55 protein-coding genes, 1 tRNA gene and 2 pseudogenes (1 of these 58 only partly in view) are annotated in these 55,221 nt (G+C 61.5%); 30 read left to right on the forward strand and 28 right to left on the reverse strand.

The window, feature by feature from the left end; all coding sequences use genetic code 11:
• Positions 1-976: GGDEF domain-containing protein (locus ACPYOI_RS05850; protein ID WP_481422659.1), on the reverse strand; the 976-nt coding region annotated here is incomplete at its 3' end.
• Between the two features lie 410 nt (positions 977-1,386).
• Between ACPYOI_RS05850 and ACPYOI_RS05855 the strand changes: the two genes are divergently transcribed.
• From ACPYOI_RS05855 to ACPYOI_RS05865, 3 genes are all read left to right on the forward strand, one after another.
• Entirely contained in the window at positions 1,387-1,593 is a 207-nt protein-coding gene (locus ACPYOI_RS05855) for a hypothetical protein (protein ID WP_481416648.1), read from the forward strand.
• A gap of 166 nt (positions 1,594-1,759) precedes the next feature.
• Positions 1,760-4,099, forward strand: coding sequence for a glucose/quinate/shikimate family membrane-bound PQQ-dependent dehydrogenase (locus ACPYOI_RS05860; RefSeq protein WP_481416649.1), 2,340 nt, complete (start codon positions 1,760-1,762; stop codon positions 4,097-4,099).
• Between the two features lie 126 nt (positions 4,100-4,225).
• Positions 4,226-4,720 carry a hypothetical protein gene (locus ACPYOI_RS05865; protein ID WP_481416650.1) on the forward strand — a complete coding sequence of 165 codons (495 nt, stop codon included), beginning with the start codon at positions 4,226-4,228 and terminating at the stop codon, positions 4,718-4,720.
• 80 nt (positions 4,721-4,800) lie between these two features.
• On the opposite strand, the gene bla is transcribed toward ACPYOI_RS05865, so the two are convergent.
• From bla to ACPYOI_RS05885, 4 genes are all read right to left on the reverse strand, one after another.
• Positions 4,801-5,691 (reverse strand): class A beta-lactamase, encoded by an 891-nt coding sequence (gene bla, locus ACPYOI_RS05870; RefSeq protein ID WP_481416651.1) that lies wholly within the window; start codon positions 5,689-5,691, stop codon positions 4,801-4,803.
• Positions 5,692-5,765: 74 nt separating this feature from the next.
• Positions 5,766-6,725 (reverse strand): CDF family Co(II)/Ni(II) efflux transporter DmeF, encoded by a 960-nt coding sequence (dmeF, locus tag ACPYOI_RS05875; protein ID WP_481416652.1) that lies wholly within the window; start codon positions 6,723-6,725, stop codon positions 5,766-5,768.
• A 21-nt stretch (positions 6,726-6,746) separates the two neighbouring features.
• Positions 6,747-7,019, reverse strand: a complete 273-nt coding sequence (gene dmeR / locus ACPYOI_RS05880) for a Ni(II)/Co(II)-sensing transcriptional repressor DmeR (protein ID WP_168828820.1) — start codon at positions 7,017-7,019, stop codon at positions 6,747-6,749.
• A gap of 156 nt (positions 7,020-7,175) precedes the next feature.
• Entirely contained in the window at positions 7,176-8,768 is a 1,593-nt protein-coding gene (locus tag ACPYOI_RS05885) for a phospholipase D-like domain-containing protein (RefSeq protein ID WP_481416653.1), read from the reverse strand.
• A gap of 528 nt (positions 8,769-9,296) precedes the next feature.
• Here ACPYOI_RS05885 and ACPYOI_RS05890 point away from each other — a divergent pair.
• Both ACPYOI_RS05890 and ACPYOI_RS05895 read left to right on the forward strand, forming a co-directional pair.
• Positions 9,297-9,791: an N-acetyltransferase family protein gene (locus ACPYOI_RS05890; protein ID WP_481416654.1), complete on the forward strand. Its 495-nt coding sequence runs from the start codon at positions 9,297-9,299 to the stop codon at positions 9,789-9,791.
• Between the two features lie 35 nt (positions 9,792-9,826).
• A complete protein-coding gene (locus tag ACPYOI_RS05895) occupies positions 9,827-10,405 on the forward strand; it encodes a type 1 glutamine amidotransferase family protein (protein ID WP_481416655.1) in 579 nt (192 codons plus the stop codon).
• Between the two features lie 110 nt (positions 10,406-10,515).
• Here the strand turns inward: ACPYOI_RS05895 and ACPYOI_RS05900 are convergent, their stop codons facing one another.
• From ACPYOI_RS05900 to ACPYOI_RS05915, 4 genes are all read right to left on the reverse strand, one after another.
• Positions 10,516-11,475: a phytanoyl-CoA dioxygenase family protein gene (locus ACPYOI_RS05900; RefSeq protein ID WP_481422660.1), complete on the reverse strand. Its 960-nt coding sequence runs from the start codon at positions 11,473-11,475 to the stop codon at positions 10,516-10,518.
• A gap of 208 nt (positions 11,476-11,683) precedes the next feature.
• Positions 11,684-12,598 carry a cytochrome c gene (locus ACPYOI_RS05905; protein WP_481418901.1) on the reverse strand — a complete coding sequence of 305 codons (915 nt, stop codon included), beginning with the start codon at positions 12,596-12,598 and terminating at the stop codon, positions 11,684-11,686.
• Positions 12,599-12,702: 104 nt separating this feature from the next.
• Positions 12,703-13,146, reverse strand: a complete 444-nt coding sequence (locus ACPYOI_RS05910) for a c-type cytochrome (protein ID WP_481418902.1) — start codon at positions 13,144-13,146, stop codon at positions 12,703-12,705.
• A 166-nt stretch (positions 13,147-13,312) separates the two neighbouring features.
• Positions 13,313-13,951 (reverse strand): LysE family translocator, encoded by a 639-nt coding sequence (locus ACPYOI_RS05915; protein ID WP_481418903.1) that lies wholly within the window; start codon positions 13,949-13,951, stop codon positions 13,313-13,315.
• A gap of 130 nt (positions 13,952-14,081) precedes the next feature.
• On the opposite strand from ACPYOI_RS05915, the gene ACPYOI_RS05920 reads away from it, so the two are divergent.
• Complete coding sequence (locus tag ACPYOI_RS05920) at positions 14,082-14,777, forward strand: helix-turn-helix transcriptional regulator (RefSeq protein ID WP_481418904.1); 696 nt, start codon at positions 14,082-14,084, stop codon at positions 14,775-14,777.
• Positions 14,778-14,781: 4 nt separating this feature from the next.
• Here the strand turns inward: ACPYOI_RS05920 and ACPYOI_RS05925 are convergent, their stop codons facing one another.
• Complete coding sequence (locus tag ACPYOI_RS05925; RefSeq protein WP_481418905.1) at positions 14,782-15,561, reverse strand: SDR family NAD(P)-dependent oxidoreductase; 780 nt, start codon at positions 15,559-15,561, stop codon at positions 14,782-14,784.
• A 172-nt stretch (positions 15,562-15,733) separates the two neighbouring features.
• On the opposite strand from ACPYOI_RS05925, the gene ACPYOI_RS05930 reads away from it, so the two are divergent.
• Positions 15,734-16,642, forward strand: a complete 909-nt coding sequence (locus ACPYOI_RS05930) for an AraC family transcriptional regulator (RefSeq protein WP_481418906.1) — start codon at positions 15,734-15,736, stop codon at positions 16,640-16,642.
• Here ACPYOI_RS05930 and ACPYOI_RS05935 read toward each other — a convergent pair.
• The 3 genes from ACPYOI_RS05935 to ACPYOI_RS05945 form a co-directional block, all read right to left on the reverse strand.
• The gene (locus ACPYOI_RS05935; protein ID WP_481418907.1) at positions 16,639-17,484 is read right to left on the reverse strand and encodes a metallophosphoesterase; all 846 of its coding nucleotides are present in this window, start codon (positions 17,482-17,484) and stop codon (positions 16,639-16,641) included. The genes ACPYOI_RS05930 and ACPYOI_RS05935 overlap by 4 nt on opposite strands.
• A gap of 82 nt (positions 17,485-17,566) precedes the next feature.
• Positions 17,567-18,118 (reverse strand): alpha/beta fold hydrolase, encoded by a 552-nt coding sequence (locus ACPYOI_RS05940; RefSeq protein ID WP_481418908.1) that lies wholly within the window; start codon positions 18,116-18,118, stop codon positions 17,567-17,569.
• Positions 18,119-18,219: 101 nt separating this feature from the next.
• On the reverse strand, positions 18,220-19,116 hold the full coding sequence (locus tag ACPYOI_RS05945) for a LysR family transcriptional regulator (protein WP_481422661.1): 897 nt from the start codon (positions 19,114-19,116) through the stop codon (positions 18,220-18,222).
• A gap of 149 nt (positions 19,117-19,265) precedes the next feature.
• Between ACPYOI_RS05945 and ACPYOI_RS05950 the strand changes: the two are divergent.
• From ACPYOI_RS05950 to ACPYOI_RS05975, 6 genes and pseudogenes are all read left to right on the forward strand, one after another.
• Positions 19,266-19,370 (forward strand): annotated as a pseudogene (locus tag ACPYOI_RS05950) (IMP dehydrogenase); the annotation flags it as partial.
• Positions 19,371-19,417: 47 nt separating this feature from the next.
• Positions 19,418-20,605, forward strand: a complete 1,188-nt coding sequence (locus ACPYOI_RS05955) for an MFS transporter (protein WP_481418910.1) — start codon at positions 19,418-19,420, stop codon at positions 20,603-20,605.
• Between the two features lie 12 nt (positions 20,606-20,617).
• Entirely contained in the window at positions 20,618-21,037 is a 420-nt protein-coding gene (locus tag ACPYOI_RS05960; RefSeq protein ID WP_481422662.1) for a (R)-mandelonitrile lyase, read from the forward strand.
• A 623-nt stretch (positions 21,038-21,660) separates the two neighbouring features.
• A complete protein-coding gene (locus tag ACPYOI_RS05965; protein WP_481422672.1) occupies positions 21,661-22,680 on the forward strand; it encodes an alcohol dehydrogenase in 1,020 nt (339 codons plus the stop codon).
• A 204-nt stretch (positions 22,681-22,884) separates the two neighbouring features.
• Entirely contained in the window at positions 22,885-23,232 is a 348-nt protein-coding gene (locus ACPYOI_RS05970; RefSeq protein WP_481422663.1) for a hypothetical protein, read from the forward strand.
• 51 nt (positions 23,233-23,283) lie between these two features.
• Positions 23,284-23,430 (forward strand): hypothetical protein, encoded by a 147-nt coding sequence (locus ACPYOI_RS05975; protein ID WP_481418929.1) that lies wholly within the window; start codon positions 23,284-23,286, stop codon positions 23,428-23,430.
• A gap of 113 nt (positions 23,431-23,543) precedes the next feature.
• On the opposite strand, the gene ACPYOI_RS05980 is transcribed toward ACPYOI_RS05975, so the two are convergent.
• Entirely contained in the window at positions 23,544-24,026 is a 483-nt protein-coding gene (locus ACPYOI_RS05980; RefSeq protein ID WP_481418914.1) for an N-acetyltransferase family protein, read from the reverse strand.
• A gap of 670 nt (positions 24,027-24,696) precedes the next feature.
• Here ACPYOI_RS05980 and ACPYOI_RS05985 point away from each other — a divergent pair.
• On the forward strand, positions 24,697-25,581 hold the full coding sequence (locus ACPYOI_RS05985) for an amino acid ABC transporter substrate-binding protein (RefSeq protein ID WP_481418930.1): 885 nt from the start codon (positions 24,697-24,699) through the stop codon (positions 25,579-25,581).
• A gap of 119 nt (positions 25,582-25,700) precedes the next feature.
• Here ACPYOI_RS05985 and ACPYOI_RS05990 read toward each other — a convergent pair whose 3' ends face one another.
• The gene (locus tag ACPYOI_RS05990; protein WP_168828807.1) at positions 25,701-26,303 is read right to left on the reverse strand and encodes a superoxide dismutase; all 603 of its coding nucleotides are present in this window, start codon (positions 26,301-26,303) and stop codon (positions 25,701-25,703) included.
• A 207-nt stretch (positions 26,304-26,510) separates the two neighbouring features.
• Here ACPYOI_RS05990 and ACPYOI_RS05995 point away from each other — a divergent pair, with 207 nt between their 5' ends.
• From ACPYOI_RS05995 to ACPYOI_RS06010, 4 genes are all read left to right on the forward strand, one after another.
• Positions 26,511-26,840, forward strand: a complete 330-nt coding sequence (locus tag ACPYOI_RS05995) for a hypothetical protein (protein WP_481422664.1) — start codon at positions 26,511-26,513, stop codon at positions 26,838-26,840.
• 210 nt (positions 26,841-27,050) lie between these two features.
• Positions 27,051-28,595: a hypothetical protein gene (locus tag ACPYOI_RS06000; protein ID WP_481422665.1), complete on the forward strand. Its 1,545-nt coding sequence runs from the start codon at positions 27,051-27,053 to the stop codon at positions 28,593-28,595.
• 77 nt (positions 28,596-28,672) lie between these two features.
• A complete protein-coding gene (locus ACPYOI_RS06005; protein WP_481418917.1) occupies positions 28,673-30,001 on the forward strand; it encodes a hypothetical protein in 1,329 nt (442 codons plus the stop codon).
• Positions 29,998-30,801 (forward strand): COG3904 family protein, encoded by an 804-nt coding sequence (locus ACPYOI_RS06010; protein ID WP_481418918.1) that lies wholly within the window; start codon positions 29,998-30,000, stop codon positions 30,799-30,801. Before ACPYOI_RS06005 ends, ACPYOI_RS06010 begins: the two co-directional genes overlap by 4 nt.
• 61 nt (positions 30,802-30,862) lie before the next feature.
• Here ACPYOI_RS06010 and ACPYOI_RS06015 read toward each other — a convergent pair whose 3' ends face one another.
• Both ACPYOI_RS06015 and ACPYOI_RS06020 read right to left on the reverse strand, forming a co-directional pair.
• Positions 30,863-31,159: a GCG_CRPN prefix-to-repeats domain-containing protein gene (locus ACPYOI_RS06015; RefSeq protein ID WP_481418919.1), complete on the reverse strand. Its 297-nt coding sequence runs from the start codon at positions 31,157-31,159 to the stop codon at positions 30,863-30,865.
• A 74-nt stretch (positions 31,160-31,233) separates the two neighbouring features.
• Positions 31,234-31,380 carry a hypothetical protein gene (locus tag ACPYOI_RS06020; RefSeq protein ID WP_481418920.1) on the reverse strand — a complete coding sequence of 49 codons (147 nt, stop codon included), beginning with the start codon at positions 31,378-31,380 and terminating at the stop codon, positions 31,234-31,236.
• A gap of 236 nt (positions 31,381-31,616) precedes the next feature.
• Between ACPYOI_RS06020 and ACPYOI_RS06025 the strand changes: the two genes are divergently transcribed.
• Complete coding sequence (locus tag ACPYOI_RS06025) at positions 31,617-32,348, forward strand: sulfite exporter TauE/SafE family protein (protein ID WP_481418921.1); 732 nt, start codon at positions 31,617-31,619, stop codon at positions 32,346-32,348.
• 61 nt (positions 32,349-32,409) lie between these two features.
• Positions 32,410-32,811 (forward strand): VOC family protein, encoded by a 402-nt coding sequence (locus ACPYOI_RS06030; protein WP_481418922.1) that lies wholly within the window; start codon positions 32,410-32,412, stop codon positions 32,809-32,811.
• 264 nt (positions 32,812-33,075) lie between these two features.
• Here the strand turns inward: ACPYOI_RS06030 and ACPYOI_RS06035 are convergent, their stop codons facing one another.
• On the reverse strand, positions 33,076-33,411 hold the full coding sequence (locus tag ACPYOI_RS06035) for a nuclear transport factor 2 family protein (protein WP_481418923.1): 336 nt from the start codon (positions 33,409-33,411) through the stop codon (positions 33,076-33,078).
• 171 nt (positions 33,412-33,582) lie between these two features.
• On the opposite strand from ACPYOI_RS06035, the gene ACPYOI_RS06040 reads away from it, so the two are divergent.
• A complete protein-coding gene (locus ACPYOI_RS06040; RefSeq protein ID WP_481418924.1) occupies positions 33,583-34,815 on the forward strand; it encodes an MFS transporter in 1,233 nt (410 codons plus the stop codon).
• A gap of 73 nt (positions 34,816-34,888) precedes the next feature.
• Here ACPYOI_RS06040 and ACPYOI_RS06045 read toward each other — a convergent pair.
• Positions 34,889-34,964 (reverse strand) — tRNA-Ala (locus tag ACPYOI_RS06045).
• Between the two features lie 148 nt (positions 34,965-35,112).
• Positions 35,113-36,000 carry a branched-chain amino acid aminotransferase gene (locus tag ACPYOI_RS06050; RefSeq protein WP_481418925.1) on the reverse strand — a complete coding sequence of 296 codons (888 nt, stop codon included), beginning with the start codon at positions 35,998-36,000 and terminating at the stop codon, positions 35,113-35,115.
• A 251-nt stretch (positions 36,001-36,251) separates the two neighbouring features.
• Between ACPYOI_RS06050 and ACPYOI_RS06055 the strand changes: the two genes are divergently transcribed.
• The 4 genes from ACPYOI_RS06055 (at position 36,252) to zwf (ending at position 41,035) form a co-directional block, all read left to right on the forward strand.
• The gene (locus ACPYOI_RS06055) at positions 36,252-37,292 is read left to right on the forward strand and encodes a zinc-dependent alcohol dehydrogenase family protein (RefSeq protein WP_481422666.1); all 1,041 of its coding nucleotides are present in this window, start codon (positions 36,252-36,254) and stop codon (positions 37,290-37,292) included.
• Positions 37,293-37,379: 87 nt separating this feature from the next.
• On the forward strand, positions 37,380-38,444 hold the full coding sequence (locus ACPYOI_RS06060) for a patatin-like phospholipase family protein (protein WP_481422667.1): 1,065 nt from the start codon (positions 37,380-37,382) through the stop codon (positions 38,442-38,444).
• A 220-nt stretch (positions 38,445-38,664) separates the two neighbouring features.
• On the forward strand, positions 38,665-39,435 hold the full coding sequence (tam, locus tag ACPYOI_RS06065) for a trans-aconitate 2-methyltransferase (RefSeq protein ID WP_481418928.1): 771 nt from the start codon (positions 38,665-38,667) through the stop codon (positions 39,433-39,435).
• Positions 39,436-39,529: 94 nt separating this feature from the next.
• Entirely contained in the window at positions 39,530-41,035 is a 1,506-nt protein-coding gene (gene zwf, locus ACPYOI_RS06070; protein WP_481422668.1) for a glucose-6-phosphate dehydrogenase, read from the forward strand.
• A 16-nt stretch (positions 41,036-41,051) separates the two neighbouring features.
• Here the strand turns inward: zwf and ACPYOI_RS06075 are convergent, their stop codons facing one another.
• Positions 41,052-41,945, reverse strand: coding sequence for a LysR family transcriptional regulator (locus ACPYOI_RS06075; RefSeq protein WP_481419148.1), 894 nt, complete (start codon positions 41,943-41,945; stop codon positions 41,052-41,054).
• Positions 41,946-42,044: 99 nt separating this feature from the next.
• On the opposite strand from ACPYOI_RS06075, the gene ACPYOI_RS06080 reads away from it, so the two are divergent.
• The gene (locus ACPYOI_RS06080) at positions 42,045-43,460 is read left to right on the forward strand and encodes an aldehyde dehydrogenase family protein (protein ID WP_481419144.1); all 1,416 of its coding nucleotides are present in this window, start codon (positions 42,045-42,047) and stop codon (positions 43,458-43,460) included.
• Positions 43,461-43,525: 65 nt separating this feature from the next.
• Here the strand turns inward: ACPYOI_RS06080 and ACPYOI_RS06085 are convergent, their stop codons facing one another.
• The 3 genes from ACPYOI_RS06085 to ACPYOI_RS06095 all read right to left on the reverse strand — a co-directional run bounded on the left by ACPYOI_RS06085 (position 43,526) and on the right by ACPYOI_RS06095 (position 44,829).
• Positions 43,526-43,828, reverse strand: coding sequence for a hypothetical protein (locus ACPYOI_RS06085; RefSeq protein WP_481419143.1), 303 nt, complete (start codon positions 43,826-43,828; stop codon positions 43,526-43,528).
• Positions 43,829-43,931: 103 nt separating this feature from the next.
• Complete coding sequence (locus ACPYOI_RS06090) at positions 43,932-44,372, reverse strand: NUDIX hydrolase (protein WP_481419142.1); 441 nt, start codon at positions 44,370-44,372, stop codon at positions 43,932-43,934.
• A gap of 64 nt (positions 44,373-44,436) precedes the next feature.
• Positions 44,437-44,829: a hypothetical protein gene (locus ACPYOI_RS06095; RefSeq protein ID WP_168828784.1), complete on the reverse strand. Its 393-nt coding sequence runs from the start codon at positions 44,827-44,829 to the stop codon at positions 44,437-44,439.
• A 190-nt stretch (positions 44,830-45,019) separates the two neighbouring features.
• Here ACPYOI_RS06095 and ACPYOI_RS06100 point away from each other — a divergent pair, with 190 nt between their 5' ends.
• On the forward strand, positions 45,020-46,594 hold the full coding sequence (locus tag ACPYOI_RS06100) for a helicase HerA-like C-terminal domain-containing protein (RefSeq protein ID WP_481419147.1): 1,575 nt from the start codon (positions 45,020-45,022) through the stop codon (positions 46,592-46,594).
• A gap of 225 nt (positions 46,595-46,819) precedes the next feature.
• Here ACPYOI_RS06100 and ACPYOI_RS06105 read toward each other — a convergent pair whose 3' ends face one another.
• A complete protein-coding gene (locus tag ACPYOI_RS06105) occupies positions 46,820-47,122 on the reverse strand; it encodes an alkylphosphonate utilization protein (protein WP_481419141.1) in 303 nt (100 codons plus the stop codon).
• Positions 47,123-47,539: 417 nt separating this feature from the next.
• Here ACPYOI_RS06105 and ACPYOI_RS06110 point away from each other — a divergent pair, with 417 nt between their 5' ends.
• From ACPYOI_RS06110 to ACPYOI_RS06120, 3 genes and pseudogenes are all read left to right on the forward strand, one after another.
• On the forward strand, positions 47,540-49,066 hold the full coding sequence (locus tag ACPYOI_RS06110; RefSeq protein ID WP_481422669.1) for an ABC-F family ATP-binding cassette domain-containing protein: 1,527 nt from the start codon (positions 47,540-47,542) through the stop codon (positions 49,064-49,066).
• A 443-nt stretch (positions 49,067-49,509) separates the two neighbouring features.
• A pseudogene (locus ACPYOI_RS06115) lies at positions 49,510-50,141 on the forward strand (DUF1254 domain-containing protein).
• Entirely contained in the window at positions 50,125-50,739 is a 615-nt protein-coding gene (locus ACPYOI_RS06120; protein WP_481422670.1) for a DUF1214 domain-containing protein, read from the forward strand. Before ACPYOI_RS06115 ends, ACPYOI_RS06120 begins: the two are co-directional and overlap by 17 nt.
• 175 nt (positions 50,740-50,914) lie before the next feature.
• Here the strand turns inward: ACPYOI_RS06120 and ACPYOI_RS06125 are convergent, their stop codons facing one another.
• From ACPYOI_RS06125 to ACPYOI_RS06135, 3 genes are all read right to left on the reverse strand, one after another.
• Positions 50,915-51,673 (reverse strand): alpha/beta hydrolase family protein, encoded by a 759-nt coding sequence (locus ACPYOI_RS06125; RefSeq protein ID WP_481419139.1) that lies wholly within the window; start codon positions 51,671-51,673, stop codon positions 50,915-50,917.
• 803 nt (positions 51,674-52,476) lie between these two features.
• Positions 52,477-53,181 carry an LssY C-terminal domain-containing protein gene (locus tag ACPYOI_RS06130; protein WP_481419138.1) on the reverse strand — a complete coding sequence of 235 codons (705 nt, stop codon included), beginning with the start codon at positions 53,179-53,181 and terminating at the stop codon, positions 52,477-52,479.
• A gap of 306 nt (positions 53,182-53,487) precedes the next feature.
• Positions 53,488-55,221, reverse strand: the 3' portion of a protein-coding gene (locus ACPYOI_RS06135) for an AAA domain-containing protein (protein WP_481422671.1). It continues 1,650 nt past the right edge of the window; the window shows 1,734 of its 3,384 coding nt (coding positions 1,651-3,384); the start codon falls outside the window, past its right edge; its stop codon occupies positions 53,488-53,490.

A 55,221-nucleotide genomic window follows, 5' to 3' on the forward strand; every position in this document is an offset into this window, starting at 1 on the left:
CGCCCGATGCCTTTGCCATGCCCAGCGCCTGCTCGGCGAATGCGATAAGGGCATCAGCCGTCCGGGCCTCCTTCGACATACATATCCCGACCGAGAATGAAAGCGCAGCGCAGCGTTTTCCCGATACCGGGTGCACGACCGGAAGTCCCTTCAGTCGATCGCGCAGCCTGTCGATGAGCCGCATGATTTCCGTCTCGTCTGCGGTTCGGAAAATGAAACCGAAGCGACCTCGATCGAAACGGCAGGCCAGGTCCTCTTTGCTGAACAGCGTCCGGATCAGCTCACCGATACCGTTGAGGACGGGTTCCAGGAGGTTCGGAATAGCGGCAACAGTCTCATAGCCGTCAATGTCCGCAAAGGCCACTCCACACAAGTCAGGCAGCCCTGACTTCTCGTAGATCTTGGCCAGTTCCTTGTTGAACACACGGCGGTTGCCCAGCCCGGTCACCGTATCGACAAATCTGGCGGCATTCGCCGCGGCTGTCTCGTGCTGCACCTGCTCGAGCTTCTGGGATTTCTCCACCACCTTCGAGGCGAGCATTGCACTTTGTGCCTCGCGAGCGTGTGTCGCCGAACTCACCGATTGCAGCGATCGCGTGAGTGCGACCTTGTCCGTCACATCATTGGCTTCGAAAATCCTGGCGGCTTGGCTGATAACACTTCCATAGCGCGTCAATGCTGACTTTTCCTCGTCGAGCAGCGAGAGAATGCTCTGCAACTCCTGTTGCACCTGGCCCGAACGTGTCTCAAGCAGACTGCCTTCGAAGTGATGAGGCAGGTAACGCCGGCCAATCGCATCCAGGGCGTCCTGCGTCTTGACCGTGCCAAGCGACCTGAGTTCGCGGGTGAGATCCGGGCTGTTGCCGGTCATCGCCTCGAACACGAGTTCGTAGTTCCGCGGCAGTCCCTCGATACCTAGTTGTTGCAAGACCGTTGCAACGCGAAAGGCCAGATTCGTGGGCGTATTGGGCTGCACCAGATGCTCTCCAACGTGACTTTGCGTTTACCACCGACGACACGGGCCGGGTCATGGCCAGCCGGGTCGCTATTGCAAGCAAGGGAGCTTTCTGCGACGGCCTTCGGCCGTGCCGGAAAGCATAAGAGAGATGCATGATAGAGAACCGCAGGAGCATCATGCTCGAGCGGCAAGCAACGTCTGGTAGCAATATTAAGCGTACCTAATTAAGGCGAAGTAAATGCGAAATCCGGAACAGGAGGGCACGAAACTTCTGGCAGGCGTTTTGTTCTCGCGGGAGAAAGATCCTTCAGATTCCCTGAATTCCTTCGCGAAAATGGAGCTCCAGCTTGAATTAGTAACGCATAAGTTACGATTCGCTAATACGTTCACGCGAAAATAGGTGGAACTCGTAGCAACTGGCGGAAACCATGTTTGTCGTATCAGTCGTCGATGATGGGCAAGAGCGCAACCTCGTCGCCACCAAGGTCTGGATGGAAGACGGCGTCGTCGTCGTGCAGGCCGGCGGAAAGCAGCATGCATTTCCCGCCTCAAGCCTCGTCGAAATCATGGCGATCGAAAAAGAATACGAGCGGGAAGACCGCTGGGGCCAGCGACGAAGAGCGATGATCAACTGACAGCAATCCTTCGTCCTGCTGCGGCGGCTTGGCTACCCAATTCAGCAGCCGATCCCCGCGTCAAAATGTGGCCATTGAAAGGCATGTCCGCCGCCCTAAGTGGCTGATTCTGCGGCATTGTCCGCGGTCCACCATGCCCAGCTCACCTCAGCGGGAGACCGGCTTTATGGCAATCGTCATTACTTCCATCCTTTTTCTCATCATTGGACTGGCGCTCGGCGGCGGCGGGCTGTGGCTCGTGACGCTCGGCGGCAGCGTCTTTTACCTGTTTGCAGGCTTGATGTTCATTGCGACGGCCGCGCTTCTCCTTTTGCGCAGGGCCGCCGCGCTCTGGGTCTATGCGGCGCTGGTTGTCGTCGCGCTCATCTGGGCGGTGTGGGAAGTCGGCTTCGACTGGTGGCAGCTCGGACCGCGCGGCGGGCTGATCATCCTGCTCGGCCTCTGGTTGCTGACGCCGTGGATCCGGCGGCCGCTCGGGTTTTCGAGCCCGAGTGGCCTTCCCTACCCCGCCAATCCCTGGCCGCTCGCCGTGCCCGTCATTATCGCCGTTCTCGTTGCCGGCTATTCGATGACCACCGATCCGCACAGCCTTGCCGGCGATCTGCCGACTGGGGTCGTGGCAGCCGCCCCGCCCTTCGGAGGCAATGTGCCGGATGGCGAGTGGCATCAATATGGCCGCACGCCTTTCGGCCAGCGCTACTCGCCGCTCGACCAGATCAACAAGGACAATGTCAAGGACCTCAAGGTCGCCTGGCAGTACCAGACCGGCGACGTCAAGCAGCCCGGCGATATCGGCGAGACCACCTATCAAGTGACGCCGCTGAAGGTCGGCGACACGCTCTACCTTTGCACGCCGCACAACTGGGCAATCGCGCTCGACGCGAAGACCGGGAAGGAGAAGTGGAAATACGATTCCAATTCCGGCTTGAACCCCGACCGTCAGCACCAGACCTGCCGTGGCGTGACCTATTATGCCGATCCGGCAACCGCAGCCGGCCAGCCCTGCGCCGAGCGCGTCTATCTGCCGACTTCGGATGCCCGATTGATCGCGCTTGACGCGGCCAACGGCAAGGTGTGCGAAAACTTCGCCGACAAGGGCACGCTGCATCTCGAGACCGGCATGAAATACAATCCGGCCGGCTATTACTATTCCACCTCGCCGCCGGTCGCCGTCGCCGGCAAGATCATCGTCGGCGGGGCCGTCAACGACAACTATTCGACCACGGAGCAATCCGGCGTCATCCGCGCCTTCGACATCAATACCGGCGCCCTCATCTGGAACTGGGACTCTGGCAATCCGGACCAGACCACCCCCTTGCCCGAAGGTCAGACCTACGTGACCAACTCGCCGAACAGCTGGTCCGTCTCCAGCGTCGACGAAGGGCTTGGCATGATCTTTGTTCCGCTCGGCAACCAGGTGCCGGACCAGCTTGGCATGAACCGCAGCGCCAATGTCGAGAAGTTCTCCTCCTCGGTCATTGCCCTCGACATCAATACCGGCCAGGTGAAATGGGTGAGGCAGTTCGTCCACCATGATCTCTGGGACATGGACGTACCGGCGCAACCGGTGCTCTTCGACATGACGAAGCCGGACGGCGGCGTCGTGCCTGCACTGGTCGCGCCGACGAAACAAGGGGACCTTTATGTGCTTGACCGGCGCAGCGGCGAGCCAATCTTTCCCGTGAAGGAAATCCCCGCACCATCAGGCGCAATTCCCGAGGACCATACGGCGCCGACTCAGCCGATTTCGGACCTCACCTTCACGCCCGATCCGCTGAAGGAAAAGGACATGTGGGGGGTCACGCTGTTCGATCAGCTCGCTTGCCGCATCGAGTTCCACCGCTACAAGTATGAGGGCCGCTATACGCCTCCGTCGCTTGTCGGCTCGATCATCTATCCGGGCAATTTCGGCACGTTCAACTGGGGCAGCGTCGCGGTCGATCCGGAGCGGCAGATCATGTTTGGCATGCCGACCTATCTCGCCTTCACCTCGCGGCTGGTGCCCGCCGCCGATATCCCGCCGCGCGGACAGGACGAAAAGGGCAGCGAGCAGGGTTTGAACCGCAACGACGGAGCGCCCTATGGCGTTTTCCTGGGGCCGTTCCTCGGCCCGCTGCAGATCCCCTGCCAGGCGCCGCCATGGGGCTATGTCGCGGGCGTGGATCTGAGGACTGGCAAGATCGCCTACATGCACAAGAACGGCACGGTGCATGACATGACGCCGCTGCCGCTGCCCTTCAAGGTCGGCGTGCCGGGCATCGGCGGGCCAATGCTCACCAAGGGCGGGGTCGCCTTCCTCGGCGCTGCCGTCGACGATTACCTGCGCGCCTACGACGCCACCAACGGCCGCCAGCTGTGGGAAGCGCGGCTTCCGGCCGGCGGCCAGGCAACGCCGATGACCTATACGACCAGCGACAACAAGCAGTATGTCGTGATGGTCGCGGGCGGGCATGGATCGGTGGGAACGAAGCCTGGTGACTACGTGATTGCCTATACACTGCCGTAAGGGGCTCATCTCTTTTCCCGTCGAGGGAAGAGATCGCCGCTTTCTGCCGCTCCGGCGTCGCACGCAAGCTCCGGGCAGGCTCGCGGGTACAATCTTCCCTCGAAATTTTTCGAGGGGACAATTTTCATGAAGATCGGAGACAGCATTTCCAGCTATTACGGGCTCGGCAGCCTTTTTGCGCAGCAGAGCCAGTCCAAGACCCAGCAGGGCGGGGATTTCGACATGGGTGTTGCCCGAAGCGGTGCCGGTCCCGAGCCTGCCTATACGCCGCCTTCCCTCTCCAAGGCCATGTGGGACATGCAGCCGGCGGGCGATACGACGATTGCCGAGGAAACGGACGCGGATCGCGAGGCGAAGGCGCGTCACGACCAGCTTGTCAGCGACTTCTCGGAATATGCGAACATGTCGCCGGCAGAGATGATCCGCAAACGGATCCTCGACCAGCTCGGCCTCGACGAGAACAGCCTGAAGGCGATGCCGCCGGAAGAGCGTGCCGCAGTCGAAAAGCAGATCGCCGACGCCATCAAGCGCGAGCTGACCGGCATCGACGGCGGCGACAGCAATTCGGCAACCTCGGACGTGCCGCAGACCGCATCGAATACGGACGCGCAGAACGCCTGAGTTCGGTTTCACCTGAGATTTTGATTCAAGCCGATGCGGCGGAGATTCATCTCACCGCCGTATCTTTCTGAATTTCCTGATTATCCTGCCATGCTCGCGACGATCTTCGCGACCTCGGCAAAAACGGGGTTCAGCTCGTTCACCGGCGCAGTTGCTTCCGCCACGTAGGCCGTCACGAGAATGGGACCGCGATCGTTCGGCCAGATGATGGCAACGTCCGCGGCCGTGCCACCGGAGCCGGTGCCGGTCTTGTCCCCCACCTTCCAGCCATCAGGCAAGCCGGCGCGCAGGCGCGCGCCGCCGGTGGTGCTTGCCACCATCCAGTCGATCAGCGTTGCGCGCGACGGCTCGGAAAGCACCGAGCCGAGCGCGACGTTTCCGAGCGTGTCGAGCATTGCGTCGGGCGTCGTCGTGTCGCGCGGGTCGTCCTTCTTTCCCTCGTTGAGGGCCGTCTCCCAGCGATCGAGGCGGGTCGAGCTGTCGCCGATCGAGCGCAGCCACTTGGTCAGCGCCTCCGGACCGCCGAAGCTTTCCAGCAGCAGATTGCCGGCGGTATTGTCGCTGAGGGTGATGGCCGCCTTGCAGAGCTCGCCGACGCTCATGCCCTCGCCGCCGACGTGTTTTTCCGTCTCCGGCGAATAGGAAACCAGCTTGCCTTGATCATAGATCACCCGGCGTTCGAGGTTTTCCGCTCCCTTGTCGACGCGTGATAGCACCATGGCCGAAGCGAGGACCTTGAAGGTGCTGCACATGGGGAAGCGCTCGGTCTGGCGAAAGCCGAGCGTGATATTCGTCTCCGTATCGATGACGGAAACGCCGAGCCTGCCGCCGGTGCGCTTCTCGAGGTCCGCAAATCGGCGGTCGATGTCCTCATCGCTCTCGGCAGCGCGGGCGAAAGGGGAAAGGCCCAGTGCTGGAACGAGCATCGCCGCACCCAAAAGCGTGCGGCGATGGATCGAAAATTCTTTCATGAAATCCCTCCGGCAGAATCAACAGCCAAAGAGCTAGGCGCCGATTGTGGCGCCTTGTCGTCACATGCGCTCAATCAAGCCGCCTGCAGCTGGGTGACCTCGACGGTGACATGCGAAAGCTCATGGAGCTCTTCCAGCTTCGCCCGATAGAAGGCGGGCTCGCGCGCCTCGGAGGTTGTGACGGCGACGATGGCGGCGTGGTGGCCGGGACCGACCTGCCAGACATGCAGGTCCGTGATCCGGTCGCCGCCGGCTTCGATCACCTGGCGGATTTCGTCGGGGAGATCTTCCCCATCGGCAATCACATCGAGAAGCACGCGGCCGGAGGACTTCATCAGGCCCCAGGACCACTGTGCGATGATAATGCCGCCAACAATCCCCATCAGCGGATCGAGCCAGAGCCAGCCGTAGATGCTGCCGAAAGACAGCGCGGCAATGGCGAGCACCGAGGTCAGCGCATCGGCGATGACATGGATGTAGGCCGCGCGCAGATTGTTGTCGGATGCCCGGCCATGGTGGGCGTGATCGCCGTGATGATGATGGTCATGATGATGGCTGTGACCATGATCGTGACCATGGTGATGGTGGTCGTCCTTGAGTAGCCAGGCGCTGGCAAGATTGACCGCGAGACCGACGACGGCAACGCCGATGGCCTGCGCGAAGCTGATCGGCACCGGATGGGTGATGCGCACGAAGCTCTCCCAGGCCATCAGCAGCGCGATCATGGCGAGAATGATGGCGCTCGCAAATCCCGCCAGATCGCCGAGCTTGCCGGTGCCGAAGGTAAACCGGGGATTGCGCGCCTGCCTGCGTGCATAGAGATAGGCAACGGCGGAGATCAGAAGCGCGCTTGCATGCGTCGACATATGCCAGCCGTCGGCGACGAGCGCCATCGAGCCGTAATACGTACCGGCGCCGATTTCGACGACCATCATCACCGCCGTCAGGGCGATCACGAACCAGACGCGGCGCTCGTTGCGCTCGTGGTCGGCCCCGAGGAAGACGTGTTCATGTTCCAGCATTCGTGCGCTCATCGCGCGCTCCTTCGATTCTCGTCAGCGGATGTAGGTCCGCAGCACTTCCGAAATTTCCCCGACCGCCTGTGTCCGCGCCGCTTCGTCGGCGGCCTGCAGCACGTGTTCGTGCAGGTGATCGTCCAGCACCTCGCCCGTCAGCCCGTTCAGCGCGCCGCGGATCGAGGCCAGCAGTTGCAGGATGTCGCCGCAGGGACGCTCGGCCTCCAACGCCCTCTCGACGGCCTCGAGCTGCCCCTTGAGGCGGCTGACGCGGGCGATGAGCTTCTTCTTCTGGTGGGTCGTGTGGGACATGGCAGCCTTCAATTTAATATAGGGGGGTATAGTATATTCAGCCGAAAAAGGGAAGTGAAACTTGCGTGTTCCCCGCGGCAATATCCCCTTCTCCGCTGCTGGGGAGAAGGGGAGAACGACCGCTATGGCGCCGCCGGTAATCGGCCCGTCAACCCGCTACAGCGTCTTCGCACCCGCCATTTTGGTGAACACCTGCACGCGCTTCCAGCGCAGCGTGCCGGGCTTGTATTTCTTCAGCCACTCCCGGGTTTCGCTCTCGTCCAGAAAGAGGCTTGCGCTGCCGTCGGCCGAAGCATTCGCCTGGCCATCGCTCCGCCCAGCCATGACCTCCTGGATCGACCGGAAATAATAGTGGTTGAACAGGCGGTTGAACTCGGTGAAGTAGATATCGGCGACGCGTTCGCTGCCGCGGATCAAGAGCATGTTCTCGTCGTTGCTGTTGGTGGAGTCCTCAGAGAAATTCGCCGAACCGGTGATGACGATCGGGTCGGGGCCGAGCGGATCCTTTAGCAGAAACTTCGAGTGGACGTAGGCCACATGCTGATTGAGCTCCAGCGCCCGCGCATTGGTTTCCCGCGTCCACTGATAGACCGGATCGCGCAGGAACGATCCCCAGGCCTGATAGACGTTCTGTTTCGCGTTCAGCGGCACGAAAGGATCGCTGGCGCGGGGATTGGGCTTGTCCTGTTTTTCCAGAAGCAGAAAGAGCACGGGACGCTGCGGCATGTTGGCTGCGGTGTTGTCGACAAGTGCAGCCTTGAATTTCTTATTTATGCCGAAAGCAAGCGTGATGCCGCCATAATCGGTGGCGGAATCCAGTGCGTCGACATACATGTCGAGCACCTTGCTTCCCGAACGCGGACTGAAAACGCTCGATACGCCGGCCGGAATATCCTCCCAGTCCGCGGGAACCACCGCCAGCGCCATCACGGCGTCGCGATAGGCCTTGCGCTTGGCATCGGATACGGGTCTCGTTTCGCCCTCGACCGCCCCAGGGTCACCCACGAGAATCTCCCAGTAGGCTTTGAAGGCCAATGCAACATCCGTGTTGCGCACCCAATGGCCGACATTCGTCTGCCCATGGATGCCGCCCATCGACATATTGGTCGAGCCGGTCCAGACTTCCTTTGGTTCCTGCGCGGCGCCTTTCAGCAGGACCAGGAACTTGTTGTGCTGGATGTTGTTCGGGTTGTTTTCCCGCCAGCGGGCAATCGCCGCTGCAGGCAACCCGGCCTTTTCGACGGTAGCCTTGTTGTCCTCGCGCGGAAAGCTTGGATGGAACTTGCCCTTCTTGTCGGTGTATTCATTGATCTTCGCGTCGAGGATGAGCTTGACGGTGACGCCGCGATCGATGGCGGCCTTGAGACGTTCGGCGACCGGCAGGTAGCGGAATTCGTAGAAGCATCCGAGGAGCGTATCGCCGGCCTGCGCCTGATCGATAAACCTGAAAAGCGCCTCGTCGAGGTCGCGGCTCAGCCATTGCAACGCTTCAAGACGCTTCTCCGCCGGCTTCAGATCGTCAGGCTTGTGGTTGCCGAAACGGCGCTGATAGGCCTGGCTGCTGGCGACGCCGCGGTTGAAGAAGATGTCGTGCTCGAGATCTGTGAAAAGCGGCTCCGTCTTGACGACGATCTTCACGGGCGGCGCGCTGCGGTCGATGTTCTTCGGCTCGCCTTTCAGCGGGTAGAAGAAATATTCGTAGCGCCGGTCGGGCTTCGCGGTGAAATCGTCCCAGACGAAACTCTGCACCGGATGATCGTAGGTGGTGACGATCGTCTTCTCGTCCGGCTGCTGGATGACGCTCGCGAAGACCTCATGCCGTAGACGAAATAGCGCTGATTTTCCGTTGGGTCGTATCGCTCGACCGCGAAACCCAAGAGGCCTTTCGTATCGGCGTTCTCATAGTCGATCGCGAATGAGACGGTGTTGACGCCGGTAACTGCGAAAATGCGATATCCGTCAACTTCCTTGGAAACGAAACGCATGATTCCCCTCCGTAAAAGCGTTCGTCTGGAAAATGAGATTTCTACATAAAGCTGCGTTGCCACGTTACACAACTTAACGGACAGTATCCATCGTTGATGACACCCCATTGACAAACGGTCCGTTCTGGAGAATCTATCGCACATGATCAAGAACGCGCATCACTCCCGCTCGTATTTTTGGCTGTACCTGTAAGGGGCGGCCGACAGATCATATTGTCAACAAGCCGCCGTCAGGCGGCTTTGTTGTATCGGCAGCGTCCTGACGGCAGAACACAGATAGGACGCGAAGGCCATGATTGAAATCGAAGACAGCGAAGTCTCACTGATCCGCCCGCCGGTGGTCACCATCCGCGCGGCAAAGCCGCGGGACCTGCCCGCACTCAACGACATGATCGCCCTGCTTGCCGCCCATCATGGCGATGCGGCCATGGCGACGCCGGAACAGCTGGAGCGCGACCTCTTCGGCCCCGTTCCCTGGATTACCGCGCTGGTCGCCGAAACCACCGACGGGCTGATTGGCTACGCGATCCTCGTACCGCTCTACAGGGCGCAGGAAGGCAAGCGCGGCATGGACCTGCATCACCTCTTCGTCCGCGACGGCCATCGCGGCCACGGTATTGGCCACCATCTCGTCAACCGCGCCCGCGAAATGGCGAAGACTGCCGGCTGCGACTACCTTTCGGTCAGCGCCGCGACCGGGAACATCCAGGCGCATCGCTTCTACCAGCATATGGACTTCACCCCTCGACCGGTGACCGGCATGCGCTATATGCAGGCGCTGGCTTGAACGCCTGCCGTTCCGGTTCACGAGGGAGAGATTGCATGACACGGCTTGCAGTGGTTCTGACGGAGGCTTTCGCGGATTGGGAGGTCGGGCAGCTGACGGCTTCTGCCCGCACCGAGTTCGGTTTCGACGTGGTGACCGCGTCGCCCGGCGGTGCGGAAGTGCGCTCCATGGGCGGCCTGCGCGTGACGCCTGATACGGCGGCCGAAGCACTGCGCGCCGACGCTTTCGACGGGCTCGTGCTTTGCGGCGGCATGATATGGGAAACCGAAAAAGCGCCGGATCTGAAGCCTGTCATCGACGATTTCATGGCGCGCGGCAAGCTGGTCGCGGGGATCTGCGGAGCGACGCTGGCGCTCGCCAGGGCGGGTGCGCTGAACAATGCCGCGCATACGAGCAACGCCTTGCGCTTCATCACCGATCTGCCCGGTTACTCCGGACACGCGCATTACAACGACGTGCCGACCGCGGTGCGCGGCGGAATGGTGGTCACCGCTCCCGGCTCGGCGCCAACCACCTTTGCCGCCGAAATCTACCGGGCACTGGATTTCCGCAACGAAGACCTCGATCAATATCTGTTGATGTTCGGCGCCGAACATCAGCCGAAGGCGGCCTAAAGCGCGTCGCGATCTTTTAGATTCGCTGAGCGCGCTTTAATTCTTTGTTTTCACGCATGTCTTTCGCCCGGAACCGGTTCCCACTTTCGGGAGACATGCTTTAGGCTCATTCATCGTATGACGGGCTCGCCGTGAAACCGCCGGCGAGAAGGTTTCGACACGCCAAATCCCACTTCCATCATCAGTCGCGGCGCCGCCTTTGCGACGGTTCCCATATGGAAGCCGAAAGGATCCTCGACGAAACCATGACCCGCCTTTCCGGTCAGCGTCACGGCGTTGTCCGGTCCGTAGAAATCGAGGATTTCACCTGCCGGGTGGCCGACAAGAAGCGTCAGCTGGTGTTTGAGCCGCCGGCGGTTATGGCTCCCTTTGACGTAAACATGCGGGCCGGTGTTTTCATCGACATCGACCAGGTAGAAGAAGAACTTCAGCATACGCCAGTCGTCCAGGTCGAAATGGTATTTGTCCAGCGATGCCAGGCTGCGGTCCGCTTCGCTCGCCTTTGTCGGAAAACTCCACCAGATGCGCGTGGTAATCAGTTGGGCCTGGGCGCCAAGATATTGTCTTGCGACCGCCGAAAGCAGCGGATCGCGCTGGACCGCAAGGACCGCTTCGCAATCCAACGCGCGTTCGAAGTGGTGGCCGCTGAGAATGGGTCGACCGTGCCTTTCTTCGGTATCACCGTGCTGCGGAGCCAAAAATTCTATTCTGCGATCGAAGTTACCGAAGCACGGTGTTTCGCTCGCGAATCTCGCGATTTCGCGGTGAATGCCCTCCGGAAGAACAAGACCGGAGAATAGCCCCTCCGCCTTCAACGAATCGACAACGGCTGCCGACTCGATGCCTTCAAACATCGATGGCAGGAGATCGGCGTTGTCGTGAGGTTGTTTGGCCGCAAGCCAGTGAGCTCTGCGGCCCGGTATGGTGCGCGCCAACAGGAACATCGGCAACCATGCCGGATTTTCCCGAACGTCGGCAAGATAGGTCGGGATGCGTACCGCCATGCGGCGCAGCTTTCCGCCTTTGCGAGCGACGGATTCAAGGTCATTGGAGCGGGATATGCCGTGCATTCAACTATCCTTTTTCTTCGGAAGCCTGGGGGCGCTTCAGTCAGCGACGAACATCAGATCGCTGAAAGGGGGTTATTGAAGAGCAGCGGTTAGGCTTGTGCTGCAATGCGGCATTTCTTTGATCGGCGTGGAAGATTAAGCCTTTGTTTTCTAAATATAACCTTGGCGCGAATAAATGCGTGCGCTTCGCCCCGCAGATAACATCTTGTCACCGCTTCGGCACGGCCTTGAGGTAGGCGGCGATTGCCTCGAGGTCGCTCTTCGGCAGGTGCGCGAGGTTCCTCTGGACCTCGGCCATCGAACCGCCGACGGTATCGAAGTCCGGGGTAAAGCCGGTCTCGAAGTAGTTGGCGATATCGGCCTCGCTCCAGGAGCTGACGTCTTTGGACCCTGGCGTGATGTCCGGGATGCGGCCCGGGCCGTCCGGATTCGGAGCGCCCGCGAGCCACATATCGTTCTCGAGACCGCCGAGCGCGTCACGCGGCGTATGGCATTCGCCGCAATGGCCGGGGCCTTCGACGAGATACTGGCCGCGCTTCAGCTTGTCGTCCGGATTGGCGAGCGCGACGTGTTGCGCGTCGTTCAGATAGAGCAACTTCCAGCCGCCGAGCGCCAGCCGGATGTTGTAAGGGAACGGCAGCTCGTGCGGCGGCGCGACATTGGGGCTCTTCGGCAGCGTCTTGATGTAACCGAAAAGGTCGTTGATGTCCTTGTCGGTCATGCGCGTATAGGAGGCGTAGGGAAAAGCCGGATAGAGGTGCTGACCGCCGGGGCCCACGCCACGCTTCATGGCATTGCCGAACTCCGCCAGCGTCCACGAGCCGATGCCGGCCTTTTCGTCCGGCGAAATATTCGGCGTATGAAATGTGCCGAAGGGCGTTTTCAGCGCAAGGCCGCCTGCGAGCGTGAGCTTTGCATCGCCTTCGGAACCAGGTGCCGCATGGCAACTGACGCAGCCGCCTGCCCAGAACACCTGCTCGCCGTTCTTCAGATCCGGCGCACCGAGATTGGCCCAGTGGCTTTCCGGCAGCGCGCTCGGCGCGGTGATGAAGTAAAAAACAGCACCGCCAATAAAGACGACACCGATGAGACAGAGCACAAACCGGATGAATCTACGGACCACGCGCCGCTTCCTCTTTTTACCGATGCAACGGCTAAAGATAAACCGGTCCGCGCCGGCGGCAAGGCAGGCGCGGACCGATGGATTGGAGGGGAATAGTCTGTTTGCTATTCTGTCTTCAGGCGGTAGATCTCGTGACAGCCGCCGCAATTGGCGCCGAGCGTCTTCAGCGCACCGCCGACTCCGGCCGCGTCGGCCGGAAGCTGGGCAAGGATCGTCTCAGCGTCGGTTCCGAGCTTCGCGGCGCGTGCCTTGAAGTCATCCATGTTCTGCCAGATCTTCGGGCTCGCGGCCTTGTCGCCCGTTTCCGTGCCCGGCTTGAACTGGTCGGGGAAAACCTTGGCGGTTTCGGAGATCGTTGTCAGCGCCGTCTTGATCACCTCGGCGTCGTAGGGCTTTTCACCTTTGGCGATCGCCGCCAGCGCGCCGGCGGCAGCACCGTTCTTCTTCATCAACGCTGAGCGCGCTTCGTGCGTGCCGTCCTGCGCGAAAACCGCCGTCACCGCCACGCCGACAAGCAAGACACCCGCCGCAATTGCCTTGAATTTCATATCTTCACTCCTTTTGATACCGAGATCTTTGGAGGCCGGCGCCTCATATTCGCGGCCGCATGATGGCAAATATATTCAAGGCTCGAAGTAACAAGTGGGTGATATCACAACAAATTCAGAATGGTAATGGCGCGCCTCCACGCACTTTTGACGGAGGCGGTCCATCCTATTGCACCATCCTCCAGCCATGCCAGGCGGTCAGCACGGAGACGATGATCAGCAATGCACCGGCGACGCGGCCGACGACGATCGTTGCCTGCGGATTGGAAATCAGCAGCTGGCGGCTTCGCGATGCTGTCAGCGCCACCGCGCCGTAGATGGCGAACTGCGTGGCGAGCGTCATGGCGCCCATGATGAGCCCCTGCAGCCAGATCGGCCCGTAGGCCGGCTTCAGGAACTGCGGGTAGATGGCGAGCATGAACAGATAGGCTTTCGGATTGATGAGGCAGGTGATCGCGCCCTGCCGGAAGGCGCGCCAACCGGAGCGCACGCTCCCCTCGCCCACCGCATTCACCGTGATGGAACTGCGGATCAGCGTGAAGCCGATCCAGATCATGTAGGCCGCGCCCAGAAAGAGCAGCGGATTGAACAGCGAGGGAATGAGGCTCGCGAGGATGCCGACGCCGATCGCGCCATAAAGCGAATGCACCGCCCCGCCGGCCATGATGCCGGCGGTTGCCGCCATGCCACGGCTTCGGCCGCCGGTCAGCGAATTGGCGAGCACGAAAAGCATGTCCATGCCCGGCACGATGATGATGCCGAAGAGAAGCGTGAAGAAGAGCCAGAGGTTTTCGGTGTAGGTCATGTCAGTTGTCTGCCTTCAAATCCGGCGGCCGGCTTTGCGAACCGCCTTGTATTTCAATTCGATAGGCAGATGGTATATGCAAGGCCAACTGACAGTGTATTGTCAGGAGCCTTCATGGAGACCGGCAAAAATGCGCAAGGCCGCGCGCCTATTCGAGATCATCCAGATTCTTCGGCTGGCGAAGAAGCCGATGACGGCTCAGGCGATGGCCGATGCGCTGGAAGTGACCGTGCGCTCCATCTATCGCGATATCGCAGCGCTTCAGGCGATGCGCGTGCCGATCGAGGGCGGGCGCGGCATCGGCTACATCATGCGGCCGGGCTTCGACCTGCCGCCGCTGATGTTTTCGATCGAGGAGATGGAGGCGATCGTACTGTCGCTGGCGCTGCTCGAGCGAACCGGCGATGCCGAGCTGAAGCAGGCGGCCAAACGCGTGAACCAGAAGATCGCCGGCGCAGTGCCCGGACCGCTGCGCCAGGCGATGGAGAACAAGGCACTCTTTGCCTGGGGTGCGGTGGCGCAAGCGCCCGCCGGTTTCGATCTCGGCATGGTGCGCCGGGCGATCCGCGACGAGCAGAAGCTGGCGCTCGACTACCGCGACGAACTCGGACGCGCGAGCGAACGCACCATCCGCCCGATCGCGCTGATCTATTATTCGCACTATGCCAATATCGTCGGCTGGTGCGAGCTGCGGCAGGCGATCCGCAATTTCCGCAGCGATCGGGTCGAGCATTGCGAAACGGCAGCCGCCTTTTTTCGCGGCGGAGGCGACCGGCTGCGGGAGGATTGGATGAACGGCTGGGCCACCCCTCCGGCAGCCGGTTAGCGCATCAAAGATTGGCGCCGCCCGAAACCTCGATGCGCTGGCCGTTGACCCAGCGGTTGTCGTCCGACAGCAGCGAGGCGATCATCGGGCCGATGTCATCGGCGATCCCGGCACGGCCGAGCGCGGTCGAGTCGGCGACCATCTTGTTGTACTGTGGATTGTCGCGCACCAGACCGCCACTGAAATCCGTCTGGATGGCGCCGGGTGCGACCGTATTCGCCGTGATCCCACGAGGGCCGAGTTCCTTTGCGAGATAGCGCGTGAAGACTTCGATCGCCCCCTTCATCGAGGCGTAGGCGGAAATGCCGGGTACGGTGAAGCGCGCAAGCCCGCTCGATATGTTGATGATCCGGCCGCCATCGGCCATCAGCGGCAGGAGCTTCTGCGTCAGGAAATAGACGCCCTTGAAATGCACGTTGACCAGTTCGTCGAACGCTTCCTCAGTCATCTCCGCAATTGAAGCGTGGTGGCCCGCCCCCGCATTGTTGACCAGATAGTGAAAATGAGTCTGGCCAAGGGCTTGCAGGACGTCTCCCACCTGGCTCACGAAGCCGTTAAAGTCGGCTATCCGCCCGGTGTCGAGCTGCAGCGCGATGCCCTTCGCGCCAAGCGCCTCGATCTCGGCGACCGCAGCGTCGGCTTCTGCCCGATTTGCGCGATAGGTGAAGATGACATCGACACCGCGCTTTGCGAGATTGACGGCGGTGTTGCGGCCGAGGCCCCGGCTGCCGCCGGTGACGATGGCGACCCTGGATACTGTTTTTGCTTGGTTTTCGTTCGGCATCTTTTCTTCCTCTGTCGGAGTTGATGGCTGCAGAGTAAGCCCGGGAGGCGGCCCTATTGAATGCCGGAACTCTCGAATTTCTTGCCTATTCCTCCAACCGCCTTGCGGGTAACGCGCCCATGCCTCATATGGTTTCAGCGGCCGGACCGTAGGCGGCAAGGAGAACTCGGGAATGCTGAGAGCGCTGAAAGAGGCAATCCAAAGCTATATCGACAGCACCGCCGGAAAGGCGGACGGCCGCTTCCAGACGCCGGTCGAGGCGCTCTCCGTGTCGCGGGTCAGCCAGCCCGTGATGCCCCACCACATGATCTACCGGCCGACCATCTGCATCGTCGTCCAGGGCGCCAAGCAGATCATGGTGGGCGACCGCTCTTTCGACTATCACGAGATGCAGTCGCTCGTTGTCACCTTCGAGGTGCCGGCCCTCGGGCAGATCACCAAGGCGAGCGAGGAGGAACCTTATATCGGCCTCAACATCGACTTCGATGCCGTGATCCTGCGCGAAGTGATGGAGGCGATGGAAGAGCCTCCGCGGCCTGCGGGCGACGGTGCTGCCGGCGTCTTCGTACAGGATTTCGACGGCGTGCTGGCCGACTGCGTGTTGCGGCTTGTGCGCCTGACGCAGACGCCGAAGGCGATCCCCGTCCTCTATCCGGCTATCATGCGCGAGATCTGCTACTGGCTATTGACTGGCCCGAACGGCGCGGAAGTCAGCAAGCTTGCGCTGCCGGGCAGCCATGCGCGCCGGATGACCGACGCGATCAACCTGCTCAGGGAGAACTTTGCCGAGCCCATGCGCATCGAGCAGCTTGCCGCCGTGGCGCGGATGAGCCCCTCCTCCTTCCACCAGCATTTCAAGCAGCTCACGGCGATGACGCCGCTGCAATACCAGAAGAATCTCCGGCTGCTCGAAGCGCGCCGCCTGATGGTTTCGGGCGGCGTGAGCGTCGCAAGTGCCGCCTATCAGGTGGGATATGAAAGCGCCTCGCAGTTCAGCCGCGAATATGCCCGCATGTTCGGCACGCCGCCGAAGCGCGACGTGACGGAAATGAAGGTCCAGCCGCTGCAGGCGGTCGCCTAAAACGCGAGCGTGCGGCTTTCCTCGCGGCCGAAGCCGCGGATTTCCAGACGGTCGGCGAAGGCTTCGACGATGGCGAAGGTGTTTTCCGTTTCGGTGTCGACCATGCCCTTGAAATTGACGAAGTGGCAGCCGCCGCTTTGGCCATAATTGCCCACGTGATTGTGCCCGCAGAAATAGGCCACCGCATTGTCGTGTTCGGCAAGGAGGCTCACGATGCGCTCGGCATCCCACATATTGTGGTCATTTTCCGGATAGACCGGATAGTGGCACATGACGATGACGCGCTCGCCGGCGGCCTGGGCCCTCTTCAGGACAGCCCGCAGCCAGAGGAACTGCACGTCGCCCAGGGAGGCGTTCCAGGGATTGGCATTGACCGCGCCTCGTGCCCTCAGTGCCTTCAGCCGCTCATCGGCCAGCGCGCGGCGCGGGTCGTTCTCGGGCGGCGCAAAGACGCTGACCTCGTTGCCGTCGAGCATGACGAAACGGGTGCCGCCGACGGCGAAGTCATAATAGGGCTCGCGCATGCCGACCCTGTCGAAGACCGAGGCAAGACGGTCCTTCGCGACGGCGAAATCGTGGTTGCCGAGCAGGAAATAGCGCTCGTGCCTGAGCTTGTCGTAAAGCGGCAGGATGGCATCGAAGCTTTCCCAATTCCCGTCGATGATATCGCCAAGCGTCACGACGAAAGCGAGGTCGGCCTTGTTGAATTCGGCGATGGCTTCGGAGACCTTCGCGAGACTGTTGGCATAGTAGCGGTCCATCGCGAGATCGGGCGCGAGGGCGGCATATTGCGGGTCAGCGATGACGCCGAAACGAAAAAGGGGATTTTCGGTAGAGGACATGGGGCTCGTTTAGGATTGGCGGGTGACAGGGATGTGACGATGACGGGGTGTGTTTGGTTGCTTGCGAACCGGCGCATTCGGATCAACCGAGTGAACGGATATCTCGAGCGACCTCGCTCATATCATTGTTGAGTTGGTGATCCCTGCGCTCGAACGTGCGGACCACGGCGTTCGGAATCGCTTTCGCATAGAGATGAACATGGGCAGCCGGCACCACGGCATCGTCGGCACCATGATAGAGATAGACGGGAACGCCGGGGGGAAGGCATTCTGAGAAGTCCTTGCAATCGGCGATATCATCGCTCGGCCATCCGCCTTCACCGACGAAGGGTGCCGCGATGACAAACAGCCCGTCGAACCTTTGTTTCGGTGGCTGCTCGGCAAGCACATGGATCAAGATGGTACCGCCGATCGAGTGGCCGACGAGAATTGCCCCATCCTCCAGGGATTCGAATTCTCCGATGAGCGCAACCTTCCAGGCCGAGTAACTAGGATCGTCCTCGCCGGGCATTCGGGGGTAGCGGACGGCATAGCTTTCGCCGAGTTCGCGCTCAAGGCTCGCCACGAGCTTATCGTCCCAGCGATCGTGGACGCCTTCGCCGGCTCCTTGAATGAAGAGGACCTGCTTAGCCATGGCGGCATTTTATTCGGCAAATGCTGCTGGGTGCAAGGCCGGGCTACGGTGGGTTATGTTTGGCTGCTTTGCGCCAACAGCGGCCATAAGGCTTGGGATCATCAACGACTTTTCTCTCGAAGAGCCTCCGCGATCACCGAAAACGCGGGAAGATTCTGCCGACGGCTTGGATAGTAAAGATAATAGCCCGCGAACTTGGGTGTCCAGTCATCGAGGATGAGCTGGAGACGCCGTTCCGCGACATGCCTTTCGACATAGCTTTCCGGCACGAAGGCGACGCCATATCCTTGAAGGGCTGCGTCCACCATCTCACGATCAGTGTTGAAGATGAGCTGACCCTCCACCCTCACTCGGACCTCCTCGTTGTTCTTTTCGAACTCCCAGCCGTAGAGCCCGCCCACCCGGTCGAGACGCCTGTTGATGCAGTTGTGATGCATAAGCTCTTGCGGCGTCGTCGGCACAGAGCGGGTCTTGAAATAGTCGGGGGACGCTACAGCGACCAACCGCCAGTCCGGCCCGATCCGCACCGCGACCATGTCCTTCTCAAGGCTCTCGCCGAGGCGCACGCCCGCGTCGAAGCCGTCTTCGACGATGTTGCGGAAACTGCTGTCGACGTTAAGTTCCAGCTTGATATCTGGATATTCCCCGAGGATGGGGGAGAGCTTCGGCCACACCACGCTCTCCATAGCGTGGTTTGACAGGGTAATCCTTACGGTGCCTACGGGCTTGTCCCTGTACGCCATCAAGGCCTCGATGTCGGCCTCGATCTCCGAGATGCGCGGCGCGAGTGATTGCCGAAGGCGCTCCCCAGCTTCCGTGGTCGCCACGCTCCGTGTCGTGCGCGTCAGGAGCCTGAGCCCCATCCGTGCTTCGAGTTCCTTGACCGCGTAGCTGAGCGTCGACTGCGCAACGCCCAGCTTGGCCGCGGCCCTCGTGAAACTGCGCTCCTCCGCGACTGCGAGAAACAGGAGCAGCTCATTGAAGTTCTCGCGGGCCATGATGACTCTCCGGATGGGTCGGCTGCAGATCATTAATAGCCGAATTCGATAAATCCATGCAAATTGCGACGGCTAATCCGAGCTATCCAGTGGTGCTATCTATCTCCCGAAAGAATGACGCGGGCATTCGGCCCGAACAGGAGACGACCATGCTCAGCACTGTGCTTCGCGCCCCCGGCGACATCCGCTGCGAGGAAGTCGCAGAACCCAAAATTCAGAAACCCGCCGACGCGATCATCAAGCTCGCTGCGTCCGCAACCGTCCCCACTGCATGAACAGCCCCTTTCGAGGTGAACGACCGATGGACATGACCTACGACATGAGGACGGAAACGAAGACCACGCCTTGGAGTGCCGTCATCTGCATGATGCTGACCTCCTTCGTGCTCGTCGCGTCGGAATTCATGCCGGTCAGCCTGCTGACGCCGATCGCTGACGAACTGGGGATCACCGCAGGCCAGGCGGGTCAGGCGATTTCGATCTCAGGCTTCTTCGCGGTCATCGCTGCCTTGTTCAGCAACGTGCTGCTCGCGCGGTTCGACCGACGCTTGGTGATCCTTTCCTACACCATCGTGCTCGTGGCTTCGGGTCTGGCGGTCACGTTTGCCCCGAACTACCTGGTGTTCATGTTCGGCCGCGCCCTTATCGGGGTGTCGATCGGCGGCTACTGGTCGTTGTCGACCGCGATCATCGCCCGCATCGCTTCCGGTTCCGACGTGCCGAAGGCTCTCGCCATGCTCCAAGGCGGCAGCGCCCTGGCGGCGGTCATCGCAGCTCCGCTCGGAAGCTTCCTAGGGGGCCTGATCGGCTGGCGCGGCGCCTTCTTCGTCGTAGTGCCGATCGCCGTTGTCGCCTTCGCCTGGCAGGCCATCGTCTTGCCCCGGATGCCGGGTGGCCAGGGCGGTTCGCTTGGCCGGACGTTCAGCCTCATGGGCAACCGCGAGTTCGCGCTTGGCATGACAGCGATGATCCTGTTCTTCATGGGACAGTTCGCACTGTCGACCTACCTGAGGCCGTTCCTTGAGGACATCACCCGTCTCGGCGTCAACGTGCTCTCGCTCGTCCTTCTCGGGATTGGACTTGCCGGTCTCGCCGGAACCTCGTTGATACCCTCCATCCTGCGCGCTCACATGGCGCACGTTCTGATCGGGTTTCCGGTGGTTCTGGTGATCATCGCCTTGGCGCTCGTCGGTGTGGGTCCCTTTGCGTTCGCAACGGCTGGTCTGCTGGTTCTTTGGGGTTTGCTGACGACGCCGGTTCCGGCGGCTTGGACGACCTGGATGACCCGCGTTATCCCCGACCACCTTGAAGAAGGCGGAGCCTGGTTCGTCGCGCTTATTCAGTTCGCGATCACCTCAGGGGCATTCGCGGGTGGGCTACTATTCGACAGCGCCGGATGGTGGAGTCCGTTCGTGTTCAGCGCGGCTGTTTTTCTGGCATCGGCGATCATCGCGGTCATATTTACGCGCTCGCCGCACAAAAACGCATAAGGAGTATTACTCATGGATATCATCCGAAACGGCTCGCAGGCATCAAGTAAAGGTCCCGCCGACTGGTTCAGCGGCACGGTTCGCGTCGATCCCTTGTTCCAACCGAACAGTTCCCGTCGCGCCGCCGCGGCCCTCGTCACCTTCGAACCAGGGGCACGCACGGCCTGGCATACGCATCCGCTTGGCCAGACCCTGATCGTCACCGCCGGCCTCGGCCGGGTCCAGCGCGAAGGCGGTTCTGTCGAGGAAATCCGCCCAGGAGATGTCGTGGGGTTCGAACCCGGCGAGCGGCACTGGCACGGTGCTGCTCCGAACAACGCCATGAGCCACATCGCCATTCAAGAGAACCTTGATGGCAAGGTCGTCGACTGGATGGAACAGGTCACCAACGAGCAATATGAGGCTTGGCAACAACCCATAGCGCGAACGTGACGCTGTTATATCGTTCCAACACTGCAAGCCGTTCTCGTTGAATCGCAGCGTGGCAGTTTCTGCACGCTCCCTCTCAAGTTCGGCCGACAAGTCTGCAACACGTCGATGTTGCTCCAGCGTCGCACGAGCCGCATCCTTGTTCTCGTCTGCCTCAGCCATATCGCCTCTCTGAGGATGTCGGGACGAAGATAGACATCTTGTGAGGTAAGAAAGAGCGGGGTTCGCAATGACCGTTTTGGGCCGGATGTCGCCTTCGCGCCAGGAGCTGACATCGCATCCAGCCGTTGGCACTCAATGATCAGGCCGATCTCCGATGACCGGTTCGGACCCCAACATCGTGGCAGCACAGCGCTGGCAATGCACATCAGCTCTCTGTAAGGCCACACGGAGCGAGGACGCCGGCTCGACATTGGCACGGTGTGGCTGCCGGTCGCATACAGACGAGGCGGTGCGGGTCAACTTCCCCCTTTGCCCGCCTGCCCAGCCCATGTGCTCGGCGGCAGTCAGCGGATTGAAGAAGAGCCTCCAGCGCACTAGTTGCCGCCACGCATGCCAAAGCCTGTGTGGTGAGGGCGATGTCAATGCCTGCTGAACATGAGGTAACGAAATCTGAGGAGGGTTCCATGCCAAGCATGCGCGCTGTTGAAGTCAAAAACGCCAACGGACCGTTAGAACTTGTCGAACGCGAGGTTCCGAACCCCGCTGCCGGCCAGGTTTTAATCAAGGTCCAGGCGTGCGGAATATGTCATAGCGACGCGTTTACGGTGATGGGGGCATTTCCCGGCATTGCCTACCCGCGCGTGCCAGGCCACGAAGTGGTCGGAGTTATCGAGAAAGTCGGCGAACGGGTGCCCAATTGGCAGCCTGGCCAACGCGTCGGGGTCGGCTGGCATGGCGGCCATTGTGGGCATTGTCGCTCCTGCCGACGTGGCGATTTCATAACCTGTGAGAACGCGCAAATTCCGGGGATCAGCTATGACGGCGGCTATTCTGACTACATGGTTGCGCCTTTCGAAGCGCTGGCTGCAATCCCGGATGAGCTCGAGGCAGCCGAGGCCGCGCCCCTTCTATGCGCTGGGATCACGACCTACAACGCATTGCGCAACAGCGGCGTTCGCGCGGGCGATACCGTTGCAGTGCTTGGTATTGGCGGTCTCGGTCACCTTGGGGTGCAATTCGCCGCGAAGATGGGCTGTCGCACGGTCGCCATCGCACGCGGCGCCGACAAGGAGCCGTTGGCGCGCAAGCTTGGTGCCCATCACTACCTTGACAGCACGGCACAGGATGTGGCCGCCGAGCTAAGCAAGCTGGGTGGAGCCCGCGTGATCCTGTCCACCGTTACCAATTCGCAGGCGATGAGCGCGGTGCTTGGCGGGCTGGCCGTTGATGGCAAGATGATCGTGGTTGGCGCTTCACATGATCCGATCGAGGTCTCCCCGTTTCTGTTAATTGGCGGCCGCCGCGGCATTCAGGGATGGCCGTCTGGGACCTCGATTGACTCGGAGGACACCCTGGCTTTCAGCGCCCTCGCCAACATTCGGCCAATGATCGAAACAATGCCGCTCGAGCGGGCTGCAGAGGCCTATGAGCGGATGATGAGTGGCGCGGCGCGGTTCCGGATGGTCATAACGACCGGCAAATAGTCCGTCTGTACCGAAACAGAAATGTCTGGCGACGCGCACCGAACAGTCGCCAGACGAACATGCAGCGCAACGAGGAAGCCGCGATTAAAAATTGCTGTGTCATTAGCCGGTGGCAGTAGGCGGTCGCATCTTTCCTTGCGAGAGTCGCTGGGCCGTGCTCTCATGCTGGGCGTTCTTTGGAACTGACATGGGTCAACCTCGGGGATGACTATGAAGCTGGTTAAAATGTTACTCAGGTCTTCGCTCGTCTCATCGGTGGTTGCCATGATGATGGCGGTATCGCCGGTGACAGTTCCACGTGAGGCAAACGCTCAAACCAATATCAACATCAACATCGGGATCGGCACCGATCTCAATAGAGGTCGCGGGATAACCTGCAGTCAGGGAGAGCGCCTGCTCCGTAATCGCGGCTTCCGGGATATTCGTCGCATCGATTGCCGGAGCAGGTTCTTCGTCTATCGCGCCTGGCGCAGCAATGCACGCTTCGAGATCGCAATTCGTCAACGCGATGGCCGCGTTGTCGACATGCAGAGAATTAGTCGGCGGCGATAGCTTCGCGCCGATTTTAATCTAACGCAGCGAGATTTCGCCAACTACATGGGCATGCCATTTCGCAGCTACCAAGATATCGAAAGCGGTCGCAGCCCCGCTCGGCCCGGTCATTTAAGGGCCGCGGAGATGGCGGCGATTACGATTGCTCGAGAGTCCTCGGAGCGAGCCAAGCGCTTCCTCTACATCTCAAAGACATGATTCTGTCGGTTGCAAAGACGCTCGACCGATAGCAAGCCCGCTCCGGGTTAAGGGCGGGCTGTGGTGGGATTGGCTGCTTACTCAGCGGGCGCGTAGCCTTCGGGTCGCTCCCCTTAGAGCATGCGAAACATAACGAAGGCGTCGACGTAACCGCGCGAAGGATGAAGGAAGACTTCGGGAAGCCGCCCGACAATCTCAAACCCAAGAGACTGCCATAGCCGCACCGCGCGTTCGTTGCTACTGATGACGAAGTTGAACTGCATTGCCCGAAAGCCCTTCGCGCGAGCATGCGCAAGTGAGTGCTCGTGCATTTGCCTGGCCACACCTCGGCCACTTGCCGCTGCGTCTGTCATATAACCGCAGTTGCAAACATGTCGTCCGCCGCCCGCCTGGTTCGCGCGTATGTAGTATGTTCCGAGGATCAGGCCATTCTCTTCCGCGACGAACGTTTCACGGTCCGAACCCATCCAGTAAGCCAATGCATCGCTTTTGCTAAGATTGGGGTCGAGCGCATAAGTCTCGCCGGCGCGAATTGTCGGACCAATGATCCGCCAGATGGCGCTTCGATCATCGTTGCTCGCGGGCCGGATTAGCATCCCTTAAACTACCGTGGAAATAGAGCACACGCAACGCGCTCGGCGGTATCAGCTAACTCCGGCTTGTCGGTCTCGACGCCGCCGCCGTTCTGTTCCCGCCAGCGGGCTGGTTTATAGCGATCGCGGTAGCGACCCTCGACCCAATCGTCAGCCCTTTTCGCGAGGTCTATCCCGCCTGACGCTTTCGCGCCTCTGGCTGGCGACCTTGTTTGGGGAACTTTCATTATTGGCCTCACAGACGCCGAGCTTGTCCACCCATTCGCCGGCCGGACAAGGATATGCGTCGGCTAGTGCCCATGCGCCGAAGGCCTGAGCGTTGTATTTAGCAATTTTCGGATGCGCCTCTCCGTATACAACAACGGCTCTTGCCTCCGTCGGTGATGACCGCTTTGGGCCGAAAGCCGTCGTCGCACTGCGCCGCATTGCGCCAGTAGCGGTCATGGGCGATTGACCTAACCACAATGATGCTCTTGGTCGACTGACCGACGCACAAGCCGACGTTCAAGCCAGCGGTTCTCCAAACGTGATCCGAGCCCGAACCCTGGTTCAAGATGCGGCAGTCAGTTCCGGGGTCGCCGAGGGGTCCTCAGTTGACAAATGACCGGCGGCCCATAGTCTGCGTGTACGCCTTTGAGATCGCCATCGTTTTTCGGAGATGAGGATCATGCCTATGGCAAAGTGCTTGAGACGGTTTCTGCTGGTGAATCTTGCCCTTTGCCTTTCTGCTTTCGCGGCGGGCGCTGCGACGCTGGACACGCTCACCCAGCGCGGCAGCGTGCGCATCGGCTATATCGCCGACGAGGCGCCCTTCTCCTCCAGCAAGCCGGGCGCCAATCCGACGGGATATGCCATCGATCTCTGCGGCAAGATCGCCGATGAAGTAGAGCGTCAGGTTCCGCAACTGAAGCGCGAATACGTCGAGATGACGCTCGCCAACGGCTTCGATGCGGTGAAGAATGGACAGGTCGATCTGCTCTGCGGTGCGATCACCGTCAATTTGAAGAGGCGGGATATCGTTGACTTCTCACAGCCAATCTTCCTGACGGGGGCGACCGCGCTGCTCCGCAAGGATTCGCCCAACAACCTGCAGACTCTTTTTCTCGACAAGCCCGCTGTCCGCCCCGTTAACCGGCGTGTCGCATCCACGCGCGTTATCGGCGTGCGTGCAAGCACGACAACGGCAGCGACGCTGCGCGACGCACTGGCAACCCAGGTGTCGGAGACGAAGCTTGCCGATTTCGAGACGCACGAGGACGGGCTTGCCGCGCTGGAGGATCACAAGATCGATGCCTATATCGCCGATCAGGTGCTGCTCATCAGCCTGGCTACGCGGGCGCGCGATCCGTCCTCGCTCGAGATCGGCGATCGCCTGCTTACGCATGAACCCTATGCGATAGCGCTACGCCGCGACGACGCCGACTTCCGCCTGCTGGCCGATCGTGCGTTGACGGATTTCTATCTGTCGGACGATTTTCTGCCGCTGCTGGAAACCTATTTCGGAACGGAAGCGCCGATGCTGCACACGCAAATCATGATGGAGCATGTGCCCTATTGATATCTCGCGACATACGACCGCTTCGAGCCGGAACCAGTCCTCAACTTCGCAGGAAGCCCAAACGAAAACACCCGGCGTTGCAAGGCGCCGGGTGCTGAAAACGGATCGCGAGGGATCGCTTACTTCGTTGCCGCTTCGTAGCGCTCCAGGACATAGTCCCAGTTGATCAGGCTGTCGATGAAGGCTTCGAGATACTTCGGGCGGGCGTTGCGGTAGTCGATGTAATAGGAGTGCTCCCAGACATCGACGCCGAGGATCGGGGTCGCGCCGTGAACGAGCGGGTTTTCGCCGTTCGGGGTCTTGGAGATCTCGAGCTTGCCGTTCTTGACGGAAACCCAGGCCCAGCCGGAGCCGAACTGTGTCGCGCCGGCATTGGCGAAGTCGGCCTTGAACTTGTCATAGCCGCCGAGATCGGAGTTGAAGGCTGCTTCCAGCTTGCCGGGCAGCTTGTTGCCGCCGCCGCCCTTCTTCATCCACTTCCAGAAATGGATGTGGTTGTAGTGCTGGGCGGCATTGTTGAAGAGGCCGGCATTGGTGCCGAAGGACTTCTTCACGACCTCTTCGACCGAGAGATCGGCCATGCCTGCTTCAGCCGCGAGCTTGTTGCCGTTGTCGACGTAAGCCTTGTGGTGCTTGTCGTGGTGATACTCCAGCGTCTCCTTCGACATGAAGGGTGCCAAAGCTTCGTAGTCGTACGGGAGTGCGGGCAATTCGAAAGCCATTGTAGTCTCCTCTTATGTGGTGGTTCGGCAGGTGAGGCGGAACATAGGAGTGGAAACGGACCGAGGCAACGGTGGAAACATCAAAAAAACGACAACCTGCGAGGAAAATTTGCCTCGCGTTCAGGTCTCGCTTCGGCGGCCGAAATCGCTGATCATGGCGGCATCGAACCAAGCTTTGCGCAGGCACCAGACCGCAAGGAACCAATGATGCAAAGGAATAATATCCGCCTCTTCTCCGTCGTGCTTGTCGCGATGACCGCAGGCAATGCGGCGGCGTCCTCGGACGAGGCGTGGAAGGAATTTGCCGCGGATGTGGAGGCCAAGTGCAAGGAGGCCGCCGCCCCGTCGGTGGTCGATGCGAGGGCCGTGGTCGATCCCTTCGGCAGCGAGCATTACGGACTGGCGCTGGTGACCGGCAGGCCGAAAGGCGCCAACGGCTTCGTCACGCATATCTGCGTCTACGACAAGCGATCGAAGGCTGCGGAAATCGGCAGCGAGCTGGACACGCAGGCGCTCGACCTGCTGCCGGAAGAATAAGGCGCGCCGCCGCCCCGCCTGCGCATCAAAAAAGCTGTTGATTTCATCGAAGGATGTTTTGACATGCCTTAATCTCGTGGCGTTAGATGCGCCACAAGTTATCCGGGCAAAGATCGTTAGGGCAACCTTTGAGAGGATCAACTTAATTAGCGTGAATTCATAAATAGAACTGCTTTTTGACATCGAACTTTTGGGGCGCGAGTGATGGTCATGAGTTTTTTCCGCCGCGGCGAAGAGACCGGCAAGACGGGGGTGCAGGTAGCAAGCCCAGCCTATCGTCAGATTTCGATAACCGAACAGCCGGTGAGCCTGAAGGCGGCAGCGCCCCAGCCTTACCAGGTTCCGGAGATCAACGATTTCGAGGCGTTCGGCTCGGCTCTGGAAGAAAACCAGCAGAATTCGCAGGACCTGCTTGCCAGCCTCTCCTCGCTGCAGGAACGGGTTTCGACGCTGCTCGGCGCCCATGGCCAGTCTCTGAAAGAGACGGGTGCGCTCAGGGCCGAATGCACGCGGATCAGCTCGCTTCTGGACTATGAAAGCGGCGCCCGCCGCAAGGCCGATCAGGAGAATGCCCGCCTGACAGGCGAAAACAAGGACGTTCGCACGGCCAACACCCAGCTGCGCACGGAGATCGATGCCATTCGCGAGGAATTCGCCAAGCTGCAGAATGTCCACGGCGTCACCTGCGAGGAGTTCAGCATCATCGAGATGCGCCTGCGCGACGCCGAGGGCGAACTCGCCGAGCGGGCGATGCAGTATGACGAGGCCTCGACGCTTCTGAAGCGCGCCCAGCAGGAGCTCGACAACCGCAGCCGCGAGCTGTCCGCGACCCGCGAAAAGCTCGATCTGGAAACGACCGCCCATCAGCTTCTGGCCGAGACCTCGCGCCGTGAAAGCACCATGCAGGCCCGAGACCTCGCCCGCCTGACGGAAGAGCGCGGCCACCTGAAGGCAAGCCTGATGGAACAGGAGGCGCTGGTTGCCAACCTGCAGACGGCGGTCGCCAACCTGAAGCAGGAACTGTCGCTGGTAGAGGAACGCCACAAGCGGGCCGAAGTCGAGCTGCATACGTTGCAGACCTCCTCGGCGCTCGAAATCGCCCACCTGACGACCAAGACCGAGGCCGTCGGCTCCAAGGCGGAACTCGTCGAGAAGCTGCTGATCACCGCCAACGGCCGCAACAAGATGACGGACGAGGAGCTGCAGGCGGCGCGCGCCGAGATGAAGCGGCTGAAATCCGAGCTCGCGGCGACGATCTCGCGTGCCGAGCGCGTCGAGGACGAGCTGCGCCGCGCCCGCATGAGCGGCACCGAGAGCGAAACGGCGCGCCGCGAACTTGCCGCCTACAACAACGAACTGACGGTGAAGCTGCGCGAGACCGAAAGCCTGCGCTCACGCCGCGACCGCGAGGCGGATGCCATCAAACGCGATCTCGATACGCGTATCGATTCCGACCGCCATGAGATCAGCCAGCTGCGCACCAGCCTGGAGATCGCCAAATCCGAAATCCGCCAACTGCGTGCCGAGCGGGCGATCCTGAACGGCCAGCTGGAGGTGGCGCGCGGCGAGCGGGCGATGGCAGCGCCCACCGTCTTCGAGGAGCAGGAAAGCGCGCGGATGCCGGCAGCGCATTTTTCGCCGATCATCGAGATTTCCGAGAAGTCGCTCCGCATGCATGACAGCGCAGTCGTGGCCGATGAAGACCCTGCGCTTTACGAGCGTGGCGAGCGACCGGGTATGCCCACCGCGGAGTAAGCGAACAGCTGCATCTCCAGGCCTTGTTTTCGCCGGTATTTTAATGGTTTCTTAAGAAGTTACCAGCGGAGGAGACCATGGCGCTCGGGGCATCTCATCGTTTGCAGGACGGCATCGATGCCGTGGAGACAATGACGCGTTTCACGCTCGCCGTTCTGGCGCTTGCGTCCGGCGTCTATACCTATCTCGGAGTGCGCAGCATTCTCGACGGGTCGCCGACGGCGACCTTCTTTGCCGCGATGATCTATTCGGCCGCCGTGTCGGTGGCGATCTATTCCTTCTGGACCTACCTCGCGCGCTTCTACCCGCATGTGACGAGTGTTGCGGCGCGCACGGCGCTTCTGGGCATCATGGCGCTTGGCTGCGCGATGATCATCGCCATGGCAAGCTGGCTGAACGCCGCAGCCCTTGCGGGCTCGGCCGCCCTCGAACAGCATCTTGCCGAGACGCTGGAAGATTATACGGGCGATCTCGACAGGGCGCATCAGAACGCGCTTGCGGCACAAAGCCTGCTGCCGGATATCCAGCGCACCCAGGAGCGGTTCGAGCGGCTGGCCGACCAGGAGCGCGAAACCGGCGCGCTGACCGGCACGACCGGTGCCGGCAGCGTCGTGCAGCTCTTGTCGCAGATGGCCTCGCAGCTGACCGAGCTTGAAAACGGCATCAATACCTCTCGTGAACGCGTCACCTCGCTTTTCGACGAGGGCCGCACGCATCTGGCGACCATGCGCACGCTGGTTTCCGCCCCCGGCGCGATCGATCCGCGCGCCGACCAGTTCGCCGCCGAAGTCGTCGGGCTTACCGGGGTCATCACCTCGCTGGAACAGACCTCGATCGCGCCTTCGGTGAAGCGCGCCGCGGAAGACCTTTCGCTCGGCTTCATCGCCCCCGTTGCCGACGGCCGCGAGGCTGATCTCGTCAACCGGCAGGACCAGGTGATGGAGACGATCCGCTCTTCGGTCGCGGCGCAATCCAAGGTGCTGTCGCAGGCCGCCGACCAGATTCTTTCGCGCGAGCCGGTCGCCGAGCGCCGTTTCGTGCCCCTCTCCTCGGCCGAGGCGGTGCTGCGCTACGCTTCCGACTTCATCCCGAGCTGGGCGGGCGCAATCTCCATCGACCTCTTGCCCGCCGTGCTGATCTTCATGCTGTCGGTCGCGCATGGAGCGCTGCGCCGCCAGGAACAGAGGCTGCCGTTCGCCGAGCGAATCACGGCGGCGGAACTGCTCGATGCGATCGAGGTCCAGCGTGCGCTTCAGGCACGTGGGATCGATATCGAAGCGGCGGTTGCCAGCGCCGAGGCCGCCGCGCCCTCGAAAGCGGCCGAAGTTGCGGATGAAGCGGAGCCTTCGAACATCGCAAGCTTCGACATGACCGGCAAGGCGCCGCGCAAGGGGCCGCAGACATGAAGCTCGCAACCGCAGGGCACCGGCTGAAGGATGCCGCGCTTTCGACCGATGACGCGACGCTGCTGCGGCTTGCCTTTCATGGCCTGCTTGCCGCGTCGGTGGTCTTTCTGGCGATCGATTTCCGGGAGATCAGCGCGGCCAACGCCGGGCTGCCCGGCTTCGATCCGGCGCGGCCGGAGACCATGCCCGTGCTGCCGCCAGCGCTGACCGAGGGCGGGCCGCAGGCTGCGCCATCCGAGATCAAGACCGGCCTCGATCTGCTCAAGCAGCCGATCCGCTTCGAGCTCCAGCCGGACGGCGTGCTCTTGGCGCAAGGGGCGATCGAGCCAGGCGCTGCGGGCCGCTTCGAAAAGGAGATGGAAGCGCGCGGCGAATATGTGAAGACCGTTTCGCTGGATTCGCCGGGCGGCTCGGTGGGAGACGCGCTTGCCATATCGAAGCTCATCCGCGAACGAAACATCGGCACGAGGGTCGCAGGCGGCGCGCTCTGCGCCTCCTCCTGCCCGATCATCATGGCTGGCGGCGTCAGGCGCGAGGCCGAGGAGGGTGCGGTCATCGGCGTGCACCAGGTGTTCAACGGCTCCAAGGACAAGCTGTCGCCGGAGCGCGCCATGTCGGAGGCGCAGCGCACGACCGCCGACGTCACCCGCCATCTCGGCGAAATGGGAATCAAGCCGGGCCTCTGGCTGCATGCGATGGAGACCCCGCCCGACCGGCTCTATTATCTGACACCGGAGGAAATGCAGGAATTCGCGCTGGCGACGGGGCCGGAAAAGTTAGCCGCCAGCAAGGCAAAATAAAGCCGGGGCGAAAGGTCGTCCCGGCTTCGTCAAGGTCAGCGTTTACCGATCAAAACTTGGCTTAAAAGCTGCTGCGTTCGTAACGGTCGTAGCGGCCCCAGCCGCGATCCCTGTCACCGTGCCAGTCACGGCGATAGTGCGAGCGCTCCCAGCCCCAACGCGGCGGCGGGCGGTGGAAGCGAGGGCGGCATTCGCCCCAACGCGTCAGACGCCAGCCCGGACCACAGGCATAATCGACCTTGGTGACAGCGGACGAGGCGGCGGTATCGGCATGCACCGGCGCCATCGGCATCGCTTCGGCGGATACTACCGAAAGGCCCCCGATAACAAGCGCTGCAGCCAGCGAAATGATCTTCATTGCGAGTCTCCAATAAATCCAGCCGAAGCGAGATTTAGCCGCCGGGCCTGAACCGATGATGAACCATCCGTTCATCAATTCCCGTGCACGGGCGCGAGACGCGAGGTCTTCGCCAGCTGGATTTCCGGCCAGTTCGACTGGGGCGCAGGCTGACTGCCGGCCGCGGCTATCGAGACGACGATCGCGGTTACGGCCGAGAAAAGCACGAGTGCATAGGTCATAGCTTCCGATCCTCAAAGGTTGGTTCCCAGCCGCCCGAGGCGCAAACTGATGCGGGACGATGAACGAAAGCCTAAGCGACATAGTTAAGTTCACGTGTTTTTCCCGAAAGGGAACATGGGGCTGGCGTCAAACACCTCGGAAGAGACTTTCCTCGGACTGCTCATCGCCAAAGTCTCGGAACTTTCCCCGCCCGCCGCTCGTTCTTTCGCAGGCCGCCGGTCCGGGGGATTTTTCGATGACGCTTGATTTTCTCTTCTTCGTGCTGGTCGGTTTCTGCGCACAAATCATCGATGGCGCGCTCGGCATGGCCTTCGGGGTACTGTCGACCACGAGCCTGCTCGCGCTCGGCGTGCCGGCTGCCAACGCCAGCGCGATGACGCATGTGGCGGAGCTGTTCACGACGGTTGCGTCGGGCGCATCGCATGTCTATCAGCGCAATGTCGATTGGAAGCTGGTGGTGCGGCTGGCGCCGGCCGGGATGCTCGGCGGGGCGGTTGGGGCCTATATCCTCGCCAATGCCGATGGCGAGGTGATCAAGCCCTTCGTTTCAGCCTATCTCATCGCCGTTGGTTTCGTCATTCTTTTCAAGGCTTTCCGACCGCTCTGGCCGCGCGACGTCAGGGACTGGGCCGTGCCGCCCATCGGGCTTTGCGGTGGTGTGCTCGATGCCGTCGGCGGCGGGGGCTGGGGGCCGATCGTCACCAGTTCGCTGGTCGGCCGCGGGCACGATCCGAAGAAGGTGATCGGCTCCACGAACCTCACTGAATTCGCGGTGACACTGGTCATCTCGCTCACCTTCGTTCTGACGCTCGGCTGGTCGGAGCTGCATTCGGCAATCGGCCTCATCGTCGGCGGGGTGATCGCCGCCCCCCTCGGCGCCGTCCTCGTCAAGCGTCTGCCGGTCAGACCCTTGATGGTCGCCGTCTCGATCATCATTATCTCGACTTCGGCGATCCGGTTCCTCTAAGCGCGTCGCCATTTTTTGATTCGCTTAGCGCTTTCGCCCGACACGCTTTAGGGAGGCTGCGATGGAGTTTCATCAAGGGCGGCTGATCGACCATGTGCATCTGCGCGTCCGCGACCTCGCCGCAAGCCGGGAATTCTACCAGGCGGTGCTCGGCGCGCTCGGCCGGCGCTTCACCCATGAAGGCGAAGACTTCTTCTCTTCCGACGAGCTCTATGTCGATGCCGCCGATCGCTACGAAAGCCGGGTACACCTCGCCTTCCAGGCCGGGGATCATGATGCGGTGGAGCGCTTCCACGAAGCGGGTCTTGCCCATGGCGGGCGAGACAATGGCGCGCCGGGCGAGCGGGATTACCATTCCGGCTATTATGCCTGCTTCCTGCTCGACCCCGACGGCAACAATATCGAGGCCGTCTATCACGGACCGACAAAGCGCTCGGCCGACGAGATCCTTGTCGAGGGGTAGTCGAAGGACGCAGTTCCGTTTCGTTTGATCTGGACCCGGGTGCCCCCTCGCCCTGCCCTCTCCCCGAGGGGAGAGGGGGACGTGGCGCAAGCGGCTTGCTCCCTCTTCTCCCCAGCGGGGAGAAGGTGTCCCGAAGGGACGGATGAGGGGGACGGCGCGGCAGATGCCACGTTCACTTCCCCCTCATCGCCTCGCTATCGCTCCGGCACTTCTCCCCGGCGGGGAGAAGAGACAAGCGGCTACTCCGAGTTCTTCTTCCATGAACTACGCTTCGCGCCCGAAATAGACATCGACCGATCTGATCCTGTCACCAGCGAAGCGAAAGCTCTCGATGTTGCGGAAGCTTTTGCCGTCCTGCAGCACGGCACGGTAGCGAACCACCGCTTCATCACCCTGGACCGCCAGGAACTCGATATCGAAGGCCTTCAGCTGCGGCTCATTCGGCCAGCACCGCTCGAAATAGGTGGCGCGGTCGATGTAATCGTCCCGGGGGCTCGAGAAGGTGAAATCCTCGGTCAGCATGGCTCCAACGAGGTCCTTGCGCCTGTCGGTATAGGCGGCGTAGAGGGCGCGGAGGGTTTCTTCGCGGGTTGCGGTCATCGCAGTTCTCCTGCTGAAATCCGATTGCAAACTGCAATCAGTTTATAACAGAAAATGACAACTGGCGCAAATCGCCGAACGGTTCCGGCCCGATCCGGCCTTGGCACCGCGTAAAGCGGGGCGTAGGTTGGCCCCTCCCCAAGACGACGATACCGCACAGAGATCCCTGATATGACCGACACCCCGATGGACGCAGCGGATGCAGCGGCCGGGTCAGCCTACTGGAAACGAAACCTGACGATCTCGCTGATCGGCTCCTTCACCACCATCGTGGCGATGACGCTGCTCCTTCCCTTCCTTCCGCTCTATGTCGAGGAACTCGGCGTCCACGAGCACGCGGCGATCGTTCAGTGGTCGGGCATCGCCTATGGCGCGACCTTCTTTGCTGCCGCCTTCGTGGCACCGCTCTGGGGGCGGCTCGGCGACATCTACGGGCGCAAGCTGATGCTGGTGCGCGCCAGCCTCGGCATGACGATCGCGATCTCGCTGATGGGCATGGCAGGCAGTATCTGGCAGCTGGTGGCGCTCCGCCTCTTTGTCGGGCTCGCGGGCGGCTATTCCTCCGGCTCCATGGTGCTGGTAGCGACCCAGACGCCGAAGGACCGCTCGGCCTGGGCACTCGGCATGCTCTCTTCGGGCATCATGGCGGGCAACCTCGTCGGGCCGCTGATCGGCGGCGCGCTGCCGCCCATCATCGGCATCCGCGGCACGTTTCTCGCCGCAGGCGGCATCATCTTCCTCGCCTTCCTGGCGACGACCTTCCTGATCAAGGAGGAGAAATCCCCTGCCCGCAAGAAGGCGGCGAAGGCAAGCGGCGGCTGGAAGTCCATCCCCGACAAAGGCCCGGTCATCGCGATGCTGCTGACCGGCCTGCTCCTGATGCTCGCCAACATGTCGATCGAGCCGATCATCACCGTCTATGTCGCTGATCTCGTCGAGGATCAGGCACGGGTGACGATGATCGCCGGCATCGTCATGTCGGCGGCGGCGCTCGGCAGCATTCTTTCGGCATCGCGGCTCGGCAAGCTCGCCGACCGGATCGGCCATTGGCCTGTGATTGCGGGCGCGCTTGCCGTCGCGGCGATCTTGCTCATCCCGCAGGCGTTCGTCACCAGCTCATGGCAGCTGATTGCGCTCCGTTTCCTGATGGGAATTGCGCTCGGCGGGCTGCTGCCCTGCATTTCCGCGGTGATCCGCCATAGCGTGCCGGACAGCGCGGCAGGCAGCATTCTGGGACTTTCCGTGTCGTCGCAATATGTCGGGCAGGTTGCCGGGCCGGTGCTCGGCGGCTTCGTCGGCGGCCATATCGGCATGCGGGCGGTGTTTCTCGGCACCTGCGTGCTGCTGATGTTGGGCGCCGCATTTGCGTGGTTGGTCCGGCCGAGGAACCTGGACGAACTGTGATCCGGACATTCGGCTCCCGGTCCTGATAGCGTTCGGCAGCCAAGGACGACCCAGGCCGGCGGGAGAGCTGTCTTGGTGGAGTCGAGCGGGCTCGAACCGCCGACCTCCGCAGTGCGATTGCGGCGCTCTCCCAGCTGAGCTACGACCCCAAGACAGACCTCACGGACCTGTCGGGCTTGGATCCCGACTTCTGCACTATAGCATAGGCGCACGACACCGGGGAATATCCGGGATCCGGCCGCAAATGCCGCCAATCCAGGTCGGATCGCTGAGTTCCTTTTCCCCTGGCGCGGACGCCTATTCGCCGCTGCCGCTGCGCCCGTAAGCCCAGTCCATGTAGAGATCGAGCGCCTTGCGGGTGACCGGCCCCTCCTGGAGGTTCCGGTCGTCGAGGCGGTTGACGCCGACGACCTTCGAGTAGTTGCCGCTCGTGAATATTTCGTCGGCATTCATGAAGTCTTCCACCGAAAGCGTGACTTCGCGCACCTCGAAGCCTGCCTGGCGCAGCAGCCCCATGACGCGGGCGCGGGTGATGCCGGCGAGGAAGGTGCGGTTGGCGACCGGTGTATAGACGACGCCGTCCTTCACCATGAAGACGTTGGAGGATGCCGTTTCGACAACATTGCCGTTCATGTCGCGCATCAGGGCATTGTCGAAGCCGCGGCTTTGGGCTTCAGCGATCGCGCGGCCGCTGTTCGGATAGAGCGAGCCCGCCTTGGCGTCCGTCATCGCCGTTTCGGGAGACGGGCGGCGGTAGGGCGATACCGTCAGCGACGAACCACCATGGCCGCCCATCGGCGCCTCGAAGAGGCAGAGCACAAAGCGGGTCGATTCGCCATCGACGGCAACGACGCTGCCCCGCGAGCCGTGCTCGCCCCAGTACATCGGCTTGATGTAGATCGGCGTCTTGCCGTCGAACTTCTTGACGCCTTCCCAGGCGAGCGCCTCGATCTCCTCGGCGGTCTTGAGGGGCTTCAGCCCCATGGTGACGGCCGAGCGGTTGACGCGCTGGCAGTGCAGGTCGAGATCCGGCGCGATGCCATCAAACCAGCGGGCGCCGTCAAAGACCGTGGAGGCGAGCCACATGGCGTGAGAGGTCGGGCCGATCAGCGGCGGATTGCCGGGAAGCCACTCGCCATCGACATAAGTCCAGGTGGTCGAGCGGGGCGATGTATCGACGGGCATGATCTCTTCTCCTACCAACGCCGGATAAGCAAAATCCCGCCCCGCAAGCACGGTCAAGCAGAAATTCCGCCGCTAAAGCGGGACGCAAGAAAAGTGCAGGAACCACCCATAATAACGCAACAATCATGCGCGAGTACTTGCACTCAAGCGATGGGTGCATAAGCAAAAATGATCGAACGAAGTGTTGGAGCGCCAAGCTTGCGCGTGGCATCATAGCGGGCAAATCACCAGCGACGCAGTGGAGGCCGCCAATGAAAGCCATGTATTACGAAGCCTTCGAGCAGATGCCTGAAATCCGCACCCTGCCCGACCCGACGCCCGGCGAAGACGGCGTCGTCATCGCCATCGGCGCGACCGGACTTTGCCGTAGCGACTGGCACGGCTGGATGGGACACGATCCCGACATCCGCCTGCCGCATGTGCCGGGGCATGAGCTTGCCGGAAAAATCGTCGCCACCGGCAAGGGCGTGATGCGCTTCAAGGTCGGCGACCGGGTGACCGTGCCCTTCGTTTCCGGCTGCGGCCATTGCAGCGAATGCCACTCCGGCAACCAGCAGGTCTGCCCGAACCAGTTCCAGCCCGGTTTCACGCACTGGGGCTCCTTTGCGGAATATGTCGCGATCGACTATGCCGACACCAATCTCGTGCATCTGCCGGACAGCGTCGACGATGCGACGGCGGCCAGCATGGGTTGCCGCTTCGCCACCTCGTTCCGCGCCGTCGTCGATCGGGCGCGAACCGGACCCGGTGAATGGATCGCCATTCATGGCGCGGGCGGCGTCGGCCTCTCGGCGATCATGATCGCCAGCGCGCTTGGCGCCAATCCGATCGCCATCGACATTTCCGACGAGAAGCTGGCCTTTGCGCGGGAATGCGGTGCGGTGGCGACGATCAATGCGGCGGCCGTTGCCGATGTCACGGAAGCCGTACGCGAAATCACCAAGGGCGGCGCGCATGTCTCGATCGACGCGCTCGGCCATCCCGTGACCTGCTTCAACTCGATCAGGAATCTCCGCCGTCGCGGCCGTCACGTTCAAATCGGCCTGATGCTCGGCGAATACGCGACGCCGCAAGTGCCGATGGCGGAGGTGATCAGCCGGGAGCTGGAGGTCTACGGCAGCCACGGCATGCAGGCCTGGCGCTACGACGCCATGCTTTCCATGCTTTCAACCGGCAAGATCGCGCCGCAGAAACTGATCGGCCGGACGATTAGCCTGGAAGAGGCAGTGCCGGCGCTGATGGCGATGGACAAGGCAGAAGGAACAGGCATCAGCGTCATTACGCGGTTCTAGCCATTTATTGGTGCATTCCATCCAGTTGCAATTGGTCGAGCATGTTTCATAATTCCGCGCCGGAATGACTCCGGCGTGGAGAGAAACATGGCCATTCGTTTCATTCTCTCGATCGATGGCGGCGGCATCCGCGGCCTCATTCCCGCAATGATCATCGAGGACTACGCCAAGCGCCTGCCCGGCCTGCCGATGCATCAGGCGTTCGATCTCATCGGCGGCACCTCGACCGGTGCGATCATTGCCGCGGGGCTCACCTGCCCCAACCCCAGAAACAAGAAGAAGGCCGCCTGCACGCCGGCCGATCTCGTCAAGCTCTATGCCGACGAAGGCAAGGATATCTTCCATTCCAAGCTGATCTCCCGCCTCATCAACATCGGCGGCTGGCAGGAGGAGCGCTACAACGCCACACCTCTGGAACAGAAGCTTCAGGCCCGTCTCGGCGCCAATACGCTGGTTGCCGACGGGTTGACGAAGGTGGTGATCACCGGTTACGACATCGAGCAGCGCGAAGCCGTGTTCATCACCAATTGCGACGCCGAGAACGCCATGTTCCGCTTCTGGGAAGCGGCTCGTGGTTCGTCTGCCGCTCCAACCTATTTCGAACCGGCGCTCGTCGAAAACCTCGGCAGGCCGCCAAACGACAAGCTCAGAAAGATCCCGCTGATCGACGGCGGCGTGTTCGCCAACGATCCGGTGCTGGCCGCCTATGTCGAGGCGCGCAAGCTCTGGCAGGCGGCAAGCGACAGCTTCGTCGTGCTTTCGCTCGGCACCGGCCAGCAGAACCGCAGGATCCCCTACCAGCAAGCCAAAGACTGGGGCGCCTTCGGCTGGATCAACCCGCAGAACGGCACGCCGCTGATCTCCGTGCTCATGCAGGGACAGTCAAGCACCGCCGCCTACCAGGCAAACAAGCTCCTGAACCCGAAGGGCGCCAAGCTGAATGCCCAGGGCGCAACCGACATGAGCTTCGCCAAGCCCGACACGCTCAATTATTTCCGCATCGACGGAAAGCTCGACGGAGCGAGCGACGACCTGGACGATGCCAGCGCCACCAATATCCTGCAGCTGAAAACGGTAGCGCAACGGTTCATCAATCAGAACGGTGCGGTGCTCGATGCCGTTGCGGAGAAGATCTTGGCGGCGAAGTCGTAGCTAGAGGTCTTTGGCTTGCCGTGATTGCCGACCGCTTCGCGACAGTCGTCCGCGACATCTCGGCCGTTGCCAAACCAGCCGTGAAGGTCTAACGCGGCGTTGCCGCAAGAAAAAGAATCAAAGGGACGTTAGTCTCCGACTCCAATGTGAAGACCTTCGCCGAGAGGGGCCTGAAGGTGGCCTTCGTGATGGCGGTATTGCAGAAAACGAGGAGGTGCCCATGGCGTGGTCCGCAAGCCAGTATGTGAGGTTCGAGGATGAGCGTACGCGTCCGGCGCGCGATCTTCTGGCGCAGGTGCCGCTGGAGCGGGTCGCCAAGGCGATCGATCTCGGCTGCGGGCCGGGAAATTCTACCGAACTCATCATCGACCGTTACGGCCGGGAAGCCGTTTCCGGCCTCGACAGCGACCGCAATATGCTGGAGGCCGCCCGCAAGCGGCTGCCGGACACGACCTTCGCCGAGGCCGACCTTGCGACCTGGCAGCCGGACGAGCCCGCCGATCTGCTTTTTGCCAATGCCGTGTTCCAGTGGCTGCCCAACCATCTCGATATCTTCGAGCGCTTGATGGACGGCCTCTCCAAGGGAGGCGTGCTCGCCGTGCAGATGCCCGACAACCTCGGCGAGCCGACGCATCTTGCAATGGAGGAGACGGCGCATGCCGGGCCGTGGAAGGCCGCATTCGAGCAGAAGAGCGCGCGGCGCAACCCCCTTCCCCCGGCTTCGACCTATTACAGCCGCCTGATCGGCAAATCCTCGCGCGTCGATATCTGGCATACGATCTACAACCACCCCATGGCCGATGCCGCCGCGATCGTCGAATGGGTGAAGGGAACGGGGCTGATGCCCTATCTCGCCAATGCCGGCGAAGAACACCGCGGGGCGTTTCTGGCGGATTATCTTTCGCGCGTCGAGAAAGCCTACCCGAAGATGGCCGACGGCCGCGTTCTGCTGCGCTTTCCGCGGCTGTTCATGGTGGCCGTGAAGGCTTGAGCTAGTCGTCGTCTGCGGTGTAATGCCGCTGAGCGCTTGAGGTACTGCGCGGCCGCTTTATTATGCGGAGGGATAATCACGGAGCGCGACGCATATGCCCTTTGCTCAGCCTACACCGCCTACGACTCTCGTCATCTTCGGTGCGACCGGCGATCTGACGCGCCGACTCCTCATTCCCGCCCTCATCAATCTCACCCGCGGCGGCATGATCGGCGACGACCTGCAGATCCTCGGCGTCGCCGTGGAACCGGGCGGCGACGCGATGCTTCGCGACCGGCTGGACGATTTTCTGTCTGGCCTTGGTGACGGTGAACCACTCGCCGCGGATGCGGCCTGGAAAGGACTGAGGCAGCGGATCAGCTATTTTTCGGGCGATTTCACCGGGGACGACGTCTATCTGGAAATCGGCAGGCGGCTGAGCGGCAATGCGGCTTTCTATCTCGCCGTGCCGCCGGCTTTCTTTGGCCCGATTATCGAGAAACTCGCGGAACACGGGCTTACCGATGAGAGCGAAAACGCCTTCCGCCGCATCGCCATCGAGAAGCCCTTCGGAACCGACCTCGCCTCGGCGAAGGCGCTGAACGCTCAGATCCTGTGCAAGGTCGCGGAAAGCCAAGTCTACCGGCTCGATCATTTCCTCGGCAAGGAAACCGTACAGAATATTCTGACGGCGCGCTTCGCCAACATGATCATCGAGTCGCTGTGGAACAGCCGCTATATCGACCATGTGCAGATCACCGCGGCCGAGATCGTCGACGTCGGCACGCGCGGCAAATTCTACGACGCCACCGGCGCTCTGCGCGACATGATCCCCAACCACCTGTTCCAGCTTCTTGCGATGATCGCCATGGAGCCACCGAACGGTTTCGACGCCGAGGAGATCCGCAGCGAGAAGAGCAAGGTGCTGAAGGCGCTGCGCATCTATACGCCTGAGGAAGCCGAGGCGCATGCGGTGCGCGGGGCCTACGGAGCCGGCACGCTCAACGGCGCGGAGCTTCCGGCCTTCCGGGACACGAAGGACGTGGCGCCGGACAGCCGGACGGAGACCTTCGTCGCGCTGAAGCTCTACGCCGACACATGGCGCTGGGCTGGCGTTCCCTTTTATCTCAGGACCGGCAAGGCGCTGACGGCACGCGATACCGAGATCGTCGTCCAGTTCCATCCGGTGCCCTTCACGCAGTTCCGCGAAACGGACGTGCGCTACAACCTTCCGCCGAACCGGCTGATCATCCAGGTGCAGCCCGACGAGGGCATGAGCATAGAGATCTCCATCAAGTCGCCGGGACTTTCCGTCGAAACGGTGCCGGTGTCGCTCGACTTCCGCTATGCCGACAAGTTCGACATCGGCAAGATGACCGGCTACGAGTCGCTCCTCTACGACCTCTTCATCGGCGACCAGACACTGTTCCAGCGCGCCGACGGCATCGAAGCCGGCTGGGCGGCCGTACAGCCCTTTCTCGACATCTGGGCGAAGGACAGCAAGACGCCAGAGCTCTACGCGCCGGGCAGCACGGGACCAACTTGCGCCAATGAACTCATCGAGCGCGACGGCCGGAAATGGCACGCGATCGGCGAGGCAACGAAAAAAGACGGGCAGTAAGCGGCTATCAGCCTCATCAATCCTGTCTCATCTCCTTGATGAGGTCGACGAAGGCGCGCAGCTTTGCCGGAATATGACGGCGGCCGGGATAATAGAGGCAGAGGCCCGGATAGGGCGGAGTCCAGTCCGCCAGAACCTGAACGAGGCGGTCCGCGGCAACGTCGTCCGCGACCTGCCATTCGTTGAGATATGCAAGGCCTGCCCCCTCCCGCGCCGCCCGCAGCATCAGGTCGCTTTCGTCCAATGTCAGCGACCCCGGAACATCCATGGTGAAGGCTTCGCCGCGTTTTTCGAATTCCCAGCGATAGAGAGAGCCGCTTGCCATGCGGGCGCGGATGCAGCGGTGGGACTGCAGGTCGGCGGGGACAAGCGGCGTGCCCTTTTCCTCAAAATAGCCGGGCGAGCCGACGATTGCCGGGCGGATGAAGCGGCTGACGGGGACCGAGATCATGTCCGGCGGCACGGATTCCAGGATGCGCAAGCCGGCATCGAAGCCCTGGGCGTTGATATCGACCAGCGCACCCTCGGTGACGATCTCCACCTGCATGCGCGGATAGCGCCGCAGATATTCGAACGCGAGCGGAGAGAGAATCATGCGCGCGGCGCCGATGGAGGTGTTGAGGCGCAGCGTTCCGGACGGTTCCAATCGGTGCTCGTCGGTGAGGTCGATGGCGTTGCGGATAGCCGCGAGCGCCGGCGTGACTTCCGCCACGAATTGCTCGCCGGCCGAGGACAGCGTGACGCTGCGGGTCGTGCGATTGAAGAGGCGCACGCCGAGCCGGGCTTCGAGGGCTGCGACCTGCTGGCTGAGCGCCGAGGAGGAAATGCTGAGTTCGCGGGCTGCCGCCCGGAAGCCGCCGCGCGCCGCGACCGCCACTACCGCTTCCAGCTCCGCCAGCGTGCCTCGCATCATTGTCCGCAAACCCTTATCAGCCTGTCCGATATTGGCCAGCTTATCAGAGCAATCGGCCGATGCCAGATAGGGCGTATCGCACAAAGGAGAAAAGCGATGCGCAATATTACTGAGATCTATATCGACGGTGCTTTCGTGACGCCGTACGGCGAGGAAATTGCCGACCTCTTCAACCCCTCCACCGAAGAGAAGATCGGCACCGTTCGCTTTGGCGACCGCGAGGACGCCCGCGCGGCGATCGCCGCCGCCAAGCGCGCCTTTCCGGCCTTTTCGCGCACAAGCAAGGCGGAGCGGATCGACATGCTGAAGCGGCTGAGCGTTGCCGTGTCCGCCCGCGCCGAGGAGATGACCGCGGCGATGGCGGAGGAATACGGCGCGCCGCAATATTTCACCGGCTTTGCCGTACCGCATGCCGCCTCGACCTTCCTGAGCATGGCCGAAACGCTGGAGAATTACGATTTCACGCGGAAGATCGGCCACGCCGACGTGACGATGCAGCCGCTCGGCGTCGCCGCCGCGATCACGCCATGGAACAGCAACTACGGCTTCATCTGCTCCAAACTTGCGACCGCGCTGGCGGCGGGTTCGACGGTGGTCATCAAGCCTAGCGAAATGAGCGCCATCCAGACGCAGCTGATCACCGAATGCCTGCATGAGGCCGACCTGCCGAAGGGCGTGTTCAATATCGTCAACGGCCGCGGCGATGTGGTGGGTGCCGAGTTCAGCGCGCATCCCGATATCGCCAAGGTGAGCTTCACCGGCTCGACTGATGTCGGCAAGCAGATCCTGCGAGCGGGCGCCGAGACGCTGAAGCGCGTAACGCTGGAGCTCGGCGGCAAGGGGCCGAACATCATTCTGGAAGACGCCGACCTCAATACCGCCATCCCGGCGGTGCTGATGGCGGGGCTTGCCAATAGCGGCCAGGCCTGCATCGCCGGAACGCGCATCCTTGTACCGGAAAGCAGGCTTGCGGACATCCTGCCGCGGCTCAAAGCTGGCATCGAAGCGGTCAAGACCGGCGATCCGAGGGATCCCGAAGTCCGCGTCGGGCCGATGGTGAGCCAGAAACAATATGATCGGGTACAGTCCTTTATCCGGCTCGGCCAGGAGGAAGGTGCGCAGATCCTGACCGGCGGCACGGGCCGCCCGGAGGGCATCGAGCGCGGCTGGTTCGTCCGCCCGACGGTCTTTGTCAACGTCGACAACAGCATGCGGATCGCCCGCGAGGAAATCTTCGGGCCGGTGCTTTCCGTCATCGCCTACAAGGACGAAGCGGACGCGATCCGCATTGCCAACGACACCAGCTATGGCCTGCAGGCCTATATCCATGGGAGCGACCTCGACCATGCCAAGCGGGTCGCCGAGCGGATGGAATCGGGCCGCGTGGTGATCAACGGCGCACCGCATGAGCCGCTTGCCCCCTTCGGCGGCTTCAAGCAGTCCGGCGTCGGCCGTGAGTTCGGCGTCTCCGGGCTGGAGGCATTTCTCGAGCCGCGGGCTATTCTCTCTTGAGCGCAAATGGCGTCACCGCCCGCGTTAACGCGGGCGGTCGGGATTTAGAGGCCCAGGCAGCGACCTTAGTTGCTCTGATCCGGGCAGGCCGCGTTGACCGAACCGTCGCCGCGGCTGCGCATGCCTTCGCGCCGCGGAGCGCAGGGTGCCTGCCAGGTGGACGGGCGACTGATGGCGATGCTGCCGGTCTCGATCGGATCGAGGGGGATTTCGAAGCCTCCCTGCTGCGCATCATATTCCGGCGACGTGCCGGGCGGCGGACTGCCATCGAAACGGCCGTTCGGATCGATGCCCATGCTGGACTGGGCCAGGGCCGGGGCTGCAATGGACAGAAGCACTATGGATGTCACTGAAATGAGCCTGCGCATGATCATGATCCTTCCGGTGCGATGATCGCGGCAGAAACAGCAGAAGCGATGCTTTTGTTCCGCCCTTCCAGCAGGCAAATTCGGCGATTGGAAACCAAGCTGCTTACGGCTTTAGGGCGCCAATCAAACCAATCGGATAAAGTGCCAGCCTCGAAGCCGAAAGTTGCGCCGGATTGAACCACCTTGCGACGGCAGCGACGCCGTCCATGAAGCGGATTTCCTCCCGCTCGTAAAGCGATGGTTCGAGCAGTTCGATCGGCGCAACGAAGATGATCTCATGGCCGGTCATGCCCTCATGCTCATAGAGATTCTCGATTGCCTGCCAGGCGCCCAGGATCCGGATATCTGTCTGCAGTTCCTCTCCGAATTCGCGGTGCAGCGCCTGCTCACGCGTCTCGCCGAACTCGATGGCGCCACCGAGCGGACGCACGCCCTTGACGGTGCCGTCGTCACGTTCGATCTCTGCGGCCAGCAATTCCTCGCCGCGCCAGGCAAGACCAAGCACCTTCACCCTGATACGTTTGTCAGGACGCCATACCGGCATGAAACCCTCCCTGAAACGAAAACGGACGGCGCAGGGCCGTCCGTTGCGTGAAATCCGGATGTGATCAGACGAACTGGCTGAGACCGGGGACCGAAGCGACGACCTGGTCGACGACGTCTTCGCCGGCATATTGCTTGGCGACCGCGATGGTTTCCTTGGCAAGCGCGGTGATTTCGCCCATGCCGAGGCCCTGGCTCATCAGCTGCTGGCCAAGGCCCATGATGCCGCCGCCGCCGAGCGCACCCATCAAGCCCCCAAGCAGGCCGCCACCGCCCGCACCTTCGCCGTTGAACTTCGCGACGAGATCAGCGGCGCCTGGGATTGCCTCGATCATCTGTGCGACCGGGCCGTCCTCCGCCTCGCGCTGCAGGAAGCCGAGCATCATGCCCACCGACTTCTCTGCCAGATCGGGGGCAATGCCTACGCGATCGGCGATCTGGGTCACAACTTCATTCATCGTCAGCCTCCTGTCATTTGACGTTAACGTCAGCGTTATTCGAGTTTCTTCCCTGACTCAAGGCATGCCTGCAGTTGTCGCCATGCCTCTCCCTGCTTATAACAGACAGACGATGGCAAAATGAATGCGGCGGACCATGATTGCCGCATTTGAACGCAAGCGGCGCATCGGCCGGAGGGAGAACTGCTTCATGCTCGAGGACGGCAAGATTTTCATCGGCGCCAGCCGCAATCCTGACGACAGCATCAACAAACCGGAATATCTCGACCTCAGGTTCGGTAACCGCCATGGACTGGTGACCGGCGCGACCGGCACGGGCAAGACGGTGACGCTGCAGGTGCTGGCGGAGGGTTTTTCCCGGGCCGGCGTTCCGGTCTTCTGCGCCGACATCAAGGGCGACCTTTCCGGTATCGCCGAGAAGGGCGAGCCGAAGGATTTTCTCACCAAGCGCGCCGAGCAGATCGGCTTTACCGACTACGAATTCGACCAGTTCCCGGTCATCTTCTGGGACCTCTTCGGCGAGAAGGGGCACCGGGTCCGCACCACGATTGCCGAGATGGGGCCGCTGCTGCTCGCCCGCCTGATGGATGCTTCCGAGCCGCAGGAGGGCGTCATCAACATCGCCTTCAAGATCGCCGACAAGGCAGGCCTGCCGCTGCTCGATCTCAAGGACTTTTCCTCGCTCCTGAACTACATGGGCGAGAATGCGAGTGAGCTTTCGAGCCAGTTCGGCCTGATTTCCAAGGCTTCGATCGGCTCGATCCAACGCGCGCTGCTCGTCCTCGAACAGCAGGGGGCCGAACAATTCTTCGGCGAACCGGCGCTAAAAATCACCGACATCATGCGCACCAGCAACAACGGCCACGGGCAGATTTCGGTGCTTGCGGCCGACAAGCTGATGATGAATCCCAGGCTTTACGCCACCTTCCTGCTGTGGCTCTTGTCGGAACTTTTCGAAGAGCTGCCGGAAGTCGGCGACCCCGACAAGCCGAAGCTCGTCTTCTTCTTCGACGAGGCGCATCTGCTGTTCAACGACGCGCCGAAGGTGCTGACCGAGCGCGTGGAGCAGGTCGTGCGGTTGATCCGCTCCAAGGGCGTGGGCGTCTATTTCGTCACGCAGAACCCGCTCGACGTGCCGGAAACCGTGCTCGCCCAGCTCGGCAACCGCGTGCAGCATGCGCTTCGTGCCTATTCGCCGCGCGAGCAGAAGGCCGTGAAGACTGCCGCCGACACCTTCCGCCCCAACCCTGCCTTCGATTGCGCCACCGTGATCACCAATCTCGGCACCGGCGAAGCGCTGGTTTCGACGTTGGAGGCCAAGGGGGCGCCGTCGATCGTCGAGCGCACGCTGATCCGCCCGCCGTCCGGCCGCGTCGGCCCGGTAACGGATGCCGAGCGCCAGCAGATCATGGACAAGAGCCCCGTGCTCGGCCTTTATGACGAGGATGTCGATCGCGAATCCGCTTTCGAGATCCTCGCCGCCCGCGCCAAGAAGGCGGCCGAATCCGAAGCCGCTCAGCGCGCGCAGCAAGAGGCCGCGAGGCAGCAGCCGACCGAGGCCGGCACGACCTCCGGCTGGACGCTGCCGGGCTTTGGCGGCGACAGCGGCGACGACCGGGCGGGCCGCGGCCAAGCCCGCGGGCGCTCCTCCGGCTACCAGCGCGAGACCGTCGTGGAAGCGGCGATGAAGAGCGTGGCGCGAACGGTGGCGACCCAGGTCGGCCGGGCGCTGGTGCGCGGGATTTTGGGGAGCCTGAAGCGGTAGGAGGGGAACGCATGATGTGTGAGGGTACCCCCCTCTGCCCTACCGGGCATCTCCCCCACAAGGGGGGAGATCACAATTGGCGGGCTCCCCGGGCATCATCGACCGATACGACAGTAGGGATCTTGCAGAATAGCTGAGCGAGCGAGTGCTCCATCCAATCTCCCCCCTTGTGGAGGAGATGCCCGGCAGGGCAGAGGGGGGTGCGCCACGCCACACAGCGCCCCCTCACCGCTTGCGCACAAACTCCGTGCGCAGCACCAAGCCCTTGATCGTATCGTGGCGGCAGTCGATCTCTTCGGGATTGTCCGTCAGGCGGATCGAGCGGATGACCGTGCCCTGTTTCAGGGTCTGGCCGGCACCCTTGACCTTCAGATCCTTGATGAGAGTGACGGAATCGCCGTCCTTCAGGACGTTTCCGGAAGCATCGCGCACCTCGGCGGCGGCCGTCGCGGCCGCGGCGATTTCCGACGACGGGCGCCATTCGCCCGTCCCTTCGTCATAGACATAATCGTCGTCATCGCCCACCATCGGCGTCTCTCCTGAAAATCAGCATCTGTCGGATCGGCGCTTATAGCAGCCGGCAGCATCGGGCAAGGTCGGGTGGCAAGGTCGGCAGTGCGCGGTTGCTCGGCACCGTCCGGTTGCATTCGCCTGGCCGCGATGGTATTTCAGCACCATGCTCTAAGAGAAAGGAGGGTCGCGTGCATAATTTCTATTTCCGGTTCTACCGGCAGCGTGGCCCCGTCAACGCCCTGCAAATGCGTTTGCAGGGCTGACCAGAGACCGTTTCTCACAAAGCCTCTCTTCCTGGTCTGCCCTTCGTGGCCTGCAGCGCCGAGCTTATTGCTCGAGCGTCTGCGATTATCACTCGCCGCTGACGCATCGCATCGATGATGGCCGAGAGCCCTCGATGGATGATCGCCCGGTCAAGACCAGAGAAAAATCATGACTCTCCTCAATATCCGCAACCTCGGCATCACCCTGTCGAGCCCGCTGTTTTCCAAGCTCAACCTCGTCGTCAATGCCGGCGACCGGATCGGTCTTGTTGCCGCCAACGGCCGCGGGAAATCGACGCTGTTCCGCTGCATCGCCGGCACGCTCGACGCGACGGAAGGCGAGATCACCAGGGCGCGCGGGCTGACGGTCGGCTATGTCGAGCAGAACGTGCCGCCTCCCCTTTTCGGCCGGAGCTTTTACGACGCCGTTCTCGATGCGCTGCCCGCCGAGCAGGCCGAAAGCGAGAGCTGGCGTGTCGACGTGGTGCTGGAATCGCTGGAGGTACCGGAAGAACTGCGCCGGCGCCCGCTTTCGGCGCTCAGCGGCGGGTGGCAGCGGCTGGCCATGCTTGCCCGCGTCTGGGTGACGGAGCCGGACCTGCTGATGCTCGACGAACCGACCAACCATCTCGATCTCGGCAAGATCGCGCGGCTGGAAGACTGGCTGAACGCCCTGCCCCGCGATGTGCCGGTGATCCTCGCCAGCCACGACCGCGCCTTTCTCGATGCGGTGACGAACCGCACGCTTTTCCTGCGGCCGGAGCAATCACAGGTCTTCGCCCTGCCCTACAGCCGGGCACGGCTTGCGGTCGACGAGATCGATGCCGCAGACGCGCGGCGCTACGAGCGCGACATGAAGACGGCCGAGCAGTTGCGCAAGCAGGCGGCGAAGCTCAACAATATCGGCATCAACTCCGGCAGCGACCTGCTGGTGGTGAAAACCAAGCAGTTGAAGCAGCGGGCGGAGAAGCTCGAGGATGCGGCAAAACCGGCGCATCTCGAGCGCTCCACAGGGGCGATCCGGCTCGCCAATCGCGGCACCCATGCCAAGGTGCTGGTGACACTCGAGGATGCGGCCGTGCAGACGCCGGACGGCACGCTGCTTTTCAGGACAGGCAAGCAATTCATCTGCCAGGGAGACCGGATCGTGCTCCTCGGCGAAAACGGCGCCGGCAAGACGCGGCTGATCGCGATGCTGCGCAAGGCGATCGAAAACCCGGCGATAGCCGAGGACGGCATCAAGGCGACGCCCTCGCTCGTACTCGGCTATGGCGACCAAGCGCTTGGCGATCTCCGCGATGCCGATACGCCGATGGCGACGATCATCCGGCGCTTCGACGTCGGCGATCAGCGAGCGCGTTCGCTGCTTGCTGGGGCCGGCATGTCGATCGAGATGCAGGGCCGTCCCGTCGGCCAGCTTTCAGGCGGGCAGAAAGCGCGGCTCGGAATGCTGGTGCTGAGACTCTCCAACCCGAACTTCTATCTGCTCGACGAGCCCACCAACCATCTCGACATCGACGGGCAGGAAGCGCTCGAAGGCGAGTTGATGGCGCATCAGGCAAGCTGCCTGCTTGTTTCCCACGACCGCAGCTTCGTCAGGGCGGTCGGCAACCGCTTCTGGCAGATCGAGAGGCGGCGACTGGTGGAGGTGGAGAGCCCGGAAGCGTTCTTTGCCTCGGCGGCGGGGGTGCGGTGAGTTGTGGCAACGCGTGTGCCGCCCGCAGGAAACGGCCGGCGGCCCACGCTCTCCGCAAGTGGGAGGAAAGTCCGCTTCCGACCCAAAGCCGCCATTTTGCGGAGACATTTACCGTAACGTACTTGTTGGCTTCTAAGCGTGGTGATCTACTACTGCCGAAACATATCAAACTCGGCATAGGATGAACCATGAACCTACACCGGGCTCTCCTAGCATCCGTCGCAATGATTGCGACGTTCGCCTCGGCGCAAGAATACAAGTATCAAACTCCCATCGCGCCTGGGGTTGCCACGCCGGATAGGGTCGAGACATCCATCGGTAGCTTGATCCTCAGGGATGGCTATCCGGATGCGCAAACGGTCCAGAAGATTTACGACAATCTGGATGCCTCACGGGCGTTGCAAGCCTATCTGCTTGCGCTGCCGATGGTGAACCAGGCAGGCATGCGCGATGCCCTTCGCAAGTTCGGTCCCGACAATGAGACGGACGTTATTCTGGAAAACCTCGCCGACTCCAGGACAGTCCAACTCACGCCGAACGACGACACGATTTACAACTGGATATGGCTCGACACGCACAAAGGCCCCCTGGTTCTGGAAGCACCCCCCAGGTTCTCGGCATCATCAACGACTTCTGGGACAAATGGTCTGCCGACGTCGGCATCACCGGCGCGGACAAGGGCAAGGGCGGCATGTACCTCGTGGTGCCGCCTGGCTATTCCGGCGAAATACCGTCTGGATACTTCGTTGTTCGGCCTGCGACCTATGGAAGCTGGCTGATCCTCAGAGGCTATCTCGTCGACGGCTCCACCAAACCCGCAGTCGAAACAATCAAGAAGAACCTCAAGATTTATCCGCTTTCGGAGGCCTCGAACCCGCCGCCAATGAAGTTCGTGAACGTCTCGGGCGTTCCGGCCAACTTTGTGTTTCCAACGGACTACTCGTTCTGGACGCTGCTGAACCAGGTCATTCAGGAAGAGCCGAGCACCGGAAGTGATCCGACAACTCTCGGTCTTTTTGCCTCTATCGGCATCATAGCCTTTCAATCCCGATGCGCGGATGCGAAAAATCCTTGAAGACGCCGCCAATGTCGGTGCGGTCACGGCGCGGACGATCACCTACAAAATCCGCAGTCCTGAAGCCTACTACTATCCGAACAGCGCGTGGCGGCTGCCCTATCTCGGCGGCTACAAGTTCGAAGTCTCCTCCGGCGTCAGCAATCTCGACGGTGCCATCAACTTCTTCTACCTCGCCGCCGGTGTTACGCCCGCGATGGAAGCGAAGATGGTGGGCCAAGGCTCGCAATACCCTTGGATCGTCCAGGACTCGCAGGGTGACCCATTCGACGGCGCGAAGACATACAAGCTGCATCTCCCGCCCAATATTCCAGCGAGGGATTTTTGGTCAATCATCCTCTATGACAATCAGACACGCGGGATGCTGCAAACCGATCAGCCGTTCCCGAGCGTCAGCAGCCACAACAAGGAACTGAAGCCGAACGCGGACGGTTCCATTGACGTCTATTTCGCGCCGAAAGCTCCCGCCGGTTTTGAGAACAATTGGGTACAGACAATTCCCGGTAAGGGCTGGTTTGCGATCCTTCGTCTTTACGGTCCGCTGGAAGCCTGGTTCGACAAGACCTGGCGGCCGGGCGAGATCGAGAGGCAGGGTTAGCGCCGGAACGCGCTATGTCGGTACCGGCGTGCTTGGGCAGGTTCGCTTTCGGCGCGTTCCGAAAGCGAATAGCCCGAAGCGCGAACAGCCACGCCGTTCGCAGGAAACCGTCGCGGCCCGCGCCTTCCGCAAGTCGGAGGAAAGTCCGCTTCCGACCCGAAGCGGAGATGCGAGCCTAGTGATACGTTATGAATGGATCGAATATCCCTTCCAGGAAGGGCCGGAGAACTCCCTGCGAGAATTCGCGCGGAATACGATGTCCGCATTCGAACACGCGGAGATTGACTGGAACTCCAGCGTCGGACAGGGCTTCGGAGAATATCTCGGCCTGGGCAACTGGAGCACGGTCGTCGTGCCGTCCATGCAAAAGTAAAGTTTCCGACCGAATGTTATGCGCATGGTGTAAGGCCGAGCGAGCCAGAAAGGCCTCATCCGACAAGCCTGCTTCATTCTCGATTGCTCTTCGCAGGCCCCCCGAACTGCTTCTAAAAGCTGCTTTAAGATCATAGACGCCGCTTGATAGAACGACTGCTCGCAGATTGGAAACTTGAGCAGCTACCATTGCCGAGGCAACGGCTCCCCTGCTGTTGCCATAAAGAACGATACGGTCAGGATCGATAGACGGCTGCTCCTTTAGGAAGGACAGAGCGGCCATGATCGCCTGCTGCGTGCGTGGGCCGCAGAAGTCGGCAGGGCCGTCTGAAGCGCCGAAGCCAGGCTGTGAGACTGCTGCCGCCGTGATATTCAAGCGAGACGAGAACCGAAGCAACGCCCCATTATCGACGACCTCTCTCGCGCCTAGAAGAAGGCCGCCCTGATTGCCGTGGACAAACAGTATCGCTCCCGCAGGCGTGGCACTGGAGGCCTGAGCTTGAAAAAGCTCGACAGCAGCTCCATCACCTCGTTCAATCAGATGTCGCGTCACCGTCGGCATAACCGCCACCAAGTTCTGTTTGCCGACGGCACGATAGGCAGCCCTAAGAGCTTGTCAATGTCCACACATGGCGCAATGCGGACACGGTGCCATGACTGCTTCCGGCCCTAAACGGTCATTCCCGAATCCAACGATAAAGGCCAGGAACCGCCACCTGCTATTACATATCAGCGTTGCATAATAAGTGGTATGCGTTTGCCTAAAATAAGATCATAAGGCGCGTAGCTTATGCACATGAGGGTCTTTATTGTGGATTGGGTCCCTATAGTCTTCGTTACGTTCAAGGTTCTCGCGTTAGGCACAGCCATGTTCTTCGCCATCAAGTGGCATTACGATCAAGGGGACAAGGGGGAGAGGCGAGCGGTGCTACGCACGGGCGGCAAGATGGCCGCAGTCTTCGTACTAGTGCTCCTAGGCGTGGGGCTCGTCACCTTTGTCCTTAGCAGGATGCTCGGTTTGGACTTGAGCTTCCCATGATGGCATCATTAATGTACCTAGCCCCGCAGGGGCTCCTGGAGGGCCGACGACACCTTCCATGTCATTACTCGGTCTCTAATAACATGGATTCTGGCTCCTCCCGTGGGCAAGCTTCTCCTGTGATCGGGAGGGTTTCAGATGGCGGGGTTTCAGTTCGCGCACATGAATTTCAGCCGGAAGGAAGACAAGGGAGCCGCACGAGCGACCTGAAGCTAACGTCTCCTGTTGGCGCAAAGGCGACATCGACAGATGACCGCTATCGGCTCATTCCGGAAGTCAGCGATCCTCCGCCGCTGGCCCAACGCGGACATGGAATGTCCGGACTGCTACCGGTTTTGAAGCACGCCAATGAGAGCCTTTCCGTCGGTGAAATAGGGATCACCGCCTCCGTTGCGGCCGTCTTTTGTCGCTCCGATGCCATCAATCTCATAGCTCGACAAAAGTTGTCCGGCCTTGAGAAGATCGCTGATCATCAGGTTTCGCTCGGCGTCGACATTCGGGCCGATATGATGCGTGATTTGACCGGTATCGTGGCTGAAGCCGACACCCCGATCAAAACTCGCCGAGCCTAGCCAGTGCGGGCGGTGATTTGGGCCGATTTGTTCGGTCAGCCAGAAACGAACATGGTTGCGTTCGTCGGCGCTTCTGCCCACAGGCTTTTCGAAAGCCAGATCCTGTTTTCTGCCCTCGAAAAGCAGTGGGCTAACTGGTGCATCGAGATCAGGCCGATCAAGCACCACGCTCAACCCAATATCGATCGACGTGCGCAAGGTAATTTTATCGGCTGGATCCCATCCAGCAGCCGCGAACGCCCGGGTCACTTCTTCCTTCGAACCGACAAGACCGACATTGATGGGGTCGCCGGGAATACCCTGCTCCGTGGTCGTGACCATGTTGCCAACTTTAACAACTCGGTCAGCATCGTGAAAAATCCAAATCTCGGGGATGACGAAATAGGCAAGCAGCAAATAGGTGAACAGCACGGCAATCAAGGCGCTCATCGCCATGTGAGTTTTCGTGCGATGACGCATTGGAATTCGCCCACCCCAAACATTGCCAAGAAGGATCATACGCCGAACATGCGGCGGAGACATCCAGAATTTGCCTCGGCAGAAACTGCCACCGATAGCTTCTGGCGCGACGCAGCTGAGGCTATCGTCGGCTGTCGGCCTAAGCTGCCGTTCGGCGATGTCGGCGCGAATGACCGCTTGGCGCCCCCACATTTGTCATAAAGGCCGTTATCGCGCGCGCCTGAAAGCATTTTCGCGGCGGCGCCAGTTGCACTGTACGCCGGAAGGAGACATGCAGTGGCCGGATCGGCTATGTCATTCCATCATTTAGCTGGTTCGCCGTTTCAGATCTTCTTTTGTAACGCGGATTTCTGCCTCTACGTCCTTGCCACGATAAATGTAAGAAGTCTCATGGCGTGCATATTTCCCTTCTCGGTCGGCACTTAGCCAGTTGAACGACCCCACGCAGAGAAGGTCATCATCCACGGCGACAATTTTGCTATGAAGCTTCTCAAGACGGTGCAGCGTGACACCAATCTGTTTCAACGCCCCAGCAGCTTCGTCCATTTGATTGGTGCCGCTCGGTGTCAGGTTCGCGTTCAGCAAAGGGTCGGCGTAGATGTCGATTTTAGCGCTCCGGGTAGTAGCCAGCTCCAGGGCCTTCAATATGCCTGTGCGCTCCATCGTGCGCAGTTTGATCCAAGGGCTGACGATCAGGTAGCGCCGCGCATCGGCAGACAAGACATTCAATAGAAACGCGTCGTGTTCTGCAGCGTCTCGCAGGATTTGCAACTGTCCTTGACTCTCCTGCAAATCGGCGCGTGGCGTCGGCTGGAAACCTAGCTCCAGACCGGGTTGGTCGAGGAAGCTCGACAACAATGCACGCGGCGAACCAGGTATCGCATTCGCAAGCACATCCATGTCTCCGAACAGCAGAAAGCTGTCTTTGGCGCGCGACACGGTTACGTTCAACATGCTGGGAGAGCCGTCGATGAAACCGCCGTCGGCATGTTTGGAATAGACCGGAGAGAAAATCACCACTGGACGCTCAGCACCTTGCAGTGCGTGGACGGTTCCGATTGTTATGCCCGTTCGCCCCGAGACAGTGATCTTGTGCGCGGAGCAAGCTCTCCGTATCTCGCGGACCTGCGCTCCAAAAGGGGTAACAATGCCAACGATTTGCTCTACCGGGCGATTGTATCGCGCCTCCAAAGACCTGCGGTTTTCAACAATCCAAGCCACGATTGTTTGAGCTTCAGTGGGGTTTGATCGGCTATTGCTCGCGCGGACCGCCTTTCCGTCGACATGAAAGTATCCCATCGCCGGCAAAAACGCATCGCTTGGCGCGGGCCCACGACGGGGGCGAAGCTTGCCCTTGTAACAAAGGGCGTTGCTGTACTCTATTATCTCGTCATGGCAACGGCGGTGCTCAAACAACCACAGGCCCGGCTCCAGGTCCGCCCAAGGCGAAACCTGACAGGCCCGTTGAGCCAGCCGCATCGCACTGCCTGACGTGCTGCAAAGACCCGTGGCGTCAAGGTTTTGAATGTCTGCATCCGCCTCGAGCAAACCAGCCTCGCGTAAATTCCCAACGTCGACGGCGCGGGGCACGGCTGAGATCGGCTCTATCTGCTTGGTGTCGCCGATGACCAGGGCGCGTTTTGCCAAAGCGAAGGCAGCGCCTGCAACCTCGGGCAAGGCTTGACCCGCCTCGTCGAGGATCAGCAGATCGATGAAGTCGTAAAGATACTCATTGGCCCATTCGCCTCCGTCTCGGCGGCTGTAAGAGAGCTTTGAAGGCAGGCTGGCGAAAGTCGACACTGCACATGGTGTCAGCATCATGCGCCGATGCCAGCGCGGAACCAGCGTCGATCGACCTCGTTTGGCGGCAGAGGCGACAATTCCTGCCAGATCGGCCTCCATCGCCATCAGCCAGCGGCCTTCCCAATAATGAGTGGCCAATCGGAAAAGCTCGAAACGTTGGCATAGATCGATGCGATCTTCCAATCTGTCCTCCAGCCCATCCCCTCCGTCGAGTGAAATCAGTGCCTGTTTTCGAGC

The sequence above is a fragment of the Rhizobium sp. SVR5-2C genome (genome assembly GCF_056755115.1).

Coding starts and splice junctions, on each gene's coding strand:
- ACPYOI_RS05855 (WP_481416648.1), top strand. CDS start 1,387: ATGTTTGTCGTATCAGTCGTCGATGATGGGCAAGAGCGCAACCTCGTC.
- ACPYOI_RS05860 (WP_481416649.1), top strand. CDS start 1,760: ATGGCAATCGTCATTACTTCCATCCTTTTTCTCATCATTGGACTGGCG.
- ACPYOI_RS05865 (WP_481416650.1), top strand. CDS start 4,226: ATGAAGATCGGAGACAGCATTTCCAGCTATTACGGGCTCGGCAGCCTT.
- bla (WP_481416651.1), bottom strand. CDS start 5,691: ATGAAAGAATTTTCGATCCATCGCCGCACGCTTTTGGGTGCGGCGATG.
- dmeF (WP_481416652.1), bottom strand. CDS start 6,725: ATGAGCGCACGAATGCTGGAACATGAACACGTCTTCCTCGGGGCCGAC.
- dmeR (WP_168828820.1), bottom strand. CDS start 7,019: ATGTCCCACACGACCCACCAGAAGAAGAAGCTCATCGCCCGCGTCAGC.
- ACPYOI_RS05890 (WP_481416654.1), top strand. CDS start 9,297: ATGATTGAAATCGAAGACAGCGAAGTCTCACTGATCCGCCCGCCGGTG.
- ACPYOI_RS05895 (WP_481416655.1), top strand. CDS start 9,827: ATGACACGGCTTGCAGTGGTTCTGACGGAGGCTTTCGCGGATTGGGAG.
- ACPYOI_RS05900 (WP_481422660.1), bottom strand. CDS start 11,475: ATGCACGGCATATCCCGCTCCAATGACCTTGAATCCGTCGCTCGCAAA.
- ACPYOI_RS05910 (WP_481418902.1), bottom strand. CDS start 13,146: ATGAAATTCAAGGCAATTGCGGCGGGTGTCTTGCTTGTCGGCGTGGCG.
- ACPYOI_RS05915 (WP_481418903.1), bottom strand. CDS start 13,951: ATGACCTACACCGAAAACCTCTGGCTCTTCTTCACGCTTCTCTTCGGC.
- ACPYOI_RS05920 (WP_481418904.1), top strand. CDS start 14,082: ATGCGCAAGGCCGCGCGCCTATTCGAGATCATCCAGATTCTTCGGCTG.
- ACPYOI_RS05925 (WP_481418905.1), bottom strand. CDS start 15,561: ATGCCGAACGAAAACCAAGCAAAAACAGTATCCAGGGTCGCCATCGTC.
- ACPYOI_RS05930 (WP_481418906.1), top strand. CDS start 15,734: ATGCTGAGAGCGCTGAAAGAGGCAATCCAAAGCTATATCGACAGCACC.
- ACPYOI_RS05935 (WP_481418907.1), bottom strand. CDS start 17,484: ATGTCCTCTACCGAAAATCCCCTTTTTCGTTTCGGCGTCATCGCTGAC.
- ACPYOI_RS05940 (WP_481418908.1), bottom strand. CDS start 18,118: ATGGCTAAGCAGGTCCTCTTCATTCAAGGAGCCGGCGAAGGCGTCCAC.
- ACPYOI_RS05945 (WP_481422661.1), bottom strand. CDS start 19,116: ATGGCCCGCGAGAACTTCAATGAGCTGCTCCTGTTTCTCGCAGTCGCG.
- ACPYOI_RS05955 (WP_481418910.1), top strand. CDS start 19,418: ATGGACATGACCTACGACATGAGGACGGAAACGAAGACCACGCCTTGG.
- ACPYOI_RS05960 (WP_481422662.1), top strand. CDS start 20,618: ATGGATATCATCCGAAACGGCTCGCAGGCATCAAGTAAAGGTCCCGCC.
- ACPYOI_RS05965 (WP_481422672.1), top strand. CDS start 21,661: ATGCCAAGCATGCGCGCTGTTGAAGTCAAAAACGCCAACGGACCGTTA.
- ACPYOI_RS05970 (WP_481422663.1), top strand. CDS start 22,885: ATGACTATGAAGCTGGTTAAAATGTTACTCAGGTCTTCGCTCGTCTCA.
- ACPYOI_RS05975 (WP_481418929.1), top strand. CDS start 23,284: ATGCCATTTCGCAGCTACCAAGATATCGAAAGCGGTCGCAGCCCCGCT.
- ACPYOI_RS05980 (WP_481418914.1), bottom strand. CDS start 24,026: ATGCTAATCCGGCCCGCGAGCAACGATGATCGAAGCGCCATCTGGCGG.
- ACPYOI_RS05985 (WP_481418930.1), top strand. CDS start 24,697: ATGGCAAAGTGCTTGAGACGGTTTCTGCTGGTGAATCTTGCCCTTTGC.
- ACPYOI_RS05990 (WP_168828807.1), bottom strand. CDS start 26,303: ATGGCTTTCGAATTGCCCGCACTCCCGTACGACTACGAAGCTTTGGCA.
- ACPYOI_RS05995 (WP_481422664.1), top strand. CDS start 26,511: ATGCAAAGGAATAATATCCGCCTCTTCTCCGTCGTGCTTGTCGCGATG.
- ACPYOI_RS06000 (WP_481422665.1), top strand. CDS start 27,051: ATGAGTTTTTTCCGCCGCGGCGAAGAGACCGGCAAGACGGGGGTGCAG.
- ACPYOI_RS06005 (WP_481418917.1), top strand. CDS start 28,673: ATGGCGCTCGGGGCATCTCATCGTTTGCAGGACGGCATCGATGCCGTG.
- ACPYOI_RS06010 (WP_481418918.1), top strand. CDS start 29,998: ATGAAGCTCGCAACCGCAGGGCACCGGCTGAAGGATGCCGCGCTTTCG.
- ACPYOI_RS06015 (WP_481418919.1), bottom strand. CDS start 31,159: ATGAAGATCATTTCGCTGGCTGCAGCGCTTGTTATCGGGGGCCTTTCG.
- ACPYOI_RS06020 (WP_481418920.1), bottom strand. CDS start 31,380: ATGACCTATGCACTCGTGCTTTTCTCGGCCGTAACCGCGATCGTCGTC.
- ACPYOI_RS06025 (WP_481418921.1), top strand. CDS start 31,617: ATGACGCTTGATTTTCTCTTCTTCGTGCTGGTCGGTTTCTGCGCACAA.
- ACPYOI_RS06030 (WP_481418922.1), top strand. CDS start 32,410: ATGGAGTTTCATCAAGGGCGGCTGATCGACCATGTGCATCTGCGCGTC.
- ACPYOI_RS06035 (WP_481418923.1), bottom strand. CDS start 33,411: ATGACCGCAACCCGCGAAGAAACCCTCCGCGCCCTCTACGCCGCCTAT.
- ACPYOI_RS06040 (WP_481418924.1), top strand. CDS start 33,583: ATGACCGACACCCCGATGGACGCAGCGGATGCAGCGGCCGGGTCAGCC.
- ACPYOI_RS06050 (WP_481418925.1), bottom strand. CDS start 36,000: ATGCCCGTCGATACATCGCCCCGCTCGACCACCTGGACTTATGTCGAT.
- ACPYOI_RS06055 (WP_481422666.1), top strand. CDS start 36,252: ATGAAAGCCATGTATTACGAAGCCTTCGAGCAGATGCCTGAAATCCGC.
- ACPYOI_RS06060 (WP_481422667.1), top strand. CDS start 37,380: ATGGCCATTCGTTTCATTCTCTCGATCGATGGCGGCGGCATCCGCGGC.
- tam (WP_481418928.1), top strand. CDS start 38,665: ATGGCGTGGTCCGCAAGCCAGTATGTGAGGTTCGAGGATGAGCGTACG.
- zwf (WP_481422668.1), top strand. CDS start 39,530: ATGCCCTTTGCTCAGCCTACACCGCCTACGACTCTCGTCATCTTCGGT.
- ACPYOI_RS06075 (WP_481419148.1), bottom strand. CDS start 41,945: ATGCGAGGCACGCTGGCGGAGCTGGAAGCGGTAGTGGCGGTCGCGGCG.
- ACPYOI_RS06080 (WP_481419144.1), top strand. CDS start 42,045: ATGCGCAATATTACTGAGATCTATATCGACGGTGCTTTCGTGACGCCG.
- ACPYOI_RS06085 (WP_481419143.1), bottom strand. CDS start 43,828: ATGCGCAGGCTCATTTCAGTGACATCCATAGTGCTTCTGTCCATTGCA.
- ACPYOI_RS06090 (WP_481419142.1), bottom strand. CDS start 44,372: ATGCCGGTATGGCGTCCTGACAAACGTATCAGGGTGAAGGTGCTTGGT.
- ACPYOI_RS06095 (WP_168828784.1), bottom strand. CDS start 44,829: ATGAATGAAGTTGTGACCCAGATCGCCGATCGCGTAGGCATTGCCCCC.
- ACPYOI_RS06100 (WP_481419147.1), top strand. CDS start 45,020: ATGCTCGAGGACGGCAAGATTTTCATCGGCGCCAGCCGCAATCCTGAC.
- ACPYOI_RS06105 (WP_481419141.1), bottom strand. CDS start 47,122: ATGGTGGGCGATGACGACGATTATGTCTATGACGAAGGGACGGGCGAA.
- ACPYOI_RS06110 (WP_481422669.1), top strand. CDS start 47,540: ATGACTCTCCTCAATATCCGCAACCTCGGCATCACCCTGTCGAGCCCG.
- ACPYOI_RS06120 (WP_481422670.1), top strand. CDS start 50,125: ATGCGAAAAATCCTTGAAGACGCCGCCAATGTCGGTGCGGTCACGGCG.
- ACPYOI_RS06125 (WP_481419139.1), bottom strand. CDS start 51,673: ATGCCGACGGTGACGCGACATCTGATTGAACGAGGTGATGGAGCTGCT.
- ACPYOI_RS06130 (WP_481419138.1), bottom strand. CDS start 53,181: ATGCGTCATCGCACGAAAACTCACATGGCGATGAGCGCCTTGATTGCC.